Origin of the sequence: Cloacibacterium caeni (assembly GCF_907163125.1) — a bacterium.
Taxonomy (GTDB): domain Bacteria; phylum Bacteroidota; class Bacteroidia; order Flavobacteriales; family Weeksellaceae; genus Cloacibacterium; species Cloacibacterium caeni_B.
The window spans coordinates 2133589-2189448 of record NZ_OU015319.1 but is presented as its reverse complement, the minus strand read 5'-3'; the positions used below and the strand labels follow the sequence as shown (position 1 = coordinate 2189448).

At 33.0% G+C, this 55860-nt stretch carries 67 protein-coding genes, 2 tRNA genes and 1 pseudogene (2 of these 70 cut by a window edge); 51 read left to right on the top strand and 19 right to left on the bottom strand.

The window, feature by feature from the left end:
* From KKQ79_RS10205 to KKQ79_RS10185, 5 genes are all read left to right on the top strand, one after another.
* Positions 1-226: the 3' end of an amino acid ABC transporter substrate-binding protein gene (locus KKQ79_RS10205; RefSeq protein WP_213190048.1), read on the top strand. It extends 1673 nt beyond the left edge of the window; only the last 226 of its 1899 coding nucleotides appear in the window; its start codon lies beyond the left edge, outside the window; the stop codon is at positions 224-226.
* A gap of 60 nt (positions 227-286) precedes the next feature.
* Positions 287-1162, top strand: coding sequence for an ACP S-malonyltransferase (gene fabD, locus KKQ79_RS10200; protein ID WP_213190047.1), 876 nt, complete (start codon positions 287-289; stop codon positions 1160-1162).
* Between the two features lie 65 nt (positions 1163-1227).
* Complete coding sequence (locus tag KKQ79_RS10195) at positions 1228-2130, top strand: GYDIA family GHMP kinase (RefSeq protein WP_213190046.1); 903 nt, start codon at positions 1228-1230, stop codon at positions 2128-2130.
* Positions 2131-2264: 134 nt separating this feature from the next.
* On the top strand, positions 2265-3869 hold the full coding sequence (pckA, locus tag KKQ79_RS10190; protein ID WP_213190045.1) for a phosphoenolpyruvate carboxykinase (ATP): 1605 nt from the start codon (positions 2265-2267) through the stop codon (positions 3867-3869).
* 82 nt (positions 3870-3951) lie between these two features.
* Positions 3952-5306, top strand: a protein-coding gene (locus KKQ79_RS10185; protein ID WP_213190656.1) for an IS3 family transposase whose coding sequence is annotated in 2 segments (ribosomal slippage) — positions 3952-4426 and positions 4426-5306 — 1356 coding nt in all. Because the reading frame shifts where the segments join, the coding sequence is not laid out codon by codon here.
* A 46-nt stretch (positions 5307-5352) separates the two neighbouring features.
* Here KKQ79_RS10185 and aroQ read toward each other — a convergent pair.
* From aroQ to KKQ79_RS10160, 5 genes are all read right to left on the bottom strand, one after another.
* Positions 5353-5772 (bottom strand): type II 3-dehydroquinate dehydratase, encoded by a 420-nt coding sequence (gene aroQ / locus KKQ79_RS10180; RefSeq protein WP_213190044.1) that lies wholly within the window; start codon positions 5770-5772, stop codon positions 5353-5355.
* A 59-nt stretch (positions 5773-5831) separates the two neighbouring features.
* Positions 5832-5906 (bottom strand) — tRNA-Glu (locus KKQ79_RS10175).
* A gap of 12 nt (positions 5907-5918) precedes the next feature.
* Positions 5919-6173 carry a 30S ribosomal protein S20 gene (gene rpsT / locus KKQ79_RS10170; RefSeq protein WP_069800821.1) on the bottom strand — a complete coding sequence of 85 codons (255 nt, stop codon included), beginning with the start codon at positions 6171-6173 and terminating at the stop codon, positions 5919-5921.
* Between the two features lie 80 nt (positions 6174-6253).
* A tRNA-Glu gene (locus KKQ79_RS10165) sits at positions 6254-6325 on the bottom strand.
* A gap of 59 nt (positions 6326-6384) precedes the next feature.
* Complete coding sequence (locus tag KKQ79_RS10160; RefSeq protein WP_213190043.1) at positions 6385-7656, bottom strand: N-acetylmuramoyl-L-alanine amidase family protein; 1272 nt, start codon at positions 7654-7656, stop codon at positions 6385-6387.
* A gap of 44 nt (positions 7657-7700) precedes the next feature.
* Here KKQ79_RS10160 and KKQ79_RS10155 point away from each other — a divergent pair, with 44 nt between their 5' ends.
* The 3 genes from KKQ79_RS10155 (at position 7701) to KKQ79_RS10145 (ending at position 11195) form a co-directional block, all read left to right on the top strand.
* Positions 7701-10292 carry a putative LPS assembly protein LptD gene (locus KKQ79_RS10155; protein WP_213190042.1) on the top strand — a complete coding sequence of 864 codons (2592 nt, stop codon included), beginning with the start codon at positions 7701-7703 and terminating at the stop codon, positions 10290-10292.
* Between the two features lie 75 nt (positions 10293-10367).
* The gene (locus KKQ79_RS10150) at positions 10368-10748 is read left to right on the top strand and encodes a RidA family protein (protein ID WP_213190041.1); all 381 of its coding nucleotides are present in this window, start codon (positions 10368-10370) and stop codon (positions 10746-10748) included.
* A 3-nt stretch (positions 10749-10751) separates the two neighbouring features.
* Positions 10752-11195 (top strand): hypothetical protein, encoded by a 444-nt coding sequence (locus tag KKQ79_RS10145; RefSeq protein WP_213190040.1) that lies wholly within the window; start codon positions 10752-10754, stop codon positions 11193-11195.
* A 56-nt stretch (positions 11196-11251) separates the two neighbouring features.
* Here the strand turns inward: KKQ79_RS10145 and KKQ79_RS10140 are convergent, their stop codons facing one another.
* Entirely contained in the window at positions 11252-12778 is a 1527-nt protein-coding gene (locus tag KKQ79_RS10140) for a trypsin-like peptidase domain-containing protein (RefSeq protein WP_213190039.1), read from the bottom strand.
* A gap of 366 nt (positions 12779-13144) precedes the next feature.
* Here KKQ79_RS10140 and KKQ79_RS10135 point away from each other — a divergent pair, with 366 nt between their 5' ends.
* From KKQ79_RS10135 to KKQ79_RS10125, 3 genes are read left to right on the top strand one after another with little or no spacing between them, the layout of a single operon-like run.
* Entirely contained in the window at positions 13145-14440 is a 1296-nt protein-coding gene (locus KKQ79_RS10135) for a peptidase U32 family protein (protein WP_213190038.1), read from the top strand.
* Positions 14441-14450: 10 nt separating this feature from the next.
* Positions 14451-14681, top strand: coding sequence for a ferredoxin (locus tag KKQ79_RS10130; RefSeq protein WP_069800836.1), 231 nt, complete (start codon positions 14451-14453; stop codon positions 14679-14681).
* 1 nt (position 14682) lies between these two features.
* A complete protein-coding gene (locus tag KKQ79_RS10125; RefSeq protein WP_213190037.1) occupies positions 14683-15264 on the top strand; it encodes a 5-formyltetrahydrofolate cyclo-ligase in 582 nt (193 codons plus the stop codon).
* Here the strand turns inward: KKQ79_RS10125 and KKQ79_RS10120 are convergent.
* Both KKQ79_RS10120 and KKQ79_RS10115 read right to left on the bottom strand, forming a co-directional pair.
* On the bottom strand, positions 15204-15785 hold the full coding sequence (locus tag KKQ79_RS10120) for a hypothetical protein (RefSeq protein ID WP_213190036.1): 582 nt from the start codon (positions 15783-15785) through the stop codon (positions 15204-15206). The genes KKQ79_RS10125 and KKQ79_RS10120 overlap by 61 nt on opposite strands.
* The gene (locus tag KKQ79_RS10115; protein ID WP_213190035.1) at positions 15769-16938 is read right to left on the bottom strand and encodes a hypothetical protein; all 1170 of its coding nucleotides are present in this window, start codon (positions 16936-16938) and stop codon (positions 15769-15771) included. Before KKQ79_RS10115 ends, KKQ79_RS10120 begins: the two co-directional genes overlap by 17 nt.
* A gap of 169 nt (positions 16939-17107) precedes the next feature.
* On the opposite strand from KKQ79_RS10115, the gene KKQ79_RS10110 reads away from it, so the two are divergent.
* Together KKQ79_RS10110 and KKQ79_RS10105 are read left to right on the top strand one after the other, a co-directional pair.
* Positions 17108-17320 (top strand): hypothetical protein, encoded by a 213-nt coding sequence (locus KKQ79_RS10110; RefSeq protein WP_069800845.1) that lies wholly within the window; start codon positions 17108-17110, stop codon positions 17318-17320.
* Between the two features lie 312 nt (positions 17321-17632).
* Positions 17633-17917 carry a hypothetical protein gene (locus KKQ79_RS10105; RefSeq protein ID WP_213190034.1) on the top strand — a complete coding sequence of 95 codons (285 nt, stop codon included), beginning with the start codon at positions 17633-17635 and terminating at the stop codon, positions 17915-17917.
* 50 nt (positions 17918-17967) lie between these two features.
* On the opposite strand, the gene KKQ79_RS10100 is transcribed toward KKQ79_RS10105, so the two are convergent.
* The 6 genes and pseudogenes from KKQ79_RS10100 to KKQ79_RS10075 form a co-directional block, all read right to left on the bottom strand.
* On the bottom strand, positions 17968-18738 hold the full coding sequence (locus KKQ79_RS10100) for a TrmH family RNA methyltransferase (protein ID WP_213190033.1): 771 nt from the start codon (positions 18736-18738) through the stop codon (positions 17968-17970).
* Between the two features lie 90 nt (positions 18739-18828).
* Positions 18829-20214, bottom strand: a complete 1386-nt coding sequence (locus KKQ79_RS10095; RefSeq protein ID WP_213190032.1) for a DNA recombination protein RmuC — start codon at positions 20212-20214, stop codon at positions 18829-18831.
* A gap of 89 nt (positions 20215-20303) precedes the next feature.
* Positions 20304-20819 carry a YciI family protein gene (locus KKQ79_RS10090; protein ID WP_213190031.1) on the bottom strand — a complete coding sequence of 172 codons (516 nt, stop codon included), beginning with the start codon at positions 20817-20819 and terminating at the stop codon, positions 20304-20306.
* A gap of 39 nt (positions 20820-20858) precedes the next feature.
* Positions 20859-22484 carry a leucine-rich repeat domain-containing protein gene (locus tag KKQ79_RS10085; protein ID WP_213190030.1) on the bottom strand — a complete coding sequence of 542 codons (1626 nt, stop codon included), beginning with the start codon at positions 22482-22484 and terminating at the stop codon, positions 20859-20861.
* Positions 22485-22600: 116 nt separating this feature from the next.
* Positions 22601-23032: pseudogene (locus tag KKQ79_RS10080) on the bottom strand (Dps family protein).
* Between the two features lie 212 nt (positions 23033-23244).
* Positions 23245-24897: a LamG-like jellyroll fold domain-containing protein gene (locus KKQ79_RS10075; protein WP_213190029.1), complete on the bottom strand. Its 1653-nt coding sequence runs from the start codon at positions 24895-24897 to the stop codon at positions 23245-23247.
* Positions 24898-25031: 134 nt separating this feature from the next.
* Between KKQ79_RS10075 and KKQ79_RS10070 the strand changes: the two genes are divergently transcribed.
* The 8 genes from KKQ79_RS10070 to KKQ79_RS13985 all read left to right on the top strand — a co-directional run bounded on the left by KKQ79_RS10070 (position 25032) and on the right by KKQ79_RS13985 (position 33364).
* Positions 25032-27845: a sensor histidine kinase gene (locus KKQ79_RS10070; protein ID WP_213190028.1), complete on the top strand. Its 2814-nt coding sequence runs from the start codon at positions 25032-25034 to the stop codon at positions 27843-27845.
* Positions 27845-28591, top strand: a complete 747-nt coding sequence (locus tag KKQ79_RS10065) for a LytR/AlgR family response regulator transcription factor (protein WP_213190027.1) — start codon at positions 27845-27847, stop codon at positions 28589-28591. Before KKQ79_RS10070 ends, KKQ79_RS10065 begins: the two co-directional genes overlap by 1 nt.
* 157 nt (positions 28592-28748) lie before the next feature.
* Positions 28749-29159: a 30S ribosomal protein S12 gene (rpsL, locus tag KKQ79_RS10060; RefSeq protein WP_069800866.1), complete on the top strand. Its 411-nt coding sequence runs from the start codon at positions 28749-28751 to the stop codon at positions 29157-29159.
* A 23-nt stretch (positions 29160-29182) separates the two neighbouring features.
* On the top strand, positions 29183-29659 hold the full coding sequence (gene rpsG / locus KKQ79_RS10055) for a 30S ribosomal protein S7 (protein ID WP_069800868.1): 477 nt from the start codon (positions 29183-29185) through the stop codon (positions 29657-29659).
* A gap of 7 nt (positions 29660-29666) precedes the next feature.
* Entirely contained in the window at positions 29667-31784 is a 2118-nt protein-coding gene (gene fusA / locus KKQ79_RS10050) for an elongation factor G (RefSeq protein ID WP_104793854.1), read from the top strand.
* A gap of 18 nt (positions 31785-31802) precedes the next feature.
* A complete protein-coding gene (gene rpsJ / locus KKQ79_RS10045; protein WP_069800872.1) occupies positions 31803-32108 on the top strand; it encodes a 30S ribosomal protein S10 in 306 nt (101 codons plus the stop codon).
* A gap of 90 nt (positions 32109-32198) precedes the next feature.
* Positions 32199-33104 carry an alpha/beta hydrolase gene (locus tag KKQ79_RS10040; protein WP_213190021.1) on the top strand — a complete coding sequence of 302 codons (906 nt, stop codon included), beginning with the start codon at positions 32199-32201 and terminating at the stop codon, positions 33102-33104.
* Positions 33101-33364, top strand: a complete 264-nt coding sequence (locus KKQ79_RS13985) for a DUF1294 domain-containing protein (protein ID WP_430982096.1) — start codon at positions 33101-33103, stop codon at positions 33362-33364. The genes KKQ79_RS10040 and KKQ79_RS13985 overlap by 4 nt, the downstream gene beginning before the upstream one ends.
* On the opposite strand, the gene KKQ79_RS10030 is transcribed toward KKQ79_RS13985, so the two are convergent.
* Together KKQ79_RS10030 and pta are read right to left on the bottom strand one after the other, a co-directional pair.
* A complete protein-coding gene (locus KKQ79_RS10030; RefSeq protein WP_213190017.1) occupies positions 33358-34563 on the bottom strand; it encodes an acetate/propionate family kinase in 1206 nt (401 codons plus the stop codon). The genes KKQ79_RS13985 and KKQ79_RS10030 overlap by 7 nt on opposite strands.
* Positions 34564-34709: 146 nt before the next feature.
* Positions 34710-36797: a phosphate acetyltransferase gene (pta, locus tag KKQ79_RS10025; protein ID WP_213190015.1), complete on the bottom strand. Its 2088-nt coding sequence runs from the start codon at positions 36795-36797 to the stop codon at positions 34710-34712.
* 393 nt (positions 36798-37190) lie between these two features.
* Here pta and rplC point away from each other — a divergent pair, with 393 nt between their 5' ends.
* The 28 genes from rplC (at position 37191) to rplQ (ending at position 50832) form a co-directional block, all read left to right on the top strand.
* Complete coding sequence (gene rplC / locus KKQ79_RS10020) at positions 37191-37817, top strand: 50S ribosomal protein L3 (protein WP_069800880.1); 627 nt, start codon at positions 37191-37193, stop codon at positions 37815-37817.
* A complete protein-coding gene (gene rplD / locus KKQ79_RS10015; protein ID WP_069800882.1) occupies positions 37808-38437 on the top strand; it encodes a 50S ribosomal protein L4 in 630 nt (209 codons plus the stop codon). Before rplC ends, rplD begins: the two co-directional genes overlap by 10 nt.
* Positions 38438-38440: 3 nt before the next feature.
* On the top strand, positions 38441-38731 hold the full coding sequence (rplW, locus tag KKQ79_RS10010; RefSeq protein ID WP_213190013.1) for a 50S ribosomal protein L23: 291 nt from the start codon (positions 38441-38443) through the stop codon (positions 38729-38731).
* A 22-nt stretch (positions 38732-38753) separates the two neighbouring features.
* Positions 38754-39575, top strand: coding sequence for a 50S ribosomal protein L2 (gene rplB / locus KKQ79_RS10005; RefSeq protein ID WP_069800887.1), 822 nt, complete (start codon positions 38754-38756; stop codon positions 39573-39575).
* A gap of 2 nt (positions 39576-39577) precedes the next feature.
* Positions 39578-39856 carry a 30S ribosomal protein S19 gene (gene rpsS / locus KKQ79_RS10000; RefSeq protein ID WP_213190011.1) on the top strand — a complete coding sequence of 93 codons (279 nt, stop codon included), beginning with the start codon at positions 39578-39580 and terminating at the stop codon, positions 39854-39856.
* Positions 39857-39858: 2 nt separating this feature from the next.
* Positions 39859-40263, top strand: a complete 405-nt coding sequence (gene rplV, locus KKQ79_RS09995; protein WP_069800891.1) for a 50S ribosomal protein L22 — start codon at positions 39859-39861, stop codon at positions 40261-40263.
* Between the two features lie 8 nt (positions 40264-40271).
* Positions 40272-40967 carry a 30S ribosomal protein S3 gene (gene rpsC / locus KKQ79_RS09990; protein WP_069800893.1) on the top strand — a complete coding sequence of 232 codons (696 nt, stop codon included), beginning with the start codon at positions 40272-40274 and terminating at the stop codon, positions 40965-40967.
* Between the two features lie 96 nt (positions 40968-41063).
* Complete coding sequence (gene rplP, locus KKQ79_RS09985; RefSeq protein WP_069800895.1) at positions 41064-41489, top strand: 50S ribosomal protein L16; 426 nt, start codon at positions 41064-41066, stop codon at positions 41487-41489.
* Between the two features lie 10 nt (positions 41490-41499).
* A complete protein-coding gene (gene rpmC, locus KKQ79_RS09980; RefSeq protein ID WP_188616937.1) occupies positions 41500-41685 on the top strand; it encodes a 50S ribosomal protein L29 in 186 nt (61 codons plus the stop codon).
* A gap of 9 nt (positions 41686-41694) precedes the next feature.
* A complete protein-coding gene (rpsQ, locus tag KKQ79_RS09975) occupies positions 41695-41952 on the top strand; it encodes a 30S ribosomal protein S17 (protein WP_074650956.1) in 258 nt (85 codons plus the stop codon).
* A complete protein-coding gene (rplN, locus tag KKQ79_RS09970) occupies positions 41952-42320 on the top strand; it encodes a 50S ribosomal protein L14 (RefSeq protein ID WP_069800901.1) in 369 nt (122 codons plus the stop codon). The genes rpsQ and rplN overlap by 1 nt, the downstream gene beginning before the upstream one ends.
* A 20-nt stretch (positions 42321-42340) precedes the next feature.
* Positions 42341-42661 carry a 50S ribosomal protein L24 gene (gene rplX, locus KKQ79_RS09965; RefSeq protein ID WP_213190009.1) on the top strand — a complete coding sequence of 107 codons (321 nt, stop codon included), beginning with the start codon at positions 42341-42343 and terminating at the stop codon, positions 42659-42661.
* Positions 42662-42663: 2 nt separating this feature from the next.
* Complete coding sequence (gene rplE / locus KKQ79_RS09960; RefSeq protein WP_069800905.1) at positions 42664-43215, top strand: 50S ribosomal protein L5; 552 nt, start codon at positions 42664-42666, stop codon at positions 43213-43215.
* 3 nt (positions 43216-43218) lie between these two features.
* Positions 43219-43488, top strand: a complete 270-nt coding sequence (gene rpsN, locus KKQ79_RS09955; RefSeq protein ID WP_069800908.1) for a 30S ribosomal protein S14 — start codon at positions 43219-43221, stop codon at positions 43486-43488.
* A 110-nt stretch (positions 43489-43598) separates the two neighbouring features.
* Positions 43599-43997, top strand: coding sequence for a 30S ribosomal protein S8 (gene rpsH, locus KKQ79_RS09950; RefSeq protein WP_213190007.1), 399 nt, complete (start codon positions 43599-43601; stop codon positions 43995-43997).
* A gap of 19 nt (positions 43998-44016) precedes the next feature.
* Positions 44017-44562, top strand: a complete 546-nt coding sequence (gene rplF, locus KKQ79_RS09945; protein WP_213190005.1) for a 50S ribosomal protein L6 — start codon at positions 44017-44019, stop codon at positions 44560-44562.
* A gap of 11 nt (positions 44563-44573) precedes the next feature.
* Entirely contained in the window at positions 44574-44927 is a 354-nt protein-coding gene (gene rplR, locus KKQ79_RS09940) for a 50S ribosomal protein L18 (protein ID WP_069800914.1), read from the top strand.
* A gap of 13 nt (positions 44928-44940) precedes the next feature.
* A complete protein-coding gene (gene rpsE, locus KKQ79_RS09935; protein ID WP_069800916.1) occupies positions 44941-45462 on the top strand; it encodes a 30S ribosomal protein S5 in 522 nt (173 codons plus the stop codon).
* Positions 45463-45473: 11 nt separating this feature from the next.
* Positions 45474-45653 carry a 50S ribosomal protein L30 gene (gene rpmD, locus KKQ79_RS09930; RefSeq protein WP_069800918.1) on the top strand — a complete coding sequence of 60 codons (180 nt, stop codon included), beginning with the start codon at positions 45474-45476 and terminating at the stop codon, positions 45651-45653.
* 15 nt (positions 45654-45668) lie between these two features.
* Positions 45669-46115 carry a 50S ribosomal protein L15 gene (gene rplO, locus KKQ79_RS09925; RefSeq protein ID WP_213190004.1) on the top strand — a complete coding sequence of 149 codons (447 nt, stop codon included), beginning with the start codon at positions 45669-45671 and terminating at the stop codon, positions 46113-46115.
* Between the two features lie 9 nt (positions 46116-46124).
* Entirely contained in the window at positions 46125-47504 is a 1380-nt protein-coding gene (secY, locus tag KKQ79_RS09920) for a preprotein translocase subunit SecY (protein ID WP_104793864.1), read from the top strand.
* A 9-nt stretch (positions 47505-47513) separates the two neighbouring features.
* Positions 47514-47729, top strand: coding sequence for a translation initiation factor IF-1 (gene infA / locus KKQ79_RS09915; RefSeq protein ID WP_004917349.1), 216 nt, complete (start codon positions 47514-47516; stop codon positions 47727-47729).
* A gap of 11 nt (positions 47730-47740) precedes the next feature.
* Positions 47741-47857 carry a type B 50S ribosomal protein L36 gene (gene ykgO, locus KKQ79_RS09910; protein WP_004917354.1) on the top strand — a complete coding sequence of 39 codons (117 nt, stop codon included), beginning with the start codon at positions 47741-47743 and terminating at the stop codon, positions 47855-47857.
* A gap of 9 nt (positions 47858-47866) precedes the next feature.
* Positions 47867-48244 (top strand): 30S ribosomal protein S13, encoded by a 378-nt coding sequence (gene rpsM, locus KKQ79_RS09905; RefSeq protein WP_069800924.1) that lies wholly within the window; start codon positions 47867-47869, stop codon positions 48242-48244.
* 16 nt (positions 48245-48260) lie between these two features.
* Positions 48261-48650, top strand: coding sequence for a 30S ribosomal protein S11 (gene rpsK, locus KKQ79_RS09900; protein ID WP_069800926.1), 390 nt, complete (start codon positions 48261-48263; stop codon positions 48648-48650).
* 18 nt (positions 48651-48668) lie between these two features.
* Positions 48669-49277, top strand: a complete 609-nt coding sequence (gene rpsD, locus KKQ79_RS09895; RefSeq protein ID WP_213190001.1) for a 30S ribosomal protein S4 — start codon at positions 48669-48671, stop codon at positions 49275-49277.
* A 31-nt stretch (positions 49278-49308) separates the two neighbouring features.
* On the top strand, positions 49309-50304 hold the full coding sequence (locus tag KKQ79_RS09890) for a DNA-directed RNA polymerase subunit alpha (protein WP_213189999.1): 996 nt from the start codon (positions 49309-49311) through the stop codon (positions 50302-50304).
* Positions 50305-50313: 9 nt separating this feature from the next.
* On the top strand, positions 50314-50832 hold the full coding sequence (gene rplQ, locus KKQ79_RS09885) for a 50S ribosomal protein L17 (protein ID WP_213189997.1): 519 nt from the start codon (positions 50314-50316) through the stop codon (positions 50830-50832).
* A gap of 57 nt (positions 50833-50889) precedes the next feature.
* Here the strand turns inward: rplQ and KKQ79_RS09880 are convergent, their stop codons facing one another.
* Positions 50890-51321, bottom strand: coding sequence for a hypothetical protein (locus tag KKQ79_RS09880; RefSeq protein ID WP_213189996.1), 432 nt, complete (start codon positions 51319-51321; stop codon positions 50890-50892).
* A gap of 203 nt (positions 51322-51524) precedes the next feature.
* Between KKQ79_RS09880 and eno the strand changes: the two genes are divergently transcribed.
* Both eno and KKQ79_RS09870 read left to right on the top strand, forming a co-directional pair.
* Positions 51525-52817, top strand: coding sequence for a phosphopyruvate hydratase (gene eno / locus KKQ79_RS09875; protein ID WP_069800936.1), 1293 nt, complete (start codon positions 51525-51527; stop codon positions 52815-52817).
* A 202-nt stretch (positions 52818-53019) separates the two neighbouring features.
* A complete protein-coding gene (locus KKQ79_RS09870; protein ID WP_213189994.1) occupies positions 53020-54306 on the top strand; it encodes a citrate synthase in 1287 nt (428 codons plus the stop codon).
* A 647-nt stretch (positions 54307-54953) separates the two neighbouring features.
* Here KKQ79_RS09870 and KKQ79_RS09865 read toward each other — a convergent pair.
* Complete coding sequence (locus KKQ79_RS09865) at positions 54954-55673, bottom strand: hypothetical protein (RefSeq protein ID WP_213189987.1); 720 nt, start codon at positions 55671-55673, stop codon at positions 54954-54956.
* Between the two features lie 93 nt (positions 55674-55766).
* Positions 55767-55860 carry the 3' end of a T9SS type A sorting domain-containing protein gene (locus KKQ79_RS09860; protein WP_213189985.1) on the bottom strand. Its footprint extends 2297 nt past the window's final position, so the window shows 94 of its 2391 coding nt (coding positions 2298-2391); its start codon lies beyond the right edge, outside the window; it ends in the stop codon at positions 55767-55769.

Genomic DNA, 55860 nt, shown 5'->3' with positions numbered 1-55860 from the left:
AGTTCTCGCAGATTATAAGAAAAAATATTGCAAAGCTCCTTCTAAGTATGCTGTAATTGGTTTTGACGTAGTGAATGATATGTTGACCAGAGAAAACAGCAAAGGAGAATTGTTTAAGCAAATGAATAAACCTCAGACTCAATTGGCTACCAAGTTTGAATTTGTACGAAACAAAAACGGTGCATACGTGAACCAGGGTTACAGAGTAGTGAGATTAGTTCCTTAATAGCGAAAACTAATACTAAACAAAAGAAGAATAAGACTCAAATTTTATCGAAAAAAAATTATGAAAGCACTTGTATTTCCAGGGCAAGGTTCTCAGTTCGTAGGAATGGGAAAAGAACTCTATGATAGTAGAAAAGAAATTAAAGACCTCATGGATTTCAGTAATGAAATTCTAGGTTTTGATATACTAAAAATCATGTTCGAGGGAACTGATGAAGACCTTAAAAAAACAAAAGTTACTCAACCAGCAATATTTATTCATTCTGTAGCTGCTGTAAAAGCAATTGACGGAACAGGAGCTCAAATGGTAGCAGGACATTCTTTAGGAGAGTTTTCTGCATTAGTTGCCAATGGAGTTTTAAGTTTTGAAGACGGACTTAAGTTGGTTTCAGAAAGAGCTTTGGCGATGCAAGAAGAATGTGATATTAATCCTTCTTCTATGGCAGCAATTCTAGGTTTAGATGATGCTAAAGTGGAAGAAATTTGTGCGTCAATTAATGGAATTGTAGTCCCAGCGAATTACAACTGTCCAGGACAATTGGTAATTTCTGGTGAGACCAAAGCGGTAGAAGAAGCGTGTAACGCTATGAAAGAAGCTGGTGCGAAAAGAGCATTAATTTTGCCAGTAAATGGTGCGTTTCATTCACCTTTAATGCAACCTGCGCAAGAAAGATTGGCTGCGGCAATAGAAAATGCAAAATTTAGAAAGGCAACCATTCCGGTTTATCAGAATATTACAACAACTGCAGTTACAGATCCAGATGAAATTAAAAAAAATCTGATTGCTCAGTTAACAGGACCTGTAAAATGGACACAGTCTGTACAAAACATGATTAAAGATGGCGCATCAAATTTTGTAGAAGTAGGGCCAGGAAAAACTTTGCAAGGACTGATAAAGAAGATTAACTCCGAAGTAACAGTTGCATCTGCAATTTAAAATAAAGTAAGCCACAAATTTTTTTGTGGCTTTTTCTTTTTTATTTTTGTTAAAAATAAAATCCTTTGAAAAATCACATATTTTCACCAGGCAAATTACTGATTACTTCAGAATACTTTGTGTTAGATGGAGCTTTAGCTTTAGCAGTACCTACTCGATTGGGACAAGATTTTTATTCAGAAGAAGAAAAAGATAGTGCTTCCATGGTTTTTTGGGAGGCTTTGCATGAGAACAAACCTTGGCTTTCTATCCAAATAAATTATAAAAATTGGGAAATTGTACAAACCAACCTTCCTGAAAGCGCAGCATTTATTCTAAAAGTGCTTCAAAACGTCAAAAAACTTTCTACAGAAAAATTTCATAGCGATTCTACTTATAAAATTACTACTAATTTACAATTCCCCGCGAATTATGGATTGGGGAGTAGTTCTACATTGATGAATAATTTAGCAGAGTGGTCTCATATAGATGCTTTTCTTCTTAATGAACTTTCTTTGGGTGGAAGTGGTTATGATATAGCTGTGGCTCAAGAAAAGTCTGCCATTCTTTATCAAAATAGCCCTAGAAAAATAGAAAGAGTAGAATTCAATCCTAGTTTTACTGATGATTTAATCTTCATTCATTTAAACCAAAAGCAAGATAGCAGAGAAGGAATAAGAGCTTTTCAGTCTCAAAAAAAATCTTTAGATTTAAGAACTGACTTTTCAGAAATTACTCAAAAAGTACTACAATGTAAAACCTTGGAAGAGTTTTCTAACCTTATGATATTGCATGAGAGTAAGTTAAGTGAATTTTTAGGAATGAAAACCGCTAAAGAAAAACACTTTCAAGATTGCCCAAGTTTCATTAAAAGTTTGGGAGCTTGGGGCGGAGATTTCGTTCTAGCTTCAAAATTTGGGGATTACAAAAATTACTTTTTTGAGCGCAATTTTAGTAATATCATAGAATGGAAAAATTTAATATATTGATATTCAATTATTTGAAAATAAATTCTATGACGGATTTCAGTGACCAATATCATCAATTAAGATTTAATAAAACTATATACTTTTGCTAATTTTGTAATACAAAAAAATATGAACAATAATATTTTATTTTAGTTATGAAAAACATTAAAATCATTCAAGAGCTACATGATCTAGGTATTACAGGTTATCACGAAGTAGTGTATAACCCAACCTATGAAGAACTTTTTAAAGCAGAAATGTCTGATAAAAATAAAGGTTTTGAAAAGGGAGCTCTTACAGAATCAGGCGCAGTTGCTGTAAAAACGGGTATTTTCACAGGTAGATCACCTAAAGATAGATATATCGTAAAAGATGATGTAACAAAAGATACTATTTGCTGGGACGGAAAAGTTAATTTCCCTACAACTCCAGAGATTTTTAAATCTTGTAAAGAATTAGTTTTAGAACAGCTTTCTTCTTCTAAAAAATTATATGTAGTAGATGCATTCTGTGGTACTAATCCAGATACAAGACTTAAAGTGAGATTTGTAATGGAAGTTGCATGGCAAGCTCATTTTGTAACAAATATGTTTATTAGACCATCATTATATGAGTTAGAAAACTTCGGAACTCCAGATTTTATTGTAATGAATGGATCTAAAACAGTGAACCCAGATTGGCAAGCTCAAGGATTAAATTCTGAAAACTTTGTAATGTTTAACCTTACAGAAAGAATCCAAATTATCGGAGGAACTTGGTATGGAGGTGAGATGAAGAAAGGGATGTTTGCCATGATGAACTACTATCTTCCATTAAGAGGAATGGCTTCTATGCACTGCTCTGCAAACGTAGGAGAAGAAGGTGATGTAGCATTATTCTTCGGACTTTCTGGTACAGGTAAAACTACACTTTCTGCAGACCCAAAAAGATATTTAATTGGTGATGACGAACACGGTTGGGATGACAATGGTGTATTTAATTACGAAGGTGGTTGCTACGCAAAAGTAATTGACCTTACTGAAGAAAAAGAACCAGACATTTTCAGAGCGATTAAGAGAGATGCTTTATTAGAAAACGTAGTGGTAAATGAATATGGCGAAATAGACTATAAAGATAATTCTATTACAGAAAACACTAGAGTTTCTTACCCAATCTATCATATTAATAAAATTGTACTTCCTTCTAAAGCTGGTCACGCTAAAAAAATCGTTTATTTATCAGCAGATGCATTCGGAGTATTGCCTCCAGTATCAATTTTAAATGAAGATCAAGCGCAATATCACTTCTTATGCGGTTATACATCTAAATTAGCAGGAACAGAGAGAGGAATTACTTCTCCAGAACCTTCATTCTCTCCAGCTTTCGGTGAAGCTTTCCTTACTTTACACCCAACAATGTATTCTAAAACATTAATTGGTAAAATGAAAGAACACGGAGCTAAAGCTTATTTAGTAAATACAGGTTGGAATGGTACTGGTAAGAGAATTTCTCTTAAAGATACTAGAGCAATTATCGATGCAATTATAGATGGTTCTATAGAATCTGCACCTAAAACTGTAGTTCCAATTATGAATTTAGAAATTCCTACTTCTTTACCAAATGTAACTGAAGGAATTCTAGATCCAAGAAACACGTATGCTGATGCTAGCGAATGGGAAGCAAAAGCTAGAGATTTGGGAGCTAGATATATTAAAAACTTTGAACAATATTGTGATACAGAAGAAGGTAAAAGATTAGTTGCGGCAGGTCCTCAATTATAAAAATAAGAGAAATACCTAAATATAAAATCCTCAGTTTATGGACTGCCCCCAAAAAGTTAGACACTTTTTAGGGGCATTTTTTATGGGGAAAAGTAAATATTCATTAGACTTTAAATTAAAAGCTATAAAGAGATATCACAAAGGGGATATTGGAACAGACGATTTAGGAAAACGCATTGGAGTTTGTGGTTCCTTGGTTCGTAAATGGATAAAATTTTATGAACTTTATGGAGTTTCAGGACTTGTTCGGCTTTCCAATACGCATTACACAAAAGATTTTAAATTAAAGATTTTATCAGTAATTGAGAAAGAGAATTTAAGTTTAAAAGAAGCGTCGAGAAGGTTTAATATTCCTGCGGAGTCCAGTATTCTTAGTTGGCAGCGTAATTACAAAAAAAATGGTATTTTAGGTTTAGAAAACATACCCAGAGGAAGACCTAAAACCATGAGTAATTACACGCGAAAAAAAAAGAAAACAGGCAAACCCTTAACAAGGGAGGAAGAACTGTTGGAGAGGATTTATTATTTAGAAGCCGAGAACGCCATTTTAAAAAAGTTAGACGCCTTAATTCAGGAAAGGAAAAATCCAAAGCCATCGAAGAGTTAAGGCAGGACTTTGATTTAGCAGTACTACTGCATTGTACATCGATGGCAAGAAGCAGTTTTTATTACTATCAAAAACGCTTTCAAATGAAAGATAAATATGCGGAAATAAAAGAAATGATTAAGCAGATTTATCATCGTCACAAAGGAAGGTTGGGCTATAGAAGAATTACTTTGCTTTTGAAAGAAAAAGGAATTTTGATTAATCACAAAACTGTTTTACGACTTATGAAAATATTAGGTTTAAAGAGTATTATCCGAGTGAAGAAATATAAATCTTACAAGGGAGAGCAAGGGAAAATTGCGCCCAATGTTCTACAGAGGAATTTCAAATCGGACACTCCTAATCAGAAATGGGCAACCGATGTTACAGAGTTTAATGTATCGGGTAATAAACTTTATCTATCTCCAATCATCGATTTATTTAATGGTGAAATTGTCAGTTTTGACTTATCTGAAAGACCTGTGTTTAGCCAAATCATCAGAATGCTAAAGAAATCATTCAGAAAAGTAAAATCTACACAAAACATCATTCTACATTCTGATCAAGGTTGGCAATATCAAATGAAACATTACCAAAACTTGTTAAAAGAAAAAGGTATTATTCAAAGTATGTCCCGAAAAGGAAACTGTTTGGACAATGCGGTGATAGAAAACTTTTTTGGAACGATAAAATCAGAAATGTTTTATGCCAGAAAGTTTGGTTCCATTCAGGAACTTAAGATGGAAATAGTGAAGTACATTCACTATTACAACAATGATAGAATAAGACTCAATCTCAAAGGAAAGAGTCCGGTACAGTACCGAACTCTTTCCTTTGAAAATATTGTTTAATTTTGTCTAAACTTTTGGGTGCAGTCTATTTACGCTGAGGATTTTTTTATTGTATGGTAGAAATTAAATGAATAATCGCTAATCTGTAGCCTTCTGTGCCAAAACCGGAGAGAACAGCATCTGTATAAGCTGCGGTAACTGATTTCTGCCTGAATTCTTCCCTTTGATAGATATTGCTAATGTGAACCTCTATTTTGGGTTTTCTAAGGTTTTTAAGCGCATCTGCGATGGCGTAAGAATAATGGGTGAAAGCGCCAGGATTAATGATAAGCGCATCAAAATCATTTTCTTGAATTTTTCCGATGATTTCCCCTTCAAAATTAGACTGGTAATATTCAATAGCGTGTTGAGAATACTCAGATTTTAAATGCGTTAAAACATCATCCATAGAAGTATTTCCATAGATGTCTGGCTCACGAGTTCCTAGAAGATTGAGATTGGCTCCGTTTAATATTAGAATTTTCATATTCTCAAAGGTATGAAATTTTTAAAACAAAAAAAATCCTCAGAAATTTCTGAGGATTTTGGTAGCCCGTAGGGGAATCGAACCCCTCTTGCAAGAATGAAAATCTTGAGTCCTAACCGATAGACGAACGGGCCAGAAATTTATTCTTAAGCTAACTTGTTAACGTGTTTAGTTAACTTGCTTTTTAAGTTAGCAGCTTTGTTTTTATGAATAATATTCTTCTTTACTAATTTGTCTAATAAAGAGATTACTTTCGGCAATTGCTCTGAAGCAGCTGCTTTGTTTTCTTCATTTCTTAATACTTTCACAGCTGTTCTAGCAGTTTTGTGATAGTATCTGTTTCTCAATCTTCTTTTCTCAGATTGTCTGATTCTCTTAAGTGCTGATTTATGATTTGCCATAATTGTTTCTGAAATGTGGGTGCAAAGATAAAAACTATTTTTTAATTTGCAAATTATTTTTTAATTTTTTTTAAAATTTGTAGCCTATAGGGGAATCGAACCCCTGTTGCAAGAATGAAAATCTTGAGTCCTAACCACTAGACGAATAGGCCATTCTTTTTTTGTGCGTGCAAAAATAAGAACTTTTTTAGAACTCGCAAAATTTTCTTGATTATTTATAAACTTTTTCTATTGTAGTATTGGTAATACCCTTTTCTTCAAGGTCTTTTTGTAGTTTAGTGGCTGCTTCTAGAGATTTTACATTGCCATAAGTGTAGTAAAATATGCCATTGGCTTTTACTCTTTCTACATCTTTTAATATTTTTAATATTGGGGAAGAGCTAGGTAATTTATCTTTTCCGGAGTATACTTCTAATCGGTAATAGCCTGTATTCATGTTTTGATTAGGAATAAAACTTACAGCAGTAGCATTTCTAAATCCTGCGTCTTTAGCGGTTTTAAGGTTGTTTTCTTTAATAGAAGCAAAATTAGTTACGCTGTAATAGTATTTGTACAAACCATTTTCTTTGATGGTTAAGATGTAATTAAGTCCTTTGAGAGCGGGATCTCCAACTACATATTTGTTTGGAGTGCTCATCAAAAGAATTCTGAAATCATTTTTAAGAGGAAGTTCTTTCGGTTCTTCTACTATTTTTTTCTGGTTTCTATCGATGCGTTTTTTGTAGCTGGTAATTGCGTCGTAAATAGATTCTGCAATTTCATCTTGACCTTTGTCAGAAGCTAAATATGCCGCCTCTTCAGCATTACTGATGAATCCCGTTTCTATTAAAACAGATGGCATCGCGTTTAGACGTAATACGTGAAGGTTTTTTTGCATCACACCTCTAGAATATCTTTTATCTTTTTTTACAAAATTTTCTTCTACATAACCTCCGAAAATCAAACTGCTTTCTAGATATTTACTTTGCTGAATTCTTAATGCAATTAAAGATTCTGGAGAAGTTGGGTCGTAAGAAGCGAATCTTTCGCGGTCTTTATCATCTAAGAAAATTACGTCATTCTCTCTTTTAGCTACTTCTAAATTGGTTTTGTTTTGGTCTGGACCTTGTACATAAGTTTCGGTTCCGTAAGGAGTAGATTTGGTACTGGCATTACAGTGTACAGAAATAAATAAATCGGCATGACTTCTATTGGCAAGGTCTGTTCTATCAGCTAGAGAAGGATATTCGTCTATTTTTCTGGTGTAGATGATTTTATAATCTTTATTTTTTTCGAGCATTCTGCCTAGCTTCAATACGATGCCTAGTGTAACGTCTTTTTCTTGTACTAAGCCTATGTTTTCGTATTTTCTAGTTGCTCCCACATCAGAACCGCCGTGACCGGCATCTAATACAATAACAAACTTCTTTTGTGCGCCTAATTGAGCGAAAATTAAAAATAATACTGTTAAAATTATATTAAATGCGTGTTTATGCGTCTTCATTTTTTAAAAATTATTAATTTTGGAGCCTGAAATTATAAGCTCCATTGATTAAAAACGGTCTCAAAAATACCTTACAAATTTTAATTATCCTAATTTTTAACAATTTTTTAGCACAAAATAAGCTAGAAAATGCGCCTAAAAATAGTGATAACGCTACTGCTGTTTCTAAAACAGATACCGTAAAAATAGAACGAGAACGTTTAGATGATATTGTACGTTCTAAAGCGGATAATATTAGAAACGAAGTTCCGAAAAAAATGTCTTATCTCAATCAAAATGCAGAAGTTTCATATCAAGATATGAAGATTAATGCAGATTATATCCAAATAGATTGGGACAAAGGACTGATTTTTGCAAGAGGAAAAGTAGATTCTATAGGAAAAATTACAGAACCTGCTGTTGCAACTCAAGGTGGTAAAAAATATGAATATTCCGAATTCAGCTACAATTATAAAACCAAACAAGCCATTGCTTACAATGCTAGAACAGAAGAAAGTGAAGGTGTAATTGTAGCAGAAAAAACCAAAAAAGTAAATGACTCTGTTTTTTATCTTAAAAGAGGAAAATATACTACAGACGAATATTTCCTTAAGAAAAAAGATACCATAGCAGATTATTATTTGCTTGCGCCAGATATTAAATTGGTAAAGGGAAAAGAGAATTCTAAATTAATTACGGGGCCTATACAGATGTATATAGAGCAAGTTCCTACACCGCTTATTTTACCATTTGCAATTCTTCCGTTTTCTGAAAAAAGAATGGCGGGAATTCTTATTCCGAGTTTTGGGGAAAGACAAGATGTGGGATTTTTCTTGAATAGTTTGGGGTATTATTTGCCAATTGGTGAGCATTTTGATGTGAAAACCTACTTTGATTATTATACCAAGGGAAGTTGGAACTTCAGACCAGAAGTGAGTTATCGAAAAAATTATAAGTACAATGGTTCTTTCCGAGGAGAAATAGGAACTACCATCAGAGGAATAAAAGGTCTAGAAAATTATACAAAAAGTAGTGTTTATAATATTGCATGGACACATACTCAAGATTCTAAAGCCAATCCGTTTTTTAACTTTTCGGCATCTGTAAATATTACGAGCAATAAATTCTACAATAACACGGTTAATAACTCCCATATTTTTAACCAAAGTGCTCTAAATGCACAACAAAACTCTACGGTGAGCTTTACCAAAAGATTTTTGAATTTACCAATAACCATCACGGGAACAGGGAGTTATTCGCAAAACTTCACAACGGGACTTACCGATATTAGATTGCCACAGTTGAATGTTTCTACCAATCAGTTTTATTTATTTAAACCCAAAACGGGAATTAGAACGGGCATGTTAGAAAACATTACCGTAAATACTGGATTGCAATTCAGTAATTATGTTTCTGGGGTGAAAAGTGGTGATTTATTCACCAAAACCATGTGGGATAATATGCAAACTGGTGCTAAAAATAACATTGCGCTCGCTACGAACACGACTGTTGCTAAGTTTTTTACGTTTTCATTAGGCGCTAATATTGATAACGTAGCAACTACTAAAACAATTAATAAAAACTACAATCCAGTTACCAATACTTTAGAAAGGAATTTGAATAAAAATTTGACGGGTTATTCTACGTTTTCTACATCTGCAAGTTTGCAAACCGTTTTGTATGGAATGTTGAAATTTGGTGAAAAATCTAAAATTCAAGCCATCAGACACATGGTAACTCCGAGTATTGGATTTACGTATTCTCCAGATTTTGGAGATCCAAAGTTTGGATATTTCAAAAGTTATTATGACGAAAGAGGCGTTTTAACCACTTATTCTATTTTCGAAGGAGGGATGTTTGGTTCACCTAATCAAGGTTTAACACAGTCTATTGGTTTCAATATTAATAACAACTTAGAGATGAAGGTGAGAAGTAAAACCGATTCTACAGGAACCAAAAAAGTTAAAATTTTTGAAAGTTTAAATATTTCTGGAGGTTATAATTTTGCTGCGGATAAATACAAATGGTCATTGATTTCAATTAGTACACAGACTTCTTTCTTCCAAAATAAATTAAGTGTAAACTCGAATGTTTTGATAGACCCATATCAAATTGTATTTATTCCAGGTCAAGAAAACGGTATTAGAACTGAGAATTTTGGACATTTTAATATCCAGAGTTTCAACATGAATTTTTCTTTCCCTCTGAACAATGAAACTTTTGGGAAAAAAGAAGATTTAGCGACTAAGTATAAAACCAAAGGAGAAATCCGAAACGAAGTCTATTATTTTGACCAAGATAATTACTCCCGATTTAATCAACCTTGGACTTTGAATCTTAATGCCAATTATGGTTATTCTAAAACCAATACCAGATTTGGGAAAAGTGTAGCTTCACTAGGTTTAGATGGTAGCGTAAAACTTACACCTTATTGGAGTTTAAGCGGAAACACGCATTATGATTTTGTTTCAAAAAGTTTAGCGTACACCAGATTAGGGTTTTCTAGAGACCAAAGAAGTTTCTCTTTTACCTTTAATTGGGTGCCTTTTGGTCAATATAAAGTATATGATTTCTTTATCAGTATAAAAGCAAATATTTTAAAAGACGCCGTAAAATACAAGGAAAGAAGTTTCCAACAAAGTGGCAGTACTTTCTAAAAAACGAAGGAATCTCTGAACACTATTTTTTATTTGTTCAGAAATTTTATCTTTGCATGATAATTTTACAAAAATATGAAGAAGATAGTTTCTACTAACAATGCACCCGCTGCAATTGGTCCGTATTCACAAGCTAACCTTGTAAATGGCGTTCTCTATATTTCTGGTCAAATTCCTATTGATCCGTCTACTGGGAATTTAGTAGATGGAATCGAAAAAGAAACACATCAGGTTATGAAAAACCTAAAGGCTATCTTAGAAGAGGCTGGTATGTCTTTTTCTAATGTAGTAAAAGCAACTATTTTCTTAAAAAGTATGGATGATTTCGCAGTGATGAATGAAATCTATGCGTCTTATTTCGAAGGAGGAAATTATCCAGCAAGAGAAACAGTAGAGGTTTCTTGTTTGCCAAAAAATGTGAGTGTAGAAATCTCTATGATTGCACATCAGTTCTAAGACATGAATTTTTTAAGAAATACATTAGGCGTTTTATGTGGCTTGGCGATGGCAGGAGTCATTATTTCGCTGGGTGTAAAAATTAATTCATCATGGGTGAATTATGAAGGATTTTTTCCGTTTGAACATTGGTGGAAATTATTGAAAAGTGTAGAAAATAAGCCAGGTTTTTTCTGGACTTTACTTCTTTCTTCAGGTTTTGGAGCAACCATTGGAGGTGTTACTACTGCGATTATTGTAAAATATGCTAAAGTAGCTTATGCAATTCTTATTGGCTTCATTTTGCTATTTATAGCCATGTTAGATATTATTGTTTTCCCTTATCATCCTACATTTTATAAAATTTTAATCTTCATTGTATATTTTCCTTTTGCATGGTTAGGAGGAAAAATAGTAGAAGTAATTTACGAACGAAATAAAAGGAAAGAATTTCCTAAATCTAAATAAAAAAGCCTTTCAAAATTTTTTGAAAGGCTTTTTCTTTGGAATTTATAAAACTATGATTAAGGCATTTTAAAACCTCTGGTGTACATTCTGCCGTATTCGTCTACGTATTTTATTTGTACGGTTCCCTTATATCCATCTAAGATTTTTTCTACATCTTTTTGTGAATTTACAGGTTTTCCGTTAACTTCTATAATGATGTAATTGTCATAAACGCCTATTCTTTCTAACTCACCACCTTCTACTACATTTCTTGCAATTACACCGCTATTTAAACCATAATCCGTTTTAAAACGGTCACTTAAAACCTCGAATTCACCACCAATTTTTTCTGTAACAGATAAATCAGCCTTGCTTCGGAATGAAGTTCCTCCTTTTTGGTCTTTAAGCGTTACGCTTTCAGTATAAGATTTACCATTTCTAATATAAGTTACTATAACTTTATCTCCAGGTCTTTTGCTACCAACAGCAGCAGATAAATCCGCGAAAGTTTCTATGGTAGAATTATCTATTTTTTTGATAATATCTCCTTTTCTTAGTCCAGCATCTTCAGCACCGCTATTTTCAGTGATTTCAGTAATCATAATTCCGCTACTTGCTTTGATGTTGGCTTTTTGACTTTGATTATAAGCGGCAACTTGTCTATCATCAGAGAGGTCTAAACTTACAACTCCTAAGAATCCTCTTTGTACCAAGCCAAATTTTTTAATGTCTTCAACTATTTTTTTTGCCAGGTTAGATGGAACTGCAAAGCCATAACCTTGATAGTAGCCTGTATTAGAAGAAATGGCAGAGTTGATGCCGATTAAGTCTCCGTTTACATTGACCAAAGCACCACCAGAATTTCCTGGATTAATCGCTGCATCAGTTTGAATGAAACTTTCAATAGGAGTTCTAGATTGCTGACTTAATAAATCTATGCTTCTTCCTTTAGCTGAAACAATTCCTGCAGTAACGGTAGAATTTAAACCCAGTGGATTTCCTACTGCTAAAACCCATTGTCCTACTTCTACTAAATCTGAATTGGCAAAATTAAGATAAGGCAAACCTTTTTCTTCAATTTTTAGAAGAGCGATGTCTGTACTTGGGTCTGTTCCAATAAGATTGGCTACGTAACTTTTTTTGTTGCTGAGGATAACTTCTAATTTATTGGCACCTGCAACTACATGATTATTAGAAATAATGTAACCGTCTGGTGAAATAATCACACCACTTCCTAATCCAGAAGGAACATCTTTAGGTGGTTGTTGTTGTTTTTGATTTTGTCTTTGGTTTCCAAAAGGATTTCCGAAAAATTGTTCAAATAAGTCTTGTTCTGACATTCTGTTTGAACTTGAACTTCTTGATTGATAATTTTTAATGGTGACCACTGCAGGAACTGTCGTTTTTGCAGCTTTTACAAAATCATCACCCACATTTGCGGAATTTATTCCTGCGAATTTTACATTATCATTTGCAGTATGGAAATAAGAAAAATCGCTGTTATTTTCATTCGTTTTGAAATACTCTATTGCACCAAAAGTTGTGGCACCAGATAATATACCTACAACAGCAAAAGGTAATAATTGTTTTAAACTGTTCTTCATTGTTAATTCTTCTTTTATAGTTTAAGTATAACAAATTTAATGCAAAATTAGTGTTCACTAAATTATTAGTGTTACACTTTTAACAAAGTTTAACGAGTTTAAGAAAATTTTAGAATTGTAATTGAATATCATACAATTTACGTATTGAATCCAAAGATAGGTTGAAGTAAATTTGAATATTAACAAAACCATTAATTTTAGTAATCATGTGGACTACTTTATTTTTTATAGTTCTATTTTTTATAGTCTTATTTTATGTTTTGAGTAAGAAAAAAATAAGATATTAGTATAAATCGAATCTATCTATTATAAGCTTTTTAGAATAATTCTAAAAAACATATCTTTGCAAAAATTTTACATTTTAGAATGACAAAAAGCGGAAGAATAGAATTAATGGCTCCAGCAGGAGATTTTACTTCTTTACAAGCAGCATTAGATAATGGTGCAGATTCAATATATTTCGGTGTAGAGCAACTCAACATGAGAGCTAGAGCTTCTATGAACTTTACAATTTTAGATTTACCAGAAATTTCTAGAAGATGTAAAGAAAAAGGGGTGAGAACTTATCTTACTCTTAATACCATTATTTACGACCACGATTTATCCATCATCAAAACTTTACTTGACAAAGCAAAAGAAGCAGACCTTACTGCGGTCATTGCAATGGATCAGGCGGTAATTGCTTATGCAAGGCAAATAGGCATGGAAGTACATATTTCTACTCAGATTAATATCACCAATATTGAAACGGTTAAGTTTTATGCACTTTTTGCAGATACGATGGTGATGAGTAGAGAACTTTCTATTACTCAAATCAAAAAAATCTGTTCTCAAATTGAAAAAGAGCAAATCAAAGGACCTTCTGGAAATTTAGTGGAAATAGAAATTTTCGGTCATGGAGCACTTTGTATGGCAGTTTCGGGGAAATGTTATTTGAGCCTTCATTCTCATAATTCTTCAGCAAACAGAGGAGCTTGTAAACAAAATTGTAGAAAAAAATATACGGTTATTGACCAAGAATCTGGCTTCGAAATAGAATTAGATAATGAATACATGATGTCTCCTAAAGATCTTTGTACGATAGGATTTTTAGACCAAATTGTAGATGCAGGTGTAAAAGTTCTAAAAATCGAAGGAAGAGGAAGAGCGCCAGAATATGTAGCAACGGTTACTAAATGTTACAGAGAGGCTATTGATAGCATTGCTGATGGAACTTTTTCTGCAGAGAAAGTAGAAGGTTGGATGAAGCAGTTGGAAACTGTTTATAATAGAGGTTTCTGGAGTGGTTATTATCTTGGTCAAGAACTTGGAGAATGGTCACCTAATTCTGGAAGCAGTGCTACGCAAAAGAAAATTTACATTGGTAAAGGAAGACATTTCTATCCAAAATCAAATATTGCAGAATTTTTAATTGAAGCCTATGATTTAAATATAGGAGATAGAGTTCTGATTCAAGGTCCTACTACTGGTTCTCAAGAAATGGTAATTGAACATATGATGGTAGATGGTAAAGAAGGGGCTACTAAAGCTTCGAAATCTGATGTGGTTACCTTTAAAACAGAATTTAGAGTTCGTCCATCTGATAAATTATACAAAATTGTAAAAGTAGAAGAGCCTGGTACACAACAGAATAATGTAGATGAAGGAGCTTACTCACACTAATTAAGTTATAATGGTAATTATTACACTACAAAGAGATAAATGCATTGGCTGTAATTACTGTGCGGAGTTTGCGCCAGAATATTTTCGTATGTCTAAGAAAGACGGAAAATCTGTTTTATTGAAATCTGCTGATAAGAAAGGCTTCTTTACGCTTAAAACACCGATTCCTGATGCGTATGAACCATGTGAAAAAGCAGCAAAAGCTTGTCCAGTGAAAATTATATCGGTAAAGGAAATCTAAAATGCTTAAAAAAGATTTACGTAAAAAATATAAGGATTTGAGAAAGACCTTGTCGAAAGATGAGGTCTTGTCTTTATCTCAAAAAATATTTGAAAATTTCGTTTTACAATTTAATGTCATTGAAAATCAGAGAGTTCATATTTTTTTTCCAATTGAAAAATTGAACGAAATCAATACTAAAATCTTCATTAATTATTTTTTTGAAAGAAATATTCAGGTTTTTGTTCCAAAAATGGTTGGGAATAAGATTATTTCTATTCAGATTAAACCAGACACTGTTTTTTTGCAAAATTCGTGGGGAATTCTGGAGCCAGAATCTAATGAAAATGAATCTGATGCTTTTGATTATGTAATTACACCACTATTGTATTGTGATGCATTAGGAAATAGAATAGGCTATGGAAAAGGCTTTTACGACCAATTTTTTGCAGGAATTAATCTTGATGCAAAAAAAATCGGCGTGAATTATTTCTCGCCGAGTGATTCTATTGATGATGTTTCTTTACAAGATGTAAAATTAGATTATTTGGTTACGCCTACAGAAGTGCTGTCTTTTGGTTGTACATCTATTTCTACAAAATAAAATTTGAATTCTTTTTTGAAATTCACAGGAGATTTCAAGAGTTTGTATTGAGATTTTTTATTGAATTCGCCAATCATTCTTTGGTCTCTATCTTTATATTCTACTGTATAATTGGCATAATCTAAGGTGTCTTTTCCATTGATTTCAGTATTGATGCTGAGGTTTTTTACTTTAACCAGTTTTACTTTCAGGCTGTCAAGTTCTTTCAAAAGTCCCATTACGTTCGCCGAATCTTTTTTTACAAAATATCCTTGAATTTGCTCATAATTCAGTGAATCAATTGCAGTATTTTTATTTCCAGAAGAATACAGCGCAGAAATATCGTATAATTCTTGTAGTTTTTGCTGAGTGATACTTGCTATAGCTTGCGCACTGTCTAGTTTTGTGGTAGAATATACATCTTCATTATTGCCGTTTCTTAATACATCTATATCACTTATTGTTTGCTCTTTTTTACAAGCAATAATTGTCATTAATGCTAGAAATAAAGTAAAGATTACATTTTTATTTAGTGATTTCATCAGGTTGTATTTTAAATTTAATAAGGATTATTTTTTTAGTTTCTGGACTCACTTTAGTCTCTATCATTTTAAAATTCTTTAATGAAGTAGTTGGTGTCGTGACAAGTCCTATATATTTTTGTTTGTCTAAGGTTTCTACGCCATATGTTTCATTATCGAAAACTTGATAAATTAATGCATTGTTGCTGATAATTTTATCTAATTCTTCTCTTTTTTTGCTAATATCATTGGTAGAATAGTAGTACAATGCTTGTGCGTAAACATCCGGTTCTAACTCTATAGTTTCATTAGTTCTAGCAGGATCTAGATTTCTATAAATAGTGTCTTTTCTGTAAAAAGGTGAATTGACTTCCATAGCCAATGTCTTACTCTGTGTAGGAAATCTGAAAACCCCTACATCATCATCATCAATATCTTTGCCAGAATTGATAATATATCTAATAGGAGTTTCATTTTCTTTTAAAACTCTTATTTCTATGATGTCTTTGATTTTTGTATTTCTATCAGCGTCTATAAAAGTGAATTTGTAATCTGTTGCAAAAATTCTTTGCCAAAAAACTAATATCAAAACCATTGTCATTAATACTACTGAAGAAATGAGCCAAAAATATTGTTTGATAAGGCTTATCAAAGGATTTTTGAAAATCCTTTGTGAAGATGAAGATGTTGCAACGCTTGTTTTCGTCTCTTCAAGAACTGGTTGAATTTCTGCTGTGGTAGTTTTTTCAATAGTTGGAATAGCTTTTTCAGGTATTGAAAAAGCTACTTCTGTTGGTTTTTCAGTAGAAATTTCTAATTTTTCTTCATCTGCAATGATAATTTCTGATGGTTTTTCATGTTCAGAAATAATTTCATTAGCAAAAAGATGATTTTTCTTAAAATCATACCAAGATTGATATCCTGCATAGATGGCCAATAAATTGAGCATGTCTATTCTTGGTAATTTACTAGAAGGAACCGTCTTGAAATAAGTATAGAAAGACTTTTCGCTAATGTTTCCCTTCGCTTTTTTTCGTAAATCCTCTTGAAAATAAATAATATCAATTCCTTTCCACTTCGAAATTTCATCGTAGGAAGGATGGTGATTTTTAAGATATTCTGCCTGAACTTCTGCTTTTAATTGCTCGAAATGCAATAAATCTAAATCTGCCAAAATCTTATAAAATTATTTAAGTGTTTGATTATCAGTGTTAGTTTTTTGTAAAACTATTTTACAAATATATTACAATTAATTTTCTAAAACAAATTTTTTCTATGAGCCTATCTTTGCTCCGTTAAAAGTGAACAAAACAATTTAAACAATTTAATTAAATTAATTTATTATGAAAAAATCATTATTCGTAGCAGCTATCGCTGCATTAGCTGTTGTTGCTTGTAAAAAATCTGAAACTACTGAAGCTACTGAAACTGTAGATTCTACTGCTGCTGTTGTTGACTCTGCTGCTGCTACTGTTGACTCTGCTGCTGCTGTTGTTGACTCTGCTGCTGCAACTGTTGATTCAGCTGCTGCTAAAGTTGAAGAAGCTGCAAAATAATTTTTCTCAACAGAAAAAAACTAAAACGTTCCTCACAGAGGAGCGTTTTTTTTATTATTGCAAATGTAAAATTAAATAGTTAGTCATCTAATTTTTTTTAGATGATTTTTTTGTATTTATAAGTTGTAGAAATTGAATTTAATTTTGATTCAAAATATTTAATTTCCTGATTATCAATCTTATTTTTTTGTAAAATCTCTTTACAAAGATATTTACAATGAATTTTCAAATTATATTTTCGGAGTGGTTATACATTTGTATCAACAAAATGAAACAAACAAATTTTTAAACCCTTAAATTAAATTTATTATTATGAAAAAATCATTATTCGTAGCAGCTGTAGCTGCTTTAGCATTAGTTGCTTGTAACAAAAAAGAAACAACTGAAACCACTGAAACTGTAGATTCTGCTGCAACTGCAATGGTAGATTCAGCTGCGGTAACTGTAGACTCTGCTGCTGCTGTAGTAGATTCTGCTGCTGCTAAAGTAGAAGACGCTGCTAAAGATGCTTCTGCTGATGCAAAAGACGCTGTAAAGGATGCTGCTGCAAAAGTGAAAGAAGGAGCAGCTAAAGTAGAAGAAGCTGTGAAAAAATAATTAAGAAATTAATTACAAACAGAACCGCCTCGTGAAAACGAGGCGATTTTTTATTTAGAAAGTTTTTGTCTCAGTATTTCATAACAAGTAATAGCAACTGCATTGCTTAAATTAAGCGAATCTATAGTTCCAGACATCGGGATGAGAATATTTTCGCCTTTATGAAGCCAAAAATCACTCAAACCAGAATGTTCTGTTCCGAAAAATAATGCAGATTTTTCATTGAAGTTTTTCTTGTATAAATCTTCGGCGGTTTCATCCATAAACGTGGTGTAGATTTTGAAACTGTTCTCTTGTAAAAACGCCAAAGTTTCTTCATTGGTTGCAGAAAAAACATTCATCCCAAAAAAACAACCTACACTACTTCTTAAAACGTTTGGGTTGTAAAAATCTACTCTAGAATCGGTAACAATTAAAGCATCTATTCCAAAAGCTTCACAACTTCTCAAAATTGCCCCAAGATTTCCTGGTTTTTCTACAGATTCTACTACAATAACTGAAGCATTGTCTTTTGGCTGATAATTTTTCAAATCAAATTCTTTGGTTTTGTAAATGCCAATGATTCCTTCAGAAGTTCCTCTGTAAGCTAGTTTTTCATAAACTTGACTGGAAACGAAATGTATTTTACCATCGGGATGATTGATGCCAAAAATAGATTCGCAAATAAAAAATTCTACATTTTCAAAACCGAATTGCAATGCGCGTTCGTTTTCTTGTTTCCCTTCTACCACAAAAACTCCAGATTTCTTACGAAACCTATTGTCTGTAATTAATCTATTGAGATTTTTTATTTTTTCGTTTTGTAAGCTTTCGATAATCATATTTTTGAAACGCAAAGTGCGCAAAGTAAATTTTTAAAATTTGAATGTTTTTAAGTTCGCAAAGATGAAAATCATAAGATTTCCTTTGTTCTATTCCTCGTCTAAATTTTCTAAACTAGAATTTGCTCTATTAAGAATAGCATCAGGTAAAGATTTTTTAGCTTTTGCACCCATTATTTTCAATTTCTGAACGCTAGTAATCAGATTGCCTTTTCCGTCTACTAATTTATTCATGGCTCCTTCGTATTCGGTTTTTGCTTCGTCCATTTTTTTGCCGATTTTAACTAAATCAGTGACAAAACCATCGAATTTATCATACAAAGCTCCAGCTTGTCTTGCGATTTCATAGGCGTTTTCTTGTTGTTTTTGATTCGTCCACATAGAATCAATGGTGCGAAGCGTTGCCAATAAAGTAGAAGGCGTTACAATGACAATATTTCTTTCAAAAGCTTTATTGTATAACTGCGTGTCTTCGTTTAGAGCAATTGCAAATGCAGGTTCTATTGGGATGAAAAGTAAAACAAAATCAGGACTTTCCATTTGATAGAGATGCTGATAATTTTTACTTCCAAGTTGTTCTACATGTCTTTTTAGAGAATTCACATGCTCTTTTAAGAAGCTGCTTTTTTGTTCGTCATCTTCTTCGTTGATGTATTTTTCGTAGGCAGTAAGAGAAACTTTAGAGTCTACAATCATTTTTTTACCATCAGGAAGATTGATGATTACGTCTGGCTGAACTCTGTTTCCTTCTTCTGTGGTAAAACTTTTCTGAATTTCATATTCTCTGCCTTTTTCTAAACCAGATTTTTCTAAAACTCTTTCTAGAACTAATTCTCCCCAGTTTCCTTGAATTTTGCTATCGCCTTTCAATGCTTTGGTAAGATTTAGCGTTTCTTTGCTCATTTGCAAATTCATTTCTTTAAGTCCAAGAATTTGTTGACGAAGAGCTGCGTGATAATCTATACTTTCTTTGTGCGTATTTTCTACTTTTTTCTCGAAATCTGTAATTTTTTCTTGAAGAGGATTTAGAATATTCTTCAAGTTTTGTTGATTTTGTTCCGTGAATTTTAGGGTTTTCTCTTCCAAAATTTTATTCGCTAAATTCTCGAATTGCAGTTTTGCTTCTTCCTGAATTTTCACGATTTCTTCTTTTTGGGAATCCAATAATTGCTGAAGACTTTCATTCTGAGCGGCCAATTGAGATTTCAAACCGATTAATTGATTTTTATCGCTTTGAAGGTCTTTAATTTCGGAGTTTTGTCTTTCGTTAAGTTCTTGTTGCTCTGCAATTTTCTGAATTTGAGCTTTGTTTTGAGCAGAAATTTCCGCTATAATTTTGTTAAAATCGGCTTCTTTTTGATTGAAGTTTTGTTGCAATTCTTCATAACTTTTTCTAGAAACCGAAGAAGATTTCAAAATAAAATATGCCAAAACAGCACCGAGAATAAATGCGAGAATAATGTATAAGATTTCCATTTTTCAAAATTACAAAAGAAAATATGAAATCAAATCTTTTGTTGAAAATTCAAAATGATATTATGATAATTCATTTTAAATTTTAATCATTACTCTTTAGAAATCATTTTATGATATTTCAGATGCATTGGTATTGCTGCAGAACCGTACCAAGGAAGAATTTCTACATCGAAAATTCCGTTTTTAATGGTTGGATCTCCTAGAAGCAAAGTTTTTACTTCTTCTTCGGTTTTAGCATCGATTAAGAAAATCCCACGATATTGAAGATTATTTTTCGTAGCAAAAGGACCCGCTAATTTCAGTTTTCCTGCTTTTTCCATAGCTTCCATGTTAGAAAAATGTCCTTTGAAAAGTTCGGAGCGCTGTGTTTTATCTGTAATTTCAGCATCTTTTGGGCCGGTTTTCAGAATCACGAGCATATAAGTTTTCATGCCGCGTTCATCTGCGCCGAGAGAATCTGCTAATTTTTTGTTTTTTTCCTGAGTAGTTGTTATTTCATCAGCATTTTTACCTGCGGTTCCCGGTTTTCCATCTTGACCTTTTTGGTAAATGATACAAGAACTCACTAAAACTGAAGTGATGATTAGATAAAGTAAATTTTTCATTTGTGACAAGGTTTTCAACAAATGTAAAAATTTTTGAACTTACTTTTTGATAATTTTAAAATGGTGATAACCTTCCTCGGTTTTGATGTACAAAATATAGGTGGAAGTTGGGAAGTTTTGTAGGTTGATTATCGTAGATTTCCCTGAGTAAATGATTTTTCCAGATAAGTCATAAATCGAAATATTTTCAATCTTATAATTTTGATTTTTGATGTGAAGGAAATCTTTTACAGGATTTGGATAAATGGCAAGCATTTTTTCATTGGGATTATTGGTTGCCAAAGTTTCGGTTTTTTCTAAGGTAATTGGTTCTCTGAAAGTTGCAAAATCTAAAATATACAGTGTATTGTCTTTAATCAAAATGGCTTCGCAAGTGTATTTCCCGAAATCAGTTGCTTTTACAGCGTTTATATTATAATTTTCTGTAGTTGTAGAAGTTTTGTTGTCTAAATTTTTATACCAAGTGAAATCATAACCATCTGAAGCAGAAAGCAATTGGTTCAAACTAACGGCGCTTGCTAAAACTACTTTTTCGGTTTTTTCTTCGTCATATCTTTGAGGAGAATACACAAAATCTGTGTTATTTGGTTTTTGATTGAGAAAATTCTGAATTTCTGTTGCGCTGTATCTATTGTTAGAAATATTGCAAATTTCTGGGAGATTAGCTGGAAGGTTTCCACTAAGTTTATTGCTTTGCAAGGATAAACTCATCAACTGAGGAAGTGCTAAAACTTCTGTAGGGAAAGCGGTAATCTCATTATGATTTAGCCAAAGCTGCTCTAATTTTGTTAAAGAACTTAATGCTCCAAAATTGCTAGAAAGCTTATTATTAGCAAGATTTAAGTGAATTAAATTTTGTAAAGTGGCAATTTCTGTAGGAAGATTTTGCAGGTTGTTATTTTCTAGAGATAACCATTCTAAAGTGGTTAAATTATTAATTGCCGAAAGCTGAGTAAGATTATTTCTACTTGCGTCTAATGTTTTTAAAAAAGCAAGAGCATTTATTTCCGAAGGAATTTCTGTCAGTTGATTTTTAGAAATATTCAGTTCTTCTAAATTCCCCAATGCAGAAAGATTGCTGAATTGTGTAATGGAATTATTGCTTACATTCAAATTTTTAAGAAAACTAAGACTTCCTAATGTACTAGGAATTTCGGTTAAACCAAATCCAGAAAGGTCTAAACTTTTAAGATTGGTAAACGATGAGAAATTGGTAGAAGCAAGACTTCCAGAATTATTTCCTAGTAGAATTTCTTCTAAATGAGATAGTGATGAAATGTTACTGTAAAAATCTCCACTTAAATTATTATTGCTAATGTTAAGATAAGTAAGATTGATCAACGAACCTAAATTAGGGATGTTTCCGGCGAGTTGATTAGAACTTACATCTAATTTTTTTAGATTGGTAAGACTCAAAACACCGCTAGGAAAGTTGCCTTCGAGAAGGTTTCCGTTCAATCTTAATTCGGTAACTGCTCCGTTTTCTATTTTTACTCCGTACCAATAATAAGGATCTTTGGTAAGGTCCCATTTTTGGCTCCAGTTATCTCCATTGGTTTGATTGTAAATAGAAATAAGTGCATTTCTCTCTGATGTAGAAACGCTGTATTGAGCACTATGAATATTAAAAATAAGGAATACTAATAAAAGTAAAAATTTCTTCAAAATTTGTGTTTAAAAATCTGTGCAAATATAAAATATAAATTAAAAAATAAGCATTTTTATCAAAAAAAGAAGTGTTACGTTTTGAGTAACACTTCTTATAATGATTTGAAATGGAATTATTTACCTAAATAAGCATTGTACATCCATACTAATTTCTCCTGTTCGGTAATGTAGCCACTCATTTGTGCATTGGTTTATTCATCTCTTGCTTTATCTGTGATTTCTGAAAGATCTCTCTGGATATCAATAATTGTTTTAAAAGATTCTAAAATATTTAGAATGCATTTATTACCATTAGAAACTTCTTTGCTTTCTTGTATGGTTGAAAGTTTCTGATAATCAGAAAAATTATGATGAGGTTGATAACCTAAAGTAAGAATTCTTTCTGCGATTTCGTCTATTTTAAGGATTAATCCGTCATACAATTCTTCAAATTTAAGGTGTAATGTAAAAAAGTCATTTCCTTTTATGTTCCAATGAGCACCTCTGGTGTTTTGATAAAATATGGAATAATTAGCAAGCAAAATGTTGAGTTTTTCAGCAATCATTTTGCAATCAGATTCTTTTAAGCGAATAAAAATAGACTTTTAATAGATTGAGATTATTAATTGTTTAGAATAATCTCCTATTTATAATAAAAAAAAACAGCCACAAGATAATAAATTTTCTTGTGGCTAATTATTTTAGCATAATAGCTAAATAATATTGGGGTCAATAAAAAGTTTTTTAATAATTAGAATAATAAGCTTTCTCATCATTTTTATTTTTTAATAAATTTATGTGATTCTATATTACCCTCTTTTGTTGCAATTATAATTGTGTATAATCCTTTTGGCAGATGATTTACTGCTACTTTTTTTTCTTCAGATGAAGTTTTTTTATTGAAGACAATTTTGCCTGTATTATCATATATTTTTATCCAAGTATTATTTGTGATTTCTCCTTTAATTTGAATGTATTCTGAAGTTGGATTCGGAAAGATTGTAAATTGATTATTTCCTTTTTCGATATCTTTTACAGAAAGTGAACTTGAAGTTCTATAATTTTTTATCTGTGATATTTCTTGAGATGATAAAGCGCGATTATAGAAAAATAGCTCATCTATTTTACCATTAAATCTTTTTACAGATGATAATGAGCCACCACTCGTTCCACCACCTAAATAAACCGATTTTAGGTTATTAACTAACGCTACAGCATTGTAACCGCTTGTGTTCATTCCGTAATCTATTCCATCAAAGTACATGCGCATTCCTATATTGGCAGAAGTTTTATGTACAATTGCAATATGATGCCAACCACCAATGCCAAAACCTATATTCTTTTCACTCCAAATATTGTTCGTGCCAAGCCAACCCCATGCATCACGAATTGGTGTAGTATTTTCTTGGTGTCTAAAATACAGTGTTTCATTCATCTCAAAAACTGTAGGATAAGGAATTGCAGAACTTATACCGTCAGTATAATACCAAAATGCAATGGTGAATTCTTGGTTTCCTAGGTCATTAGAAATATTACCGCTTCCTGATATTCCGTTTTTATTCATAAGCGTATATGATTCTTGAAAAGAAATACCTTTTCCATTAATAGTATTTACAAAAGGGATAGTGTTATTATTGGTTTCTTGAAATTTGTAGTTTCCGTTATGGCTGGTTAAATTATTTTCAAAATTAAAATAAGCAAGTAAATTGGTAGTAGGATAAGAGTTGGTATCTGCTCCTTGGTATTCATTAAAAATCTGTTGTTCTGTTAAGGTTGTATCATATATTTTCAAATCATCAATCTGGAAACCTTTGTCAGAAGATAAACCAGAAGCTCCTGTTGTACCTATATATAATTTTTTCTCTGAACTATTCGTGTTAATTGTTATATTAGAGGTTCCAACTAACTGCCCATTGATAAAAAGATTTCCTTTTGAAAGAGAACTAGAAGGGTTATAAGTAGCTGCAATGTGATACCATGTTCCAAATTTAAAATATTGGACTTTGTTGATTTCATTTCCCCAATAATAATTTCTTATGGTATTGTTTGGACCATGGCTAAATCCAAAAGATTCTCCATTAGAATTAGCACCATATCCTACAAAATGCTGAATGTCATACTGAGTTATGTCTGTAATTCTTACCCAAAAAGATATGGTTCTTGCTGCATTACCAACAGGTAAATTAGGGAGTACAGATGAAACAAAAAAATTGGTTGTGTTAGGAATACGAATTAATGATCCAGATGCAGCTCCGAAACGATCGGGAGAATAATAAGGAGACGCTGTAACTCCATTACTATACATCGTAAAGGTATGAGCAGGGTTATTGGTTTCTGCTAATGAATTATCAAACTTAAAATGATAAATAGGATTTTGCGCTTTTATTAAAAAGCCAATCATAATCAAGAAAATGTAGAAGTATTTTTTCATAATTTTAATATTAGTTGTACAAATATGAATTTTATAAACCTTAACGAATGACTCGTTTTAAATGAAACCTTGTTTTCGGTGAGTGAAATAATTTTTTTGCATGGAGTAATATTTATTAATTTGTAACTAGAAAAATGAAATTCTTTTTATCATATCTTTTTTTGGTTTTCTGGGCAGTTTATATCAATGCTCAGAATATTTTCTATGATCAATTAAATACAGAGTCTGGATTGCCAAGCTCTACTGTTTTTGATATATTTCAAGATTCAAAAAACTTTATATGGCTGGCTACAGAAGAAGGACTAATTAAGTATAATGGTGTAGATTTTAAAACGTATTCTCATCCAGATCTGCATTCTAAATCTGGATCTAACATTAAAGAAGATATTTTAGGTAGAATTTGGTATCAAACTTTTGATGGGTATCTTTATTATGTAAACAGTAAAGACGAGCTAGAAACTTTTTCGCAGACCAATAATGTTGGCTTTGTTAATTTTGTAATTACTAATCAATATTTAATAAAAGCTCATTGGCAAGGCATTGAAATAAGAGATTTATATTCTCTTAAAAAAATTAAAAATATAAAAATTAAAAACTTCCAAACCAGTTTTCTAGATGTTTTAGCAGATGAAATGATCCTAGGAAATGAAACTACGCAAACCATATCCCTGAAAAACTGGAAAACCAAGATTATTGAAAACAAAGAAATAAAGCGGAGTATAAAAGTTCTTTCTTACAAACGCGGTAACCAAATTTATTTTTTTACTCAAGACAAATATTTTAAGTGTAAACTTCTTGGTTTTGATAAAGAAAAATTTACACAGTTAGCTACTTTTTCTATTGATAAACAGGTTCAGAATTTTGAAATTATTAATCAGGAGATTTGGTTATGTACCAAAGAAGGGGTAAGAGTCTTCTCAATGAATGGTAAAGAATTATCGTTTACTAAAAATCTTCCCAAAGATGATATTTCTAAAGTTTTTAAAGATAAGAACAATGTTTTTTGGTTCTCATCGCTTAAAAACGGAGTATATATTATTAAAAATTTTCAGACTTTAGAACTGCAAATCCCAAGTGAAAAGTTCAGTAGTATTACCGATGATGGTAAAAAAATCTATGTGGGAGGAAGCTCTGGGAAAATTTATACCTTGAATGAAAAGCTACAGCATCAAAACTACTGGCAAAGTAAAGATGCTTATCCTGTTTACTACCTTAATTTTAATGTTGATGTAGATTATAACTTTTTCTCAGCAAATGGTTTTTACATACAACACAAAAAAAGCAGGCGGATTGTACATTATAACAGTGCGGTAAAACACCTTTTCCCTCTTTCAGAAAATCGTTTTTTAGTATCAGGAACAGGTTTTGTTAATACCATTTCTACTCGTCCAAAATTAACTTGGGAAAATAATTTACTTACAAATATAAGAGGGAAATCTATTGTTTATGATGCTCTATATGATAGGGTTTTAGTCGCAAGCAATAATGGTTTACTGGAACTTAAAAAAAATAAAGTGTCTTCTTTATTTTTTAAGGGTAAAATACTGCATATCAAAAATTTAGTATTAGAAAATGATAGAGTAATTGCGCTGAGTAACCAAGGAGAAATATTTGAAATTAAAGGATTGGCTATCAAAAAAATCAAAACTAATCGTCTTTTTAATCTAATGTTCAAGGACGAAAATCAGGTTTTATTAATAGACAAAAACACTGTTTTTAAACTTCAATCTTATCAGTTTAATAAACTTTTTTCTCTAGGAAAGTTTTTAAGAATAAAAGGGATTAACTATTTTAGAGGCAGTTACTACGCTATAACAGAAGATAAAATCATAAAAATTAACAACAAAAAGACCTCGTTTACATCATTTCAAGCTCCAAAAATAATTATTGAAAACATTGCGGTTAATGGCATGTTCGTTTCTTTAGAAAGAAAACTTAAACATACAGAAAATGACATCCAAATAAATTTTAATGTATTAAATTTTGATTTTGATGATGATTATCAAATTGTTTATAAAGTTAATGGCGTATTGAAAAATTTAAACAATAATTCTAAAAATATAAAACTCGTAGCGTTAGCTCCTGGAGAATATTCTATTCAGTTGGGGCTAATGAATAAAAACACATCAGAAATTAATTTCACGGTAAAACCCATTACATTTGAAATTTCACCTCCTTTATGGAAGCGTGCTTGGTTTATCACTATTATTATATGTAGTTTTTTACTCATGAGTTTCTTGCTGTATCGCTGGAAAATTTTACAATTAAAAAAGAAAAACGCAGAAAAAATAGCTCAAATAACTTTAGAAAAAAATTTAAAAGAATCAAAATTACAACTCATCAAATCCCAGATGAACCCTCATTTCTTTTTCAATGCCATCAAGAATATCCAATCCTATATATTTACCAATGACACTCAAGTTGCATCTGCCTATTTGTCTAAATTTTCTAAATTAACAAGAAAAATTTTAGAGCTGTCAGACACAGATACAGTTACCTTACAAGATGAAATAGATACTCTGAAACTTTATTTAGAATTACAAAAAATGAGGTTTGAAGATTTTAACTTTAAAATTTACTATGATGAAAACATACGTTTGAATGATGTAAAAATCCCAACGATGCTCTTTCAGCCTTATGTAGAAAATGCTATTTTACACGGACTTGCTCATAGTAACGGAGAAAAAAATCTCGCAATAGAATTTCGTCTAGATAAAACTCATCAATTAATCACCACAATACAAGATAATGGAATAGGTAGAGTAAAATCAGCACAATTAAATAAACTCAACACCTCTAAACCGAAATCTTTTGCAACCAAAGCTAATTTAGATCGTATAATGTTACTGAATAAAGATCAATATAATATCACAATAGATTATATAGATCTTTATGATGAAAATGAAGAAAGCATCGGAACTCAAGTCACTATAAAAATGAAAATATAATGAAGGCAATAATAATAGAAGATGAAAAAAGAGCACAAATTTATTTAAAAGGAGTCATCAATCAAGTGGCGCCAGAGATAGAAGTGGTAGCAATCTGTGATGACTTACCATCAGGAGTTTTGGCAATAAGAAAATTTCAACCAGAGATTGTTTTCCTTGATATAGAAATGCCAAAATATAACGGATTAGAAATTGTGAATTTTTTTGGTAAAGATGAAATCCAATTTAACATCATCTTTACAACAGCATATAACCAATATGCTATACAGGCCTTTAAAACATCTGCCTTGGATTATCTGCTAAAACCAATTGACCCAGAAGAACTGAAAGAAACAATAGAACGCTATAAACAGAAACAGCTCACCACTTTTCATAAATTACAAGTGGCTAAGTTACGCCTATCTCATACAGAAAAGATAGCCATTCCTGATGGTAATAATTTAATAATGATTGAAGTAAATGAAATTCTTTACCTAAAAGCAGATAGTAACTATACTGATATACACTTAACCAATGGAAAAAAATATACTACAAGTAGAATTTTGAAAAACTTTGAAGAAACCCTATCTTCTTATTCCCAATTTTTCAGATGTCATAAATCGTATATAGTTAATATTCTACATACTCTAAAATTCAGTAAAGCAAATGGTGGAACGGTTATTCTAAAAAATGATGTAGAAATACCCATTTCAATAGAAAAAATAGATACTTTTCTAAAGGCATTTAAAAAAATCCCTAGATTTTGAAAAATTAAGTTGTTTTTTTAGTCATATTAAAAAAAAATATTTTGGGTACATTATTATGTAAATCAATATTTTAATTATTTATGAAATGAAACTTTGTCAGTTCAAAAAATATTTATATTTTTGCACCCTAAAATAAAAAATAATATAAAGCAATCAAATGCCTACTATTCAACAATTAGTTAGAAAAGGAAGAGCCACACTTGCTAAGAAGAGCAAATCGGCTGCTTTGGATTCATGTCCACAAAGAAGAGGCGTATGTACGAGAGTATATACAACTACTCCTAAGAAACCTAACTCAGCACTTAGAAAAGTTGCGAGAGTAAGACTTTCAAACGGAAAAGAAGTTAACGCCTACATCCCGGGAGAAGGACATAACCTCCAAGAGCACTCGATAGTATTAGTACGTGGCGGAAGAGTAAAAGATTTACCGGGAGTTAGATATCACATTGTTCGTGGTGCTTTAGACACTGCCGGAGTAAACGGAAGAACGCAAAGACGTTCTAAATACGGTGCCAAGAGACCAAAACCAGGACAGGCTGCTGCTCCTGCAAAAGGTAAGAAAAAGTAATCATTAAATAAGGAACAAGAACAATGAGAAAAACAAAAGCAAAAAAGAGACCGTTGTTACCAGATCCAAAGTTTAATGATCAATTGGTAACAAGATTTGTAAATAATCTAATGGTAGATGGTAAAAAATCTATCGCTTTCAGAATTTTCTATGATGCATTAGATATCGTAGAAGCTAAAAAAGGAGATAACGAAAAATCTTCTCTTGAAATCTGGAAAGATGCATTAACTAACGTAATGCCTCACGTAGAAGTAAGATCAAGAAGAATTGGTGGTGCAAACTTCCAAATTCCTATGCCAATCAGAGCTGATAGAAAAATTTCTATGGCAATGAAATGGTTAATTAAGTATGCTACTGCTAGAAATGATAAGTCTATGGCTCAGAAATTAGCTGCAGAAGTTATCGCTGCTTCTAGAGAAGAAGGTGCTGCTTTCAAGAAGAAAACTGATACTCACAAAATGGCAGAAGCTAACAAAGCTTTCTCTCACTTTAAATTTTAATTAAGAAATGAGTAGAGATCTTAAATACACAAGAAATATTGGGATTGCTGCGCACATTGATGCCGGTAAAACTACCACTACAGAGCGTATTCTTTTCTATACAGGTAAAACTCACAAAATTGGAGAAGTACACGAAGGTGCTGCTACAATGGACTGGATGGAACAAGAAGCAGAAAGAGGTATTACCATTACTTCTGCTGCTACTACATGTAGCTGGAATTTCCCAACAGATCAAGGGAAAACACTTCCTGAAACTAAACCTTACCACTTCAATATCATTGATACCCCAGGACACGTAGACTTCACAGTAGAAGTAAACAGATCTCTTAGAGTATTAGATGGTCTTGTGTTCTTATTCTCAGCAGTAGACGGAGTAGAGCCTCAGTCAGAAACCAACTGGAGATTGGCTGATAACTACAAAGTTGCGAGAATGGGATTCGTAAACAAAATGGACAGACAAGGAGCTGATTTCTTAAACGTTGTAAAACAAGTTAAAGAAATGTTAGGTTCTAATGCAGTTCCAATCGTTTTACCAATCGGTGCTGAAGAAGATTTCAAAGGTGTAGTAGACTTAATTAAGAACAGAGCTATCATCTGGGATGAAGCAGGACAAGGAGCAACTTTTGATGTAGTTCCAATTCCTGAAGATATGAAAGATGAGGTAATGGAATATAGAGAAAAATTAGTAGAAGCAGTAGCTGATTACGATGAAACTCTAATGGAAAAATTCTTTGAAGATCCAGATTCTATTACTGAAGAAGAAATCAATGCTGCACTTAGAGCTGCAACTATTGATTTATCTATCATTCCTATGACTTGTGGTTCTTCATTCAAAAATAAAGGAGTTCAGTTCATGCTAGATGCAGTTTGTAAATATCTTCCTTCTCCACTAGATAAGGATGATATCAAAGGAACTGATCCTAAAACTGATGCTGAAATCATTAGAAAACCAGACGTAAAAGAGCCTTTCGCTGCATTAGCTTTCAAAATTGCTACTGACCCATTTGTAGGTAGATTAGCATTCTTTAGAGCTTATTCAGGAAGATTAGATGCTGGATCTTATGTTCTAAATACAAGATCTGGAAACAAAGAAAGAATTTCTAGAATCTACCAAATGCACGCTAACAAGCAAAATCCAGTAGAATTTATCGAAGCTGGAGATATCGGTGCAGCAGTAGGTTTCAAAGATATCAAAACGGGAGATACTCTTTCTGATGAAAAAGCACCAATCGTTCTTGAATCTATGATTTTCCCAGATCCAGTAATTGGTATCGCTGTAGAACCTAAAACTAAAGCAGACCAAGATAAAATGGGTAATGCTCTTGCTAAATTAGCAGAAGAAGATCCTACATTTACTGTGAAAACTGATGAAGCTTCAGGTCAAACTATTATTTCAGGGATGGGAGAACTTCACCTTGATATCATCGTTGACCGTATGAGAAGAGAATTTAAAGTAGAGGTTAACCAAGGTCAACCACAAGTAGAATACAAAGAAGCTCTTACACAAGTTGCTAACCATAGAGAAGTTTACAAAAAACAATCAGGTGGTAGAGGTAAGTTCGCAGATATCGTATTCGAAATTGGTCCTGCAGACGAAGGTAAAACTGGTTTAGAATTCATCAACGAAATTAAAGGTGGTAACATTCCTAGAGAATTTATCCCTTCAGTTGAAAAAGGTTTCAAAGAATCTATGAAAAACGGTCCATTAGCTGGTTTCGAAGTAGAATCTATGAAAGTAACCCTTAAAGATGGATCTTTCCACGCAGTAGACTCTGACCAATTATCTTTCGAATTAGCTGCTAAAATGGGTTTCAAAGCTTCTGGTAAAGCTGCTAAAGCTGTAATTATGGAGCCTATTATGAAACTTGAGGTAGTTACACCTGAAGAATATATGGGAGATATCGTAGGAGACCTTAACAGAAGAAGAGGTACTGTAAACGGTATGGATGATAGAAATAACGCTAAAGTAATCAAAGCTTTCGTTCCACTATCTGAAATGTTTGGTTATGTTACTTCGCTTAGAACTTTATCTTCTGGTAGAGCTACTTCTTCTATGGAGTTCGAGAGATACGAACCAGCTCCAACAAATATTGCAGAAGAAGTAATTGCTAAAGCAAGAGGTTAATCTTTAAAAAATTAGAAAATGTCACAAAGAATCAGAATAAAACTTAAGTCTTACGATTACAATTTAGTAGATAAGTCTGCTGAGAAAATCGTGAAAACTGTAAAAGCTACTGGTGCTGTGGTAAACGGACCTATTCCATTGCCAACTCACAAAAGAATCTTTACAGTTCTTAGATCACCACACGTAAACAAGAAAGCAAGAGAGCAGTTCCAACTTTCTGCTCACAAGAGATTGATGGATATCTATTCTTCTTCTTCTAAAACTGTAGATGCTCTAATGAAATTAGAGTTACCTTCAGGTGTAGACGTAGAAATCAAAGTGTGATAATTAATCACTTTGCTATGATAAAAACTCCCAAACTATTTAGTTTGGGAGTTTTGTTTTAATTCGTAATTTTATTCAAAATTTTAACGAATGAAAAACCTAGTATTCCTTCTCCTTTCCCTTTTTACTTTCGCTCAAACGCCAAAAGTTTCTTCTGGAAAAATCATAGAATACAAAAATTTTAAATCCGAAATCATCGGAGAAAGAACCGTGAGAATTTGGCTTCCCGAAAATTATAATCCAAAGGTAAAACACCAAGTTCTTTATGCCAATGACGGACAAATGCTTTGGGATGAAACCATCACTTGGAACAAGCAAGAATGGAAGCTAGACGAAAATTTAGGAGAACTCGTTCGCGAGAAGAAAATAAAACCTACAATTGTAGTTGCCATAGACAATGCAGATAAAAACCGTCATAGCGAATATTTTCCGCAGAAACCTTTTGAAAGTTTGTCTCAAAAAAAGCAAGATTCTCTATACAATCTTTTCAGAAGTAAAGATCAATCACTTTTTGGTGGTAAAATCTATTCAGATGAATATTTGAAATTTTTAGTAAAAGAACTCAAACCTTTTGTAGATAAAAATTATAGCACTTATACAGATGCACCACACACGTTTATCATGGGAAGTTCTATGGGCGGATTGATTTCTATGTATGCTATTTGCGAATATCCTGAAATTTTTGGCGGTGCAATTTGTATGTCTACACATTGGCCAGGAATTTTTGCGTCAGAAAACAATCCTATTCCTCTTGCTTTTCAAAGCTATTTAAAAGCCAATTTGCCCAATCCTAAAACGCATAAAATCTATTTTGATTTCGGTACAGAAACGCTTGATAAATTGTATGAACCTTATCAAATGAAAGTAGATGAGATCATGAAAGCTAAAAAGTTTCGGAAGAAAAACTGGCAAACTTTAAAATTTGAAGGAGAAGACCACAGCGAAAAATCTTGGGCAAAAAGACTTTCTATTCCATTAACTTTTATGTTGAAATGATTTTGAATTATATACTTGTTATTTCTATTTTTAGTTTTTTGTTATTTGGTTTTGACAAAAGAAATGCAACTCGTGGTGGAAATAGAATTTCGGAGTTTGTTCTTTTGTTGCTCTCATTTCTCGGCGGAAGTGTAGGCTCACTTTTGGGAATGCTTGTTTTCCGACATAAAATTTCTAAAACTTCCTTTAAAATAAAATTTGGACTAATATTCTTAGTCCAAATTCTTATCATTTTCTATTATTTAAAATCTAATTACTGAATCAATTCATACGTTTGCTGTGCAATTTCTAATTCTTCATTGGTAGGAATAATCAGAATTTTCACTTTGCTTTCTGGTGCTTGAATTTCTACAGGAACTTTTGTGTGATTAAACTTCACATTGGCTTCTTCGTCTAGCTTTATGCCAAGCGCTTCTAAATTTTTACAAGACCAACTTCTTACCACTGCATCATTTTCTCCTAAACCAGCCGTGAAAATAATGGAGTCAATTCCATTCAACGCTGCAAAATAAGAACCGATGTATTTTTTAATTCTGTAAGTATATAATTCTAAAGTCAGTTTAGCATCAGCATCGCCTTGTTCACATTTTTCGTTGATGTCTCTTGCATCGCTGCTTCCGCCTAAACCAAGCATTCCACTTTCTTTATTCAATATGTTTTTCACCTCTTGTAAAGAAAAGCCTAATTCTTCTACCATGTAAAAAATCACAGAAGGATCTATATCGCCACTTCTAGTTCCCATCGCCAATCCACAAAGTGGGCCAAAACCTAAAGTCGTATCTATACTTTCTCCGTTTTCATTTACTGCAGCCATACTTGCACCATTTCCTAAGTGAATGGTAATGGCTTTTAAATGGTCATTTTTCAGAATTTTTTTGGCTTCATTGTATACAAATTTGTGGCTCGTTCCGTGGAAACCATACACTCTAATGCTATTATCTGTATAGAATTTTTTAGGAATAGCATATCGGTAAGCGTGTTCTGGAAGAGTAGCGAAAAACGCTGTGTCAAAAACTGCTACCTGAACAGCATTTGGAAAGAACTTTTCAGAAGCTTCTATCCCAATTAAGTTTGCCGGATTATGAAGTGGAGCCAATGGAATCAAAGTTTTTATCGCTTCTTTCACTTCTGGAGTAATGATTTGCGTTTTTGTGAATTTTTCGCCGCCGTGAACTACTCTGTGACCAATCGCTTTGATGCTTTCAGGATTTTCGATAACTCCAAAATCTGGATGAGTTAATAAACCCGTAATCGCCTCGAAAGCTGTAGCATGTTCTGGTAAATTTTCTTCTAAAATATATTCGCCGAAGCCATCATCTTTTGCATATTGATGTTTGATTCTACCCCCTTCAATTCCGATACGTTCTGCTAAACCTTTAGCCAAAACTTGTTGTGAAAGGATATTGATGATTTGATATTTCAGAGATGAGCTTCCTGCATTAATAACTAATATGTTCATGTAATAATTTTTTAAAATTTTTAATTTGGGCAGCTTTTCCGCCTTCCGTTCCCGCTTTTTTATTTTTACCAAAGCTTTTTCATTCAAAAAATAAAAAGAGCTCCACTCAAGTCGGGCTGCTAAGACGAGCTGTCTAAATATGAGGTTTAATTGTTAGTAGATTGTATCGCTGTAATAATTACGGTGTTGTAAATATCTTCAATGGTAGCACCACGACTTAAATCGTTAATTGGTTTGTTTAGACCTTGTAACATTGGGCCAACTGCTAATGCACCAGTTTCTCTTTGAACCGCTTTGTAAGTGTTGTTTCCTGTATTCAAGTCTGGGAAAATAAGAACATTGGCTTGTCCAGCAACAGGTGAGTTTGGCAATTTGCTTTTACCAACGATTGGGTCTACTGCAGCGTCATATTGAATAGGTCCTTCTACTAAAATATCAGGACGTAGAGATTTTACAATTTCTGTAGCTTTTCTCACTTTTTCTACTTCTTCACCGCTTCCAGATGTTCCAGAAGAATAAGAAAGCATCGCCACTTTAGGCGTTTCTATACCAAATGTTTTGGCAGAATCGGCAGAAGAAATCGCAATTTCTGCTAATTGTTCAGGATTCGGATTGGGTACAATGGCACAATCTCCGTAAACCAAAACTCTGTCATCTAACAGCATGAAAAATACTGAAGATACAGTTTTGAAACCAGGTTTTGTCTTCACAAATTGTAAAGCAGGTTTTATGGTGTGAGCTGTTGTATTTACAGCACCAGAAACCATTCCGTCTGCATGACCTTTGTGTACCATCATGGTACCAAAGTAAGAAGCATCTAGCATTAAATCTTGTGCAGATGTCAATTCTAAACCTTTTGATTTTCTTAATTCATATAAAGCGTTGGCGTAATCTTCGTAGAATTCACTGTTGTGAGGGTCTACGATAGAAATTCTACTTTCGTCCCAGTTTAATCCGAGTTGCGCTACTCTAGATTTTACTTTTTCAGGGTCGCCTAAAATGGTAATTTTTGCCACTTTGTCTTCTGCAATTTGAGATGCAGCGGTTAGAATTCTATCGTCATTGCCCTCTGGTAAAACAATGTGCTTTTGAATTTTTTTAGCATTACTCAAGAGATTGTATTGGAACATTCTCGGGGTGAGACTTTCTGTTTTCACAGAGTTTATTTTGGCATTGAGCTCTTCTACGTCAACAGAACTTTCAAACAAGTCAATACTTAATTTTATTTTTGATTTATTTTCTGCGTAAATTTTCGGTTTAATTCTAGAAATTACAGATGCTGCTTCAAAAGTTCCGAGATTAGTAGTGATAATCGGAATAGGTTTTTGATTGTCGAGCATTAATTTGATAATAGATCTTTCTGGCGTGAAACCACCTGTTAAAACAATTCCAGAAATATTAGGATATTTCGGTGAAATATTCGCCAAAGAAGTTCCTACAATGAGGTCGCTTCTGTCTCCTGGCATAATACAGAGGCTGTCTGGTGTAATTCTAGGCAAGAAATTCGCTAATTGCATCGCTCCAATAACCGTGGTTTTCGCAATGTTGTCTAGTTTTTCTTTCCCGAATAAAACATGACCTCTAATATGATTGATGATTTCGCGGATAGATGGTTTTCCTAATTCTGGATTGTTTGGAATAACGGCTACGAAGATTCCTTTTTTAATTTCTTTGTTGATGAGTTTTTGTACTTCGCTTTGTTCTTTTTCGCAACGATTAACAATTACTCCTATTATATTAACGTCTTTTTCTAAAAATGAATTGACTTCTGCAATCACATTATTTACCAATTCAGGAACGGTTTCGAAACTGTCTTTTACCACTAATAAAACTGGGATTCCTAAATTTTTGGCAATAGAACCATTGAAATCTATTTCAAAAACAGAACCTTCTTCTGTAAAATCACTTCCTTCTACCAATACAAAATCAAATTCATTTTCTAAATTTTTATATTTCTCGATGATGGTATCATAAACCTCATTGATTTTTCCTTGATTTTGATGTTCCGTAAACTCACTTCTAGAATATGAGTAAGCATCCTCATAATTCATGTTAATATTAAAGTGAGATAAAATAGTGTCTATATGATTGTCTACTACATTTTTATTTTCGATAAGAGGCTTAAAAAACGCTACATTAGGAGTGGTGCGTTTCAGCATTTGCATTAATCCAAGACTTACAATAGATTTTCCGCTTTGTGCAGAAGAGGTAATTACGTATACTGAATGATTCATTTTTAGAAAGGATTAAATTTATTTTGCAAAAATACGGCTTTCAAAACGGTTATGAAAGTAAATCAAGTGTCGAAAAACATGCGATTTGACAGCTATTTTAAATTTTTAGCAAAAATATAAGCATTAAAAGGACTTCCGTTTCCTAATTACAAACATCATATTTTAATTAATCTTTATGATAGAATAAATTTCAGTTTATGGTTTCACGAGTGACTGAACATGAATGGATTAAAATAGAAAATAATTTTAACTTACTGTTTGTCAGTTCAAAAAATATTCTTACATTTGCACACTCATTTTAGGGAAGAAGTATGCCTATTTCAGACGTAGATATTACTAAATTCCTCTAGAATAGAGAGTTATAATAAACAATTTAAGTATAATATATTAATAATGTCAGGTATTATTGGTAAAAAAATCGGTATGACATCTTTGTTTAACGAAGAAGGGAAGAATATCCCTTGTACAGTTATTCAAGCTGGTCCATGCGCGGTTTTACAGGTCAGAACCGAAGAAGTTGACGGTTACAAAGCGGTGCAACTAGGTTTCGATGACAAGAGTGAGAAGAACGTATCTAAAGCGTTAGCTGGTCATTTCAAAAAGGCTGGTTCTACGCCAAAGGCGAAAATCGTGGAGTTTAGAAATGAATTCGAACACGAAGTGAAAGTAGGAGATCAAGTAATCGTAGACATGTTCAACGAAGGTGAATATGTAGACGTAACAGGTACTTCTAAAGGTAAAGGTTTCCAAGGGGTTGTTAAAAGACATAACTTTGGTGGTGTAATGCAAGCTACCCACGGTCAGCACAACAGATTAAGAGCTCCAGGTTCAATCGGTGCAGGTTCTGACCCTTCTAGAGTTTTCAAAGGACTTAGAATGGCTGGTAGAATGGGAGGAAAACAGGTAACTGTTCAAAACCTTCAAGTGTTAAAAGTAGATACAGAACAAAATCTTTTAGTAGTAAAAGGTGCTGTTCCGGGAGCTAAAAATTCTTATGTAATTATCAAGAAATGGAACTAGTAGTATTAAATACATCAGGAAAAGAAACCGGAAGAAAAGTGCAACTAGACGAAGCTATCTTCGGAATTGAGCCAAATCAGCACGCGGTTTACTTAGAAGTGAAACAATACCTTGCTGCTCAAAGACAAGGAACTCATAAGTCTAAAGAAAGAAGCGAAATTACTGCTTCTACTAGAAAACTTAAAAAACAAAAAGGATCTGGTTCGGCTAGATATGGTGATATTAAATCTCCAACTTTCAAAGGTGGGGGTAGAGTATTCGGTCCTAAGCCAAGAGATTACAGATTCAAATTAAATAAAGCATTAAAAAGATTAGCTAAGAAATCTGTTCTTTCTCAAAAAATGAGAGAAAACTCTATTAAAGTATTAGAAGAAGTAACATTTGCTGCTCCTAAAACTAAAGATTTCATCAATGTATTTAATGCATTAGGTTTGGAAGGCAAAAAAGCATTATTCGTGCTTGCTGAAACAAACAAGAACGTATATTTGTCTTCAAGAAACTTACCGAAAGTAAAAGTTTTAACTTATAATGAGATTTCTTCTTATGACTTAGTTAATGCTGGTGAAGTAGTATTCTTCGAAGGTGCTGTAGAAAAATTTCAAGAAAATTTAAGAAAATAAGTCATGTCAGTTATTATTAAACCAATCATTTCAGAAAAAGCAAACAGCCAATCAGAATTGAGCGGAGTTTATACGTTTTTAGTAAATACTAAAGCTAATAAAATCCAAATCAAACAAGCTGTAGAAGCTGCTTATAGTGTAAAGGTAGAAGACGTAAGAACAATGATTTATGCTCCTAAAGTTTCTGCGAAATACACTAAAAAAGGACTTCAAGTTGGTAAAACCAATAAATTGAAGAAAGCTTTGGTTCAACTTGTAGAAGGTGAAACCATTGATATTTTTGCAACAAATTAATAATTTTATATAATTAATAGTAATGTCTGTTAGAAAATTAAAACCTATCACCCCAGGACAGAGATTCAGAATTGTAAACAATTTTGAAGAAATTACTACCAACAAACCTGAGAAGTCTCTAACTGTAGGGCTTTCTAAAAAAGGAGGTAGAAATAACACTGGTAAAATGACCATGCGTTATACCGGAGGTGGACACAAGAAAAAGTACAGAATCATCGATTTCAAAAGAAATAAGTTTGATGTAGCTGCTACTGTTTTATCTGTGGAGTATGATCCAAACAGAACTGCGTTTATCGCTTTAGTAGAATACACTGATGGAGAAAAGAGATACATCGTTGCTCCAAACGGTATTAAAGTAGGTCAAACTGTAGTTTCTGGAGATAATGTAGAACCTGAAGTAGGAAATGCAATGAAATTGAAAAACATACCATTAGGTACTGTGATCTCTTGCATCGAACTAAGACCAGGACAAGGAGCTATCCTTGCTAGGAGTGCAGGTTCTTCTGCGCAATTAACTTCTAGAGATGGTAAATATGCAATCATTAAATTGCCTTCAGGAGAATCTAGAATGATTTTAGTAGAATGTATGGCTATGATTGGCTCAGTATCTAACTCAGATCACCAACTTACCGTTTCTGGTAAAGCAGGTAGAAGCAGATGGTTAGGTAAGAGACCAAGAACAAGAGCTGTAGCTATGAACCCTGTAGATCACCCAATGGGAGGTGGTGAAGGTAGATCTTCTGGTGGTCACCCAAGATCTAGAAACGGTAAACCAGCTAAAGGTTACAAGACTAGAAAGAAAAACAAAGTGTCTAACCGTTACATCGTATCTAAAAGAAAATAATTATGGCAAGATCACTTAAAAAAGGACCTTTCATCGCTCATCATTTAGAAAAGAAGGTTCAGGCAAACATAGAACAAAATAAGAAGACAGTTATCAAAACATGGTCTAGAGCATCTATGATCTCTCCAGACATGGTAGGTCAAACTATCGCAGTACACAACGGGAAATCTTTTATCCCAGTTTATGTAACTGAAAACATGGTAGGACACAAGTTAGGCGAATTTTCTCCAACGAGATCTTTTAGAGGTCACGCAGGTAACAAAAATAAAGGTAGCAGATAATCATGGGATCAAGAAAACAAGATAGCGCAATCGCAAGAAAAGAAGCTAACAAAGACGTTGTAAAAGCTTCATTAAACAATTGTCCGTCTTCTCCAAGAAAAATGAGACTCGTTGCTGATATCATCCGTGGAGAAAACGTAGATAAAGCCCTATATATCCTTAAATATTCTAAAAAAGATGCTTCTAACAAGTTAGAAAAACTTTTACTTTCGGCTATTGCTAACTGGCAAACTAAAAACGAAGGTGCTGACATAGAAGCTGCTAATCTTTTTGTAAAAGAAATTTATGTGGATAGTGCAAGACAACTTAAGAGATTAAGACCTGCACCACAAGGTAGAGGTTACAGAATTAGAAAAAGATCTAATCACGTAACATTAGTATTAGGTAACAAACAAGATAATCAATAATCAAAGGTATGGGACAGAAGACAAATCCAATTGGTAATAGATTAGGAATCATCAGAGGATGGGATTCTAACTGGTTTGGTGGAAACGATTATGGAGACAGAATCGCAGAAGACTACAAAATCAGAAGATACCTTGAAGCTAGATTATCTAAAGGTGGTATCTCTAGAATCTACATCGAGAGAACCCTAAAATTAGTAACAGTAACAATCACTACTGCAAGACCAGGTCTTATCATCGGTAAAGGTGGTCAAGAAGTTGATAAACTTAAAGAAGAATTGAAAAAGATTACTGATAAAGACATCCAAATCAATATCTTCGAAATCAAAAGACCAGAACTAGACGCAATTCTAGTTGCAGAAAGTATTGCAAAACAGATTGAAAACAGAATCTCTTACAGAAGAGCTGTTAAAATGGCTATGACCAGCACTATGAGAATGGGTGCAGAAGGTATCAAAGTTCAAATCTCTGGTAGATTAAACGGAGCTGAAATGGCAAGAAGCGAGTCTTTCAAAGAAGGAAGAATCCCATTGTCTACTTTCAGAGCAGATATCGATTATCACATTGGTGAAGCACTTACTCAGTACGGTAAGCTAGGAGTGAAAGTTTGGATCATGAAGGGTGAAGTTTACGGCAAGAGAGAATTATCTCCACTTGTTGGTCAACAGAAAAAAGCACCAGCTGGTAAAAAAAGAGACAGAAAATAATTAAAATTTTAGATTGAAATTTTAAGTTTTAAATTACCGTTACTTTTTTAAAATCTAAAATCTAAAATCTGAAATCTAAAATCTAAATTAGAAAACATGTTACAACCTAAAAGAACGAAATTCCGTCGTGTTCATAAAATGAAAATGAAGGGAAATGCGCAAAGAGGATCTCAACTTGCGTATGGAACTTTCGGAATTAAAGCTATAGACGGTGCTTGGATCACTGCAAGACAAATTGAAGCTGCGCGTATCGCTGCTACAAGATATATGAAAAGAGAAGGTCAACTATGGATTAAAATATTTCCAGATAAGCCTATTACTAAAAAACCAGCCGAAGTAAGGATGGGTAAAGGTAAAGGTGCTGTAGAATATTGGGTAGCTGTAGTAAAACCTGGTAAAATTATGTTTGAAGTAGGTGGAGTTCCTTATGAAATAGCTAAAGAGGCGTTAAGACTTGCAGCTCAGAAACTTCCAATAGTTACCAAATTTGTAGTAGCTAACGATTTTGTTCAACCTCAATAATCTTTGAAAAATGAAAAAAGCTGACATCAAAAATCTAAGCGCAGGAGATATTAAAAATCAATTAGCTGCTCTTAAAGCTGATTACACTAAAATGAAATTAGCGCACAGAATTAGCCCGATTGAAAATCCTATCAGTATCAGAGATTTAAGAAGAACAATCGCAAGACTTGAAACTGAGTTAACTAACAAACAATAATTTCATTTTATCATGGAAAGAAATTTAAGAAAAGAAAGAATCGGAATCGTTTCTAGCAATAAAATGGAAAAAACCATTGTAGTTAGTGAAACGATGAGAATGAAACATCCAATGTATGGTAAATTCGTATTAAAAACGAAAAAATATACCGCTCACGATGAAAACAACGAGTGCAACGAAGGAGACAAAGTTTTAATTACAGAAACTAGACCTTTGAGCAAAAATAAAAGATGGAGATTAGTAAGTATAATTGAAAGAGCTAAGTAATGTTACAAACCGAATCAAGATTAAAAGTTGCTGATAATACTGGTGCAAAAGAAGTACTAGTAATCAGAGTTCTAGGTGGAACTAGAAGAAGATATGCTTCTGTAGGTGATAAAATCGTAGTTACTATCAAAGATTCTACTCCATCAGGAAATGCAAAAAAAGGACAAGTATCTAAAGCAGTTATCGTAAGAACTAAAAAAGCAGTTAGAAGAAAAGATGGTTCATACATCAAATTTGACGACAATGCTTGCGTTCTTCTAAACGCTGCTGGAGAAATGAGAGGAACTCGTGTTTTCGGACCAGTTGCTCGTGAATTGAGAGACAAAGAATATATGAAAATCATTTCATTAGCTCCTGAAGTATTATAATTTTAAAAATTTTAGAAAAAATGGCAAAAGTTAAAATAAAAAGAGGAGATAACGTAATCGTTACTACTGGTAAAAACAAAGGTAATAAAGGTGAAGTTCTAGAAGTGATTAAGAAAGAAAACGCTGATGCTAGAGTTATCGTAGCAGGTGTAAACGTTGTTAAAAAACACGTAAAACCATCTGCATCTAATCCTCAAGGCGGAATCGTAGAAAAAGAAGCATCTATTAATATTTCTAATGTATCTCTTGTAGATGCAAACGGAAAAGCTACAAAAGTAGCGTATAAAGTAGAAGGTGATAAAAAAGTAAGAATTGCTAAAACAACAGGTAAAGAAATCTAATTATGGAATACGTAGCAAGACCCAAAAAATTATATACAGAAAAAATTGTTCCAGCAATGATGGAAGAATTTGGGTACAAATCTATCATGCAAGTACCTAAATTAGAAAAAATTGTTGTGTCTCAAGGTTTAGGTGCTGCAACTGCAGACAAAAAAATCGTAGACTATGCAGTAGAAGAACTTACAGCTATCACTGGTCAAAAAGCAGTAGGAACTTTATCTAAAAAAGACGAGGCAGCTTTCAAATTAAGAAAAGGTATGCCAGTAGGTGCAAGAGTAACGCTTAGAGCAGAAAAAATGTACGAATTTTTAGATAGACTTACTTCATCTGCTTTACCAAGAATTAGAGATTTTAACGGTATCAAAGCCGATGGTTTCGATGGTAGAGGTAATTACAACTTAGGGATTACTGAGCAAATTATCTTCCCAGAAATCGTGATCGACAAAGTGAAAAAAATCCAAGGGATGGACATCACTTTCGTTACTACTGCTAAAACTGACAAAGAAGCAAAAGCATTATTAACTCATTTCGGTTTACCGTTTAAAAAGAACTAAGAAATGGCAAAAGAATCAATGAAAGCGCGTGAGCGCAAAAGAGAAGCACTAGTTGCTAAATATGCTGCTAAAAGAGCTGCCCTAAAAGAAGCAGGTGATTATGAAGCACTTCAGAAATTACCTAAAAACGCTTCTCCTGTAAGATTACACAACAGATGTAAATTAACAGGAAGACCAAGAGGTTACATGAGAACTTTCGGTATTTCGAGAGTTACTTTCAGAGAAATGGCTAACAATGGTCTTATCCCGGGAGTTAAAAAAGCAAGTTGGTAACAATTAGTTTTTAATCAAGATATTTAAGTTGCTTATGGCTTTTAGCCTCAAAATTAAAAGCCATCTGCAATACTGAATATCATTCACCAATAATAATTTAAAATAAAAAAATGGTAACAGATCCAATTTCAGATTTCCTAACTAGAGTAAGGAACGCACAAAGCGCAGGCCACAAAGTGGTGGAAATTCCTGCATCAAAAATCAAAAAGGAGATTACGAAAATCTTATTTGATCAAGGTTACATCTTAAACTACAAGTTTGAAGATAACGCTGTTCAAGGGACTATCAAAATCGCTTTGAAATATGATAAGCAAACTAACAAACCGGCTATTAAGTCTATCCAAAGAGCTTCTAGACCAGGTTTGAGAAAATACGCTGGTAGTGAAGAATTACCAAGAGTATTAAATGGTTTAGGTGTAGCTATCATCTCTACTTCTAAGGGAGTAATGACTGATAAGAAAGCCAGAGAAGAAAAAGTAGGTGGCGAAGTAATCTGCTATGTTTATTAATTGTAAAAATTAGGAAGAAATGTCAAGAATTGGTAAATCAATTATAGAAATTCCTGCAGGTGTTACAGTTACTGTAAACGATAATGTAGTAACTGTGAAAGGTCCTAAAGGAGAACTTTCTCAAGAAATTACAGGCGGAATTACTCTTGAGCAAGAAGATGGTAAAATCACTGTAAGCAGACCATCTGAAGCTAAAAATCATAAAGCATTACACGGTCTATACAGAGCGTTAATCAATAATATGATTGTAGGAACCGCAGAAGGTTTCACAAAAAAATTAGAATTAGTAGGGGTAGGTTATAGAGCATCTCACTCTGGTCAAAAACTAGAATTAGCTCTAGGTTTCTCTCACGGTATCGTACTAGATCTTCCAAAAGAAATCACAGTAGATACTTTAACAGAAAAAGGTAAAAACCCAATCATCACTTTGTCATCTTATGACAAACAATTATTGGGAATGGTGGCTGCTAAAATTCGCTCATTCAGAAAACCAGAACCATACAAAGGTAAAGGTGTGAAATTCGTTGGTGAAATAATTAGACGTAAAGCTGGTAAATCTGCTTAAAAATTAAGACAATGGCATTAACAAAAGTACAAAAAAGAGATAGAATTAAAAGAAGAGTAAGAGGCAAAATCTCTGGAACTTCTTCAGCGCCAAGACTTTCTGTTTACAAGAGTAACAAAGAAATCTACGCTCAATTAATTGACGATAAAGAAGGTAAAACTTTAGTAGCTGCTTCTTCTAGAGAGAAAGGAGTAGATGCTAATGGAACTAAAACTGAAGTTGCAACTGCAGTAGGTAAGAAAATTGCTGAAAAAGCTTTAGCTGCTGGATTTGAAAAAGTAGTTTTTGATAGAAACGGTTTCGTATATCACGGTAGAGTAAAAGCTCTTGCAGACGGTGCTAGAGAAGGTGGTTTGAAATTTTAAAAATTAAAAAATTATGTTAGGATTAGATAATATAGAAAGAGTAAAACCAGGTGGTCTAGAACTTAAAGATCGTCTAGTTGCCGTAAACAGAGTAACTAAAGTAACCAAAGGAGGTAGAGCTTTCGGATTTTCTGCAATCGTAGTAGTAGGTAATGAAGACGGTGTAATCGGTTTCGGTTTAGGTAAATCTAAAGAAGTTGCTTCTGCTATTGCTAAAGCAGTAGAAGATGCTAAGAAAAATTTAGTGAAAGTTCCTGTAATGAATCATACAATCCCTCACCAAACTTCTGCTAGATACGGTGGTGCTGATATCTTCTTAAGACCAGCTTCTCACGGTACAGGATTAATCGCAGGAGGTGCGGTAAGAGCGGTACTAGAATCTGCAGGAGTACATGATGTACTTTCAAAATCTAAAGGTTCTTCTAACCCTCACAATGTGGTAAAGGCAACTTTCAAAGCATTGTTAGATATCAGAAGACCAGAAGAAATTGCAAGAATGAGAGGAATTTCTTTAACTAAAGTGTTTAACGGTTAATTTTTTATATCATGGCAACAATTAAAATCAAACAAGTAAGAAGTGCTATCAAAAGACCTAAAGTACAAAAAGATACTTTAGTAGCTCTTGGTCTTAAAAAATTAAACCAAGTTGTAGAACACGAAGCTACTCCATCTATCTTAGGTATGGTAGCAGCAGTGAGACATTTAGTAGAAGTACAGGAAAACTAATTAAATTTTAACAAAATGAATTTAAATAATATTCAACCAGCATCTGGAGCTACTCATAATTCAAAAAGAGTAGGTAGAGGACAAGGTAGTGGCAAAGGTGGTACATCTACAAAAGGTCACAAAGGTCAAAAATCAAGAGCTGGTTACTCACAGAAAATAGGTTTTGAAGGTGGTCAGATGCCTTTACAAAGAAGATTACCAAAATTCGGATTTAATAACATTAACAGAAAAGAATACAGAGCTATTAATCTTGATACTATTCAAGCATTAGTAGACGCTAAAAATCTTTCTGAAGTTACTAAAGAAGTATTGGTGGAAAATGGTTTATCTTCTAAAAATGAATTAGTGAAAATTATGGGTAGAGGAGAACTTAAATCTTCTGTTTCTATTTCTGCTAACAAATTCACTAAATCTGCTGAAGAGGCAATCTCTAAAGCAGGAGGTAAAGCGATCACTCTTTAATAAAAACAAATGAAAGGTTTTATTCAAACACTTAAAAACATCTGGAGTTTACAAGAATTGAGGGACAAGATTATTGTCACTCTTTCTTTGATTCTAGTATATAGATTTGCTTCTTATATTTCTCTACCAGCTATTAACATGGCAGAAGTAGGAAATTTATTAGATCATTTTCAGAAACAAGGTGGCGGTAAACAAGCTGCAGGTCTATTAGGTCTATTATCATCATTTACTGGAGGAGCTTTCAGTCATGCTTCAATCATGGCTTTAGGAATCATGCCGTACATTTCCGCATCTATTATTGTGCAGCTTATGGGAATGGCAATTCCTTATTTACAGAAACTTCAGAAAGATGGTGAAAGTGGTAGAAAAACCTTAAATCAGATTACAAGATGGTTAACAATAGGTGTTTGTCTCGTACAAGCACCATTTTACCTAGGTACTATTACACAGGTTTTTTTACCTTACGAACAGTTTAGATCTGCGTATTATATTGATCCGCAATCTATTGCATTTTATGTTCCAAGTGTAGTGATATTAGTTGCAGGTTCTATCTTTGCAATGTGGTTAGGAGAAAAAATTACAGATAAAGGTATTGGTAACGGGATTTCTATCTTAATTATGGTAGGGATTCTAGCTGGTTTACCAACTGCATTTTTACAAGAATTTACTACTCAAACAGGAAACGGAGGTTTAGGAAGCATCATGATTCTCATCGAAGTTTTATTCTGGTTGGTAGTAATCTTATTAGCAATTGTACTTTCAGTTGCGGTAAGAAAAATTCCTATTCAGTATGTAAGTAGAGCTCACGCAACAGGTGGTGCAAACAGAAATTTATTACAAGGAGCAAGACAATGGATTCCTCTAAAAGTAAATGCATCTGGAGTAATGCCACTAATTTTCGCACAAGCATTAATGTTTGTTCCTGGTTTGTTAACTAAATTCGATGATACCAATACTTTCTTAGCAGGATTCAAAAATCCATTCAGCTGGCAGTATAATGTATTATTAGTAATTTTAATTATCATCTTCTCTTATTTCTACACAGCCATCACTATTCCAGTGAATCAAATGGCAGATGACTTAAAGAGAAATGGAGGTTTAATACCGAAAGTAAGACCAGGACAAGAGACTGCAAATTACTTAGATGATATTTTATCTAAAATAACCTTGCCAGGTGCGTTTTTTTTATCTATCTTTGCAATCCTTCCAGCTTTAGTGCATGGAGGCTTTGTTCAGACTGAAGGATTCTCCCATTTTTTCGGAGGAACTTCTTTATTGATCATGGTAGGAGTAATTTTAGATACAGTTCAGCAAATCAATACGTATTTGTTGAACCATCACTATGATGGATTGATGCAATCTAAATTATCTAGAACATCAAACTTATAAAAAACATCTATGGCAAAACAAAAACATATAGAACAAGATGGCGTTATAGTGGAGGCACTATCTAACGCCATGTTCCGTGTGGAACTGGAAAATGGGCATGTTCTCATCGCTCATATTTCAGGGAAAATGAGAATGCATTACATAAAACTTTTACCAGGAGACAAGGTAAAATTAGAACTCTCTCCTTATGATTTATCAAAAGGAAGAATAACATTTAGATATTAAATTAAATACTAATGAAAGTTAGAGCATCAATTAAAAAAAGAAGTGCAGATTGCAAAATCGTAAGAAGAAAAGGCAGATTGTACATTATTAACAAGAAGAACCCAAAATTTAAACAAAGACAAGGCTAAAATTAAATTATGGCGAGAATTTCAGGTATTGATTTACCAAAAAACAAAAGAGGCGTTATCGGTTTAACTTACATTTACGGAATTGGTAGAAGCACAGCTTCTGAAATCCTTAAAAATGCCGGTATCAGCGAAGACAAGAAAGTCAACGAATGGAATGACGATGAATTGGCTGCAATCAGAAATTACATCACTGAAAACATTAAAGTAGAAGGTGAATTACGTTCTGAAGTGCAATTGAACATCAAGAGATTGATGGACATAGGTTGCCAACGAGGAATACGTCACAGACTGGGATTACCTTTAAGAGGCCAAAGAACGAAAAACAATTCTAGAACCCGTAAAGGAAAGAGAAAAACAGTTGCTAACAAGAAAAAAGCAAGTAAATAATCTTTAGATTAGAATTATGGCAAAACAAACTAAAGTAGTTAAAAAAAGAAAAGTAAAAGTAGAAGCTATTGGTGAAGCACATATCCAAGCTTCTTTCAATAATATTATTATTTCTTTGACAAACAAAAACGGAGAAGTAATTTCTTGGTCTTCTGCCGGTAAAATGGGATTCAGAGGTTCTAAAAAGAATACTCCATTCGCAGCTCAAATGGCTGCAGAAAATTGCTCTTCAGTAGCTTACGAAGCTGGTTTAAGAAGAGTAAAGGTGTTTGTGAAAGGTCCAGGTGCAGGTAGAGAATCTGCTATCAGATCTATTCACAATTCAGGAATTGAAGTTTCAGAAATCATTGACGTGACTCCTATGCCACACAATGGATGTAGACCACCTAAAAGAAGAAGAGTTTAATTTTTAGAAATTTAACCTATGGCAAGATATATTGGACCAAAAACTAAAATTGCACGTAAATTTGGTGCTGCAATTTACGGAGACGATAAAAGTTTCGAAAAAAGAAAAAATCAACCACCAGGACAACACGGACCTAACAAAAGAAGAGGTGCTAAAAAATCTGAATATGCTGTACAGTTAGCTGAAAAACAAAAAGCTAAATATACTTACGGTATCTTAGAAAGACAATTTGCTAACCTTTTCGATAAAGCGCACAGAAGCAAAGGCGTTACAGGTGAGGTTCTTTTACAATTATGTGAATCTAGATTAGATAACGTAGTATACAGATTAGGTTTTTCTAAAACCAGAGCTGGTGCTAGACAGTTAGTTTCTCACAGACACGTAACAGTAAACGGAGAAATTGTAAACATCCCTTCATATTTATTAAAAGCAGGTGACGTAATCGCTATTAGAGAAAAATCTAAGTCTCTAGAAGTAATTGCTGATTCATTAGCTTCTAAATCATCTTATGAATGGTTACAATTTAACGACGAAAAGAAAGAAGGTACTTTTATCTCAGCTCCTGAAAGAATTCAGATCCCTGAAGATATCAAAGAACAGCTAATCGTCGAATTATACTCTAAATAATTTTAATCAAATTTTTGCTCAACCCAATATTATGGCAATTTTACAATTCATAAAACCCGACAAAGTAATTCTACTTAATTCTACGGATTTCAAAGGTCAATTCGAATTTAGACCATTAGAGCCAGGATTCGGACTTACTATCGGTAATGCTTTGAGAAGAGTTTTACTTTCTTCTCTAGAAGGATATGCTATCACATCTATCAAAATAGAAGGAGTAGAGCACGAATTTTCAACAATTCCAGGTGTAATAGAAGATGTTACGGAAATCATCCTTAACCTTAAGCAATTAAGACTTAAAGCAAAAGTAGAAAACACATCAGCAGAACAAGTAAGTGTGAAAGTTTCTGGTAAAGAAGTAATCACTGCAGGTGATTTTGCTAGCTCGATGAATAACTTCGAGGTACTTAATCCAGACTTAGTAATCTGCAACTTGACAAAAGAGGTGTCTTTCGAAATGAATTTCAACATCGACAAAGGAAGAGGTTATGTTCCTTCAGAACAAAACAAATCTAACAATGCACCTATAGGAACGATTGCAATTGACTCTATCTTTACTCCTATTAAGAAAGTTCAATATAGCATTGAAAACTATCGTGTAGAGCAAAAAACAGACTACGAAAAACTAGTATTAGACATTGAGACGGATGGTTCTATCACCCCTCAAAATGCTTTAACTGAAGCTTCTAAGATATTAATTTATCATTTCATGTTATTCTCTGATGAGAGAATTACTCTAGAAACTGAAGCTGTAAAAGCATCAATCCAATACGATGAAGAAACCCTTCACACAAGACAATTACTTAAGTCTAAATTAGCAGATATGGATCTTTCTGTGAGAGCTCTTAACTGTCTAAAAGCAGCTGAAGTAGAAACTCTAGGTGAATTAGTTTCTTATAGTAAGTCTGATTTGATGAAATTCAGAAATTTCGGTAAGAAATCATTGACAGAACTTGAAGAACTTGTTCACTCAAAAGGACTAAACTTCGGGTTTGATGTTGCAAAATATAAGTTAGACGCTGATAAATAATCCTTAACAATGAGACACGGAAAAAAATTCAATCACTTAGGTAGAACAGCCTCTCACAGAAGCGCTTTGCTTTCTAACATGGCATGCTCACTAATTGAACATAAAAGAATAAATACTACTGTTGCTAAAGCTAAAGCTTTAAGAGTATACGTAGAACCTATCTTAACTAAAGCTAAAGAAGATACTACGCACAACAGAAGAATTGCTTTCTCTTACTTACAAAGTAAAGAAGCAGTTGCAGAACTTTTCAGAACTGTAGCTCCTAAAATTGCTACCAGAAATGGTGGTTACACTAGAATCATCAAGACTGGTTTCAGACCTGGTGATGCTGCAGATACTGCATTAATCGAGCTTGTAGATTTCAATGAACTTTACAATCCTAATGCTGAAGAGAAAAAAGCAACTAGAAGAAGCAGAAGATCTACTAAGAAAGAAGCTGCTGCTGTAGTAGCTACTCCAGTGGTAGAAGAAACTGCTGTAGTAGAAGAGCCAAAAGCTGAAGCTACAGAAGAAAAAACTGAAGAATAATTCTCAGAATTTCTATAAATAAAAAACCATTCAGATTTCTGAATGGTTTTTTTATGCTTATTTTTTACGACTTAACTCGAAAATTTGTCCGTTTTGGGTAATGGTTAGTAAATCGCCTTTAGATATTGCCTTTATACCATCTTTTTCATAAATATCACTTTCGATTTGAGGCAATTCTATCTTAAGTTTATTTCTTTCAATAAGTATAAAGTTACCTTCCTTAGTTCCCGTAGTAAAAGTTACCTTGGCTTCTGTACCATCAAAAGCATGATAAACGTACTCCTTTTTTTCAATTTTATTTTCGGTTTTGGTCATCTTGCCCTCTAAATTGGTTTTTTCTAAAATTACAGAATCTGTTTTGCTTACTCCATTAGCATCTATTGTTTTGACTACTTTTACTTCCTTTTCTATGGCGGTTTTGTTTTCCTTGTCACAGCTGATAATGCCTATGAAGCCTAATATTAAGATATAGTTAAAAGATTTTTTCATTGCAATTTTTTAAAAATTAATAAGTATCTTTAAATAAAATTTGAAGGATTTTATATTTTAAAAATACAAAAAATACCCTACAAAAATCATAAACTTACATTGCTAAATTATGCGTAAATTTGCAATGCAAAAAATAAGAAAAGAGCTAGTCTTCATTTTTTTGAAAGATTAGCCCTACAATAGAAACTTTAAAATAGAATAATATGAGTTACATTTCATTTATTGAAGCAAGACAAATTTTGGATTCTAGAGGAAATCCAACTGTAGAAGTTGATGTATTTACCGAAAGCGGTGCAATGGGACGTGCAGCTGTTCCTTCTGGTGCTTCTACCGGAGAACACGAAGCAGTAGAATTACGCGATGGCGGTTCAGAATATATGGGGAAAGGCGTACTGAAGGCCGTAGAAAATGTAAAAGAAGTAATCGCTCCAGAATTAGTAGGACTTCCAGTTTTTGACCAAAATCTTATCGATCAAATTATGATTGACTTAGATGGCACAAAAAACAAAGGAAACTTAGGTGCTAATGCTATTTTAGGAGTTTCTTTAGCTGCTGCTAAAGCTGCTGCTGCTGAATTAAGACAACCTCTTTACAAATATATTGGTGGTGTAAATGCTAATACACTTCCTGTTCCTATGATGAATGTAATTAATGGTGGTTCTCACTCAGATGCGCCAATTGCATTCCAAGAATTTATGATTATGCCAGTAAAAGCAGATTCTTTCTCTCACGCTTTGAGAAAAGGAACTGAAATTTTCCATAATCTTAAATCTATTCTTCATGACAGAGGTTTATCTACTGCTGTAGGTGACGAAGGTGGTTTTGCGCCAACTTTCAAAGGAACTGAAGACGCTTTAGATACTTTACTTAAAGCAATCGAAAAAGCAGGTTATAAGCCAGGTGATGATGTAATGATTGCATTAGACTGTGCTTCTTCAGAATTCTACAAAGATGGAATCTACGATTATAGAAAATTCCAAACTCCAGATTCTGCACAATTTACAAGCAGCGAACAAGTTTCTTACTTAGCAGAATTGGTAAACAAATATCCAATTATCTCTATTGAAGATGGTATGCAAGAAAACGACTGGGAAGGTTGGAAAATGTTAACTGATAAAATCGGTGATAGAGTACAATTAGTAGGAGACGATTTATTTGTAACAAACGTAGAAAGACTTTCTAGAGGAGTTAAAGAAAATATCGCTAATTCAATCTTGGTTAAAGTAAACCAAATCGGTTCATTATCTGAAACTTTAGCAGCAGTACAAATGGCTCAGCATAATAAGTATACATCAGTAATGTCTCACAGATCTGGTGAAACTGAAGATGCTACAATTGCAGATTTAGCGGTAGCTTGCAACTGTGGTCAGATTAAAACAGGTTCTGCTTCTCGTTCTGATAGAATGGCGAAGTATAACCAATTATTAAGAATCGAAGAAGCTCTAGGCGAGAATGCAATTTTCCCAGGATTAGATGCTTTTAAAATTAAAAGATAATATATCTACATAAATCTGAAAAACCTCCTACTTTAGGAGGTTTTTTTGTGGATTCTTCATAGTAATTTTATTTTTAAAAACAGCAACTATATCAATTTAGCAAGTTTATTACAGATATAGTAAAAATAAATAGGTTTGCATAATAGAAAGTTTTCGCTAAAATTCTTTTTTTTGTATTTTTACTGAAAATATATTCTAAAACATGTCAGATAATAAAGTTATACTCAATTACGACGGAAATTCTTATGAGTATCCTATCGTAGAAAGCACAATTGGTGATAGAGGTATTGATATTTCTAAGTTGAGAGATCAAACCGGACTTATTACTTTAGACCTAGGCTATAAAAATACAGGAGCCACTTTAAGTGATATTACTTACTTAGATGGTGATTTGGGAGAACTTTTCTACAGAGGTTATCCTATTGAGCAAATTGCGGAGAAATCTAATTTTTCTGAAGTAATGTACTTATTGCTTCACGGTGAATTACCAAACGCTACTCAGTTTACGCAATTCGAGAATAACATTAAGAATTACAACTTCGTAGCCGAAGAAATGAAAAAAATTCTTGATGCTTTCCCACGTTCTGCGCATCCTATGGGTGTACTTTCTGCTCTTACTTCTGCGCTTACAGCATTTAACCCAAAAGCTGTAGACGTAAAATCTAAAGAAGAAATGGACCATGCTGCAGAATTATTATTGGCTAAATTCGCTCATCTTTGTGCTTGGACTTACAGAAAAACCAATGGTTTCCCGCTTAATCACGGAGATAACAGTCTAAATTATGTAGAGAATTTCTACAAAATGACGTTCAGAAAACCATACGAAGATTTCGAAATTGATCCAGTAGTTGTAGCTGCGCTAGACAAATTACTAATTCTACACGCAGACCACGAACAAAACTGTTCTACTTCTACAGTAAGAATGGTAGGTTCTGCTCACACTGGTTTATTTGCATCTATTTCTGCGGGAGTTTCTGCATTATGGGGACCACTTCACGGTGGTGCAAACCAAGCAGTAATCGAAATGCTAGAAATGATTGAAAAAGACGGTGGAGATGTTGCTAAATATGTACAAAAAGCAAAAGATAAAGAAGACAGCTTCAGATTAATGGGATTCGGGCATAGAGTTTATAAAAACTTTGACCCAAGAGCTAAAATCATCAAAAAAGCTGCAGACGATATCTTAAACAAACTAGGAGTTCACGACAAAGCTCTAGACATTGCAATGCAATTAGAAAGAGTAGCGCTAGAAGATGATTACTTCGTAGAAAGAAAACTATATCCAAACGTAGATTTCTACTCTGGTATTATCTATAGAGCATTAGGAATTCCTACAGAAATGTTTACAGTAATGTTTGCATTAGGACGTTTACCAGGATGGATTTCTCAGTGGAAAGAAATGCGTCTTCACGGTGACCCAATTGGTAGACCAAGACAAGTGTATCAAGGTGCTCCAAAACGTGACTATGTTCCTATGGAAAACAGATAATTTTGACAAATTTATAAAAAGGAAGCCTCTCAAATTTTGAGAGGCTTTTTGTTTTTATTGAGAAGAAAGATGATTGAATTAAGCTACAAAAAATCCGGTTTGCGGATAAATTAAAAAAAAATAGCAGAGCGGATTTTTGCCATAACGTTCCCAGGCTTTGCGAGGTTGCGGACTAAATTAGCCGTAACTTTCGGTTAATCACTGACCTCAAAGATAAGCCAAAACTTTAAATTAATCACTTACCCCGCAATCTTGCAAAACGCTTGTTGCAAGAAGCCTTTCATTTGTCGGTACTTATTGGTTTAAGGTTTGCATTTAGTTTTTTGCTTTTCATTATCAAATTTTTCAGGTTCGATATTAGGTTTTTACTATTCATTATTAGGTTTTGCAGGTTCAATATTATGAGTTGCGGATATGTTGTTAGGAATTGCAGGTTTGTTAATGTTAATTTACTATGTCTTATTAAAATTTACAGATTCAATATTAGGAGTTGAAGGTTTGTTATTTGTTTTTAACTATTCGTTATTATTGTTTTACGAAGCGTTTATATAAATTGTTGATTGATTATTAGGGTTTTACTATGGCTTATTATTAAAAATAGAAAGAATAACACAAAAGGGAGGTAGCCCTTTTGTGTTATCTCTTTTTTATTTAGTTTCTTTGAATTGTAGTTTTACAATTGCGTTGTAATATGGTTTTCCTGCATCTCCTAATGATTTTAAATAGGCTTTAACATCTTTAATTAACTGTATTACATTTGTTTCATTTTTGTACAAAATATTATTTCTGCTTGATCTTGCAGTAATTAAAGCATTACCTGCTGAATTTACTGCTTGACTTAATGTAACCAAATTTGAATGTAATGCTTGTAAACTTGTAATTTGTATTTCTGTTTCGTTGGGAGCATATTCTGGATGTGAAGCTAATTGAGTTGTGTATGTATCTAAATTAGCAATACGGCTGTCATAACTCATTTGTGAGGTAGAAATACCATCTGTTTCTGTAGTTTCTGGGTTTACTGATTTTGGTTTTTGGTCGCCACGTATTTTTTTAGCTTGATTTGTTATGTTTTCTTTGTCTGTGGCTGAAATATCTAATGATTTTGCAAAGTTTGAAGATTTTGTCATTAGTTTTCCCAATGGAGCAATAGCAACTTCACGAGCTGAAACCGCATTTTTATAAATTGGTTTCTTATTGTTTAACTCTGTAATTACAGTTTGCAATGAAGTACGGATAGGGTCGAGGTTCACTAACTGTATTTTTGCATTAGATGGATTGTAAAGCGTACCCATTTCTTCTAAAATTTGGTAAGCGGTACTAAAATTTGCCACATTTTTATTGTGACCCGTTTCTGAATTTGAAGCCATAATATTTTGATTTAAAAGTTTATAGTGCAAAAATAAGAAATAATTTAATTGAAAATTAAAAGCCCTTTAAAATTTCTTCAAAGGGCTTTATTTTTATTTCTTTACAATTTTTACTGTTTGACTTCCTTTTTCTTCTGATAGTTTTATAAGATAGGTTCCAGATAAAAAATTGGAAATATCAATCTGA

Coding starts and splice junctions, on each gene's coding strand:
- rpsL (WP_069800866.1), top strand. CDS start 28,749: ATGCCTACTATTCAACAATTAGTTAGAAAAGGAAGAGCCACACTTGCT.
- rplP (WP_069800895.1), top strand. CDS start 41,064: ATGTTACAACCTAAAAGAACGAAATTCCGTCGTGTTCATAAAATGAAA.
- fusA (WP_104793854.1), top strand. CDS start 29,667: ATGAGTAGAGATCTTAAATACACAAGAAATATTGGGATTGCTGCGCAC.
- rpmC (WP_188616937.1), top strand. CDS start 41,500: ATGAAAAAAGCTGACATCAAAAATCTAAGCGCAGGAGATATTAAAAAT.
- KKQ79_RS09870 (WP_213189994.1), top strand. CDS start 53,020: ATGTCAGATAATAAAGTTATACTCAATTACGACGGAAATTCTTATGAG.
- rpsN (WP_069800908.1), top strand. CDS start 43,219: ATGGCAAAAGAATCAATGAAAGCGCGTGAGCGCAAAAGAGAAGCACTA.
- KKQ79_RS10140 (WP_213190039.1), bottom strand. CDS start 12,778: ATGAAGAACAGTTTAAAACAATTATTACCTTTTGCTGTTGTAGGTATA.
- KKQ79_RS10120 (WP_213190036.1), bottom strand. CDS start 15,785: ATGAAATCACTAAATAAAAATGTAATCTTTACTTTATTTCTAGCATTA.
- rpsD (WP_213190001.1), top strand. CDS start 48,669: ATGGCAAGATATATTGGACCAAAAACTAAAATTGCACGTAAATTTGGT.
- KKQ79_RS10095 (WP_213190032.1), bottom strand. CDS start 20,214: ATGGAAATCTTATACATTATTCTCGCATTTATTCTCGGTGCTGTTTTG.
- rpsJ (WP_069800872.1), top strand. CDS start 31,803: ATGTCACAAAGAATCAGAATAAAACTTAAGTCTTACGATTACAATTTA.
- rpsM (WP_069800924.1), top strand. CDS start 47,867: ATGGCGAGAATTTCAGGTATTGATTTACCAAAAAACAAAAGAGGCGTT.
- rplC (WP_069800880.1), top strand. CDS start 37,191: ATGTCAGGTATTATTGGTAAAAAAATCGGTATGACATCTTTGTTTAAC.
- rplW (WP_213190013.1), top strand. CDS start 38,441: ATGTCAGTTATTATTAAACCAATCATTTCAGAAAAAGCAAACAGCCAA.
- KKQ79_RS09890 (WP_213189999.1), top strand. CDS start 49,309: ATGGCAATTTTACAATTCATAAAACCCGACAAAGTAATTCTACTTAAT.
- KKQ79_RS10105 (WP_213190034.1), top strand. CDS start 17,633: ATGAAAAAATCATTATTCGTAGCAGCTGTAGCTGCTTTAGCATTAGTT.
- KKQ79_RS10070 (WP_213190028.1), top strand. CDS start 25,032: ATGAAATTCTTTTTATCATATCTTTTTTTGGTTTTCTGGGCAGTTTAT.
- KKQ79_RS10125 (WP_213190037.1), top strand. CDS start 14,683: ATGCTTAAAAAAGATTTACGTAAAAAATATAAGGATTTGAGAAAGACC.
- fabD (WP_213190047.1), top strand. CDS start 287: ATGAAAGCACTTGTATTTCCAGGGCAAGGTTCTCAGTTCGTAGGAATG.
- rpsC (WP_069800893.1), top strand. CDS start 40,272: ATGGGACAGAAGACAAATCCAATTGGTAATAGATTAGGAATCATCAGA.
- aroQ (WP_213190044.1), bottom strand. CDS start 5,772: ATGAAAATTCTAATATTAAACGGAGCCAATCTCAATCTTCTAGGAACT.
- rplV (WP_069800891.1), top strand. CDS start 39,859: ATGGGATCAAGAAAACAAGATAGCGCAATCGCAAGAAAAGAAGCTAAC.
- rpsS (WP_213190011.1), top strand. CDS start 39,578: ATGGCAAGATCACTTAAAAAAGGACCTTTCATCGCTCATCATTTAGAA.
- pckA (WP_213190045.1), top strand. CDS start 2,265: ATGAAAAACATTAAAATCATTCAAGAGCTACATGATCTAGGTATTACA.
- rplE (WP_069800905.1), top strand. CDS start 42,664: ATGGAATACGTAGCAAGACCCAAAAAATTATATACAGAAAAAATTGTT.
- rpsH (WP_213190007.1), top strand. CDS start 43,599: ATGGTAACAGATCCAATTTCAGATTTCCTAACTAGAGTAAGGAACGCA.
- rplB (WP_069800887.1), top strand. CDS start 38,754: ATGTCTGTTAGAAAATTAAAACCTATCACCCCAGGACAGAGATTCAGA.
- rplR (WP_069800914.1), top strand. CDS start 44,574: ATGGCATTAACAAAAGTACAAAAAAGAGATAGAATTAAAAGAAGAGTA.
- rplQ (WP_213189997.1), top strand. CDS start 50,314: ATGAGACACGGAAAAAAATTCAATCACTTAGGTAGAACAGCCTCTCAC.
- eno (WP_069800936.1), top strand. CDS start 51,525: ATGAGTTACATTTCATTTATTGAAGCAAGACAAATTTTGGATTCTAGA.
- KKQ79_RS10090 (WP_213190031.1), bottom strand. CDS start 20,819: ATGAAAAATTTACTTTATCTAATCATCACTTCAGTTTTAGTGAGTTCT.
- KKQ79_RS09865 (WP_213189987.1), bottom strand. CDS start 55,673: ATGGCTTCAAATTCAGAAACGGGTCACAATAAAAATGTGGCAAATTTT.
- rplO (WP_213190004.1), top strand. CDS start 45,669: ATGAATTTAAATAATATTCAACCAGCATCTGGAGCTACTCATAATTCA.
- KKQ79_RS13985 (WP_430982096.1), top strand. CDS start 33,101: ATGATTTTGAATTATATACTTGTTATTTCTATTTTTAGTTTTTTGTTA.
- rpsE (WP_069800916.1), top strand. CDS start 44,941: ATGTTAGGATTAGATAATATAGAAAGAGTAAAACCAGGTGGTCTAGAA.
- rpsG (WP_069800868.1), top strand. CDS start 29,183: ATGAGAAAAACAAAAGCAAAAAAGAGACCGTTGTTACCAGATCCAAAG.
- KKQ79_RS10065 (WP_213190027.1), top strand. CDS start 27,845: ATGAAGGCAATAATAATAGAAGATGAAAAAAGAGCACAAATTTATTTA.
- KKQ79_RS10145 (WP_213190040.1), top strand. CDS start 10,752: ATGAATTTTTTAAGAAATACATTAGGCGTTTTATGTGGCTTGGCGATG.
- secY (WP_104793864.1), top strand. CDS start 46,125: ATGAAAGGTTTTATTCAAACACTTAAAAACATCTGGAGTTTACAAGAA.
- KKQ79_RS10040 (WP_213190021.1), top strand. CDS start 32,199: ATGAAAAACCTAGTATTCCTTCTCCTTTCCCTTTTTACTTTCGCTCAA.
- KKQ79_RS10110 (WP_069800845.1), top strand. CDS start 17,108: ATGAAAAAATCATTATTCGTAGCAGCTATCGCTGCATTAGCTGTTGTT.
- infA (WP_004917349.1), top strand. CDS start 47,514: ATGGCAAAACAAAAACATATAGAACAAGATGGCGTTATAGTGGAGGCA.
- pta (WP_213190015.1), bottom strand. CDS start 36,797: ATGAATCATTCAGTATACGTAATTACCTCTTCTGCACAAAGCGGAAAA.
- KKQ79_RS10160 (WP_213190043.1), bottom strand. CDS start 7,656: ATGAAGACGCATAAACACGCATTTAATATAATTTTAACAGTATTATTT.
- ykgO (WP_004917354.1), top strand. CDS start 47,741: ATGAAAGTTAGAGCATCAATTAAAAAAAGAAGTGCAGATTGCAAAATC.
- rpmD (WP_069800918.1), top strand. CDS start 45,474: ATGGCAACAATTAAAATCAAACAAGTAAGAAGTGCTATCAAAAGACCT.
- KKQ79_RS10075 (WP_213190029.1), bottom strand. CDS start 24,897: ATGAAAAAATACTTCTACATTTTCTTGATTATGATTGGCTTTTTAATA.
- rplN (WP_069800901.1), top strand. CDS start 41,952: ATGTTACAAACCGAATCAAGATTAAAAGTTGCTGATAATACTGGTGCA.
- rpsT (WP_069800821.1), bottom strand. CDS start 6,173: ATGGCAAATCATAAATCAGCACTTAAGAGAATCAGACAATCTGAGAAA.
- KKQ79_RS10135 (WP_213190038.1), top strand. CDS start 13,145: ATGACAAAAAGCGGAAGAATAGAATTAATGGCTCCAGCAGGAGATTTT.
- KKQ79_RS10150 (WP_213190041.1), top strand. CDS start 10,368: ATGAAGAAGATAGTTTCTACTAACAATGCACCCGCTGCAATTGGTCCG.
- KKQ79_RS10100 (WP_213190033.1), bottom strand. CDS start 18,738: ATGATTATCGAAAGCTTACAAAACGAAAAAATAAAAAATCTCAATAGA.
- KKQ79_RS10130 (WP_069800836.1), top strand. CDS start 14,451: ATGGTAATTATTACACTACAAAGAGATAAATGCATTGGCTGTAATTAC.
- KKQ79_RS09880 (WP_213189996.1), bottom strand. CDS start 51,321: ATGAAAAAATCTTTTAACTATATCTTAATATTAGGCTTCATAGGCATT.
- rpsK (WP_069800926.1), top strand. CDS start 48,261: ATGGCAAAACAAACTAAAGTAGTTAAAAAAAGAAAAGTAAAAGTAGAA.
- rplX (WP_213190009.1), top strand. CDS start 42,341: ATGGCAAAAGTTAAAATAAAAAGAGGAGATAACGTAATCGTTACTACT.
- rplD (WP_069800882.1), top strand. CDS start 37,808: ATGGAACTAGTAGTATTAAATACATCAGGAAAAGAAACCGGAAGAAAA.
- rplF (WP_213190005.1), top strand. CDS start 44,017: ATGTCAAGAATTGGTAAATCAATTATAGAAATTCCTGCAGGTGTTACA.
- KKQ79_RS10030 (WP_213190017.1), bottom strand. CDS start 34,563: ATGAACATATTAGTTATTAATGCAGGAAGCTCATCTCTGAAATATCAA.